The organism is Pseudomonas sp. GW822-FHT02E03, from assembly GCF_058802325.1.
In genome coordinates, this window is the sequence record NZ_JBXAOA010000040.1 from 1 (window position 1) to 49,711 (window position 49,711).

Annotated in this window: 45 protein-coding genes and 1 pseudogene; 34 read left to right on the forward strand and 12 right to left on the reverse strand. The window is 59.5% G+C overall.

The window, feature by feature from the left end:
- Positions 1–180: 180 nt before the first annotated feature.
- On the reverse strand, positions 181–939 hold the full coding sequence (locus AC1RQB_RS22670) for an HvfC family RiPP maturation protein (protein WP_063340275.1): 759 nt from the start codon (positions 937–939) through the stop codon (positions 181–183).
- Positions 940–942: 3 nt separating this feature from the next.
- Positions 943–1,770 (reverse strand): HvfB family MNIO-type RiPP peptide maturase, encoded by an 828-nt coding sequence (locus AC1RQB_RS22675; protein WP_008073218.1) that lies wholly within the window; start codon positions 1,768–1,770, stop codon positions 943–945.
- Positions 1,771–2,067: 297 nt separating this feature from the next.
- Here AC1RQB_RS22675 and AC1RQB_RS22680 point away from each other — a divergent pair, with 297 nt between their 5' ends.
- The gene (locus tag AC1RQB_RS22680) at positions 2,068–3,114 is read left to right on the forward strand and encodes a class I SAM-dependent methyltransferase (protein ID WP_063340442.1); all 1,047 of its coding nucleotides are present in this window, start codon (positions 2,068–2,070) and stop codon (positions 3,112–3,114) included.
- Between the two features lie 144 nt (positions 3,115–3,258).
- Here AC1RQB_RS22680 and AC1RQB_RS22685 read toward each other — a convergent pair whose 3' ends face one another.
- The gene (locus AC1RQB_RS22685; protein ID WP_008013755.1) at positions 3,259–4,158 is read right to left on the reverse strand and encodes a LysR family transcriptional regulator; all 900 of its coding nucleotides are present in this window, start codon (positions 4,156–4,158) and stop codon (positions 3,259–3,261) included.
- A 243-nt stretch (positions 4,159–4,401) separates the two neighbouring features.
- Between AC1RQB_RS22685 and AC1RQB_RS22690 the strand changes: the two genes are divergently transcribed.
- From AC1RQB_RS22690 to AC1RQB_RS22700, 3 genes are read left to right on the forward strand one after another with little or no spacing between them, the layout of a single operon-like run.
- Positions 4,402–5,100, forward strand: coding sequence for a CoA transferase subunit A (locus AC1RQB_RS22690; RefSeq protein WP_007896014.1), 699 nt, complete (start codon positions 4,402–4,404; stop codon positions 5,098–5,100).
- A 36-nt stretch (positions 5,101–5,136) separates the two neighbouring features.
- The gene (locus tag AC1RQB_RS22695) at positions 5,137–5,802 is read left to right on the forward strand and encodes a CoA transferase subunit B (RefSeq protein WP_063340276.1); all 666 of its coding nucleotides are present in this window, start codon (positions 5,137–5,139) and stop codon (positions 5,800–5,802) included.
- Between the two features lie 11 nt (positions 5,803–5,813).
- Entirely contained in the window at positions 5,814–6,995 is a 1,182-nt protein-coding gene (locus tag AC1RQB_RS22700) for an acetyl-CoA C-acetyltransferase (protein WP_063340277.1), read from the forward strand.
- Positions 6,996–7,128: 133 nt separating this feature from the next.
- Here AC1RQB_RS22700 and AC1RQB_RS22705 read toward each other — a convergent pair whose 3' ends face one another.
- Positions 7,129–7,731 carry an NADPH-dependent F420 reductase gene (locus tag AC1RQB_RS22705; RefSeq protein ID WP_063340278.1) on the reverse strand — a complete coding sequence of 201 codons (603 nt, stop codon included), beginning with the start codon at positions 7,729–7,731 and terminating at the stop codon, positions 7,129–7,131.
- A 110-nt stretch (positions 7,732–7,841) separates the two neighbouring features.
- Between AC1RQB_RS22705 and AC1RQB_RS22710 the strand changes: the two genes are divergently transcribed.
- The 6 genes from AC1RQB_RS22710 (at position 7,842) to AC1RQB_RS22735 (ending at position 14,242) form a co-directional block, all read left to right on the forward strand.
- Positions 7,842–8,738 carry a LysR family transcriptional regulator gene (locus AC1RQB_RS22710; RefSeq protein ID WP_063340279.1) on the forward strand — a complete coding sequence of 299 codons (897 nt, stop codon included), beginning with the start codon at positions 7,842–7,844 and terminating at the stop codon, positions 8,736–8,738.
- A gap of 186 nt (positions 8,739–8,924) precedes the next feature.
- Positions 8,925–9,722: a hypothetical protein gene (locus AC1RQB_RS22715; RefSeq protein ID WP_063340280.1), complete on the forward strand. Its 798-nt coding sequence runs from the start codon at positions 8,925–8,927 to the stop codon at positions 9,720–9,722.
- A 170-nt stretch (positions 9,723–9,892) separates the two neighbouring features.
- Positions 9,893–10,669, forward strand: a complete 777-nt coding sequence (locus AC1RQB_RS22720; protein WP_063340281.1) for a helix-turn-helix domain-containing protein — start codon at positions 9,893–9,895, stop codon at positions 10,667–10,669.
- A gap of 103 nt (positions 10,670–10,772) precedes the next feature.
- The gene (gene yddG, locus AC1RQB_RS22725) at positions 10,773–11,687 is read left to right on the forward strand and encodes an aromatic amino acid exporter YddG (protein WP_063340282.1); all 915 of its coding nucleotides are present in this window, start codon (positions 10,773–10,775) and stop codon (positions 11,685–11,687) included.
- Between the two features lie 27 nt (positions 11,688–11,714).
- A complete protein-coding gene (locus tag AC1RQB_RS22730) occupies positions 11,715–13,517 on the forward strand; it encodes a B12-binding domain-containing radical SAM protein (RefSeq protein WP_063340283.1) in 1,803 nt (600 codons plus the stop codon).
- A gap of 137 nt (positions 13,518–13,654) precedes the next feature.
- Positions 13,655–14,242, forward strand: coding sequence for a DcrB/PsbP domain-containing protein (locus tag AC1RQB_RS22735; RefSeq protein ID WP_063340284.1), 588 nt, complete (start codon positions 13,655–13,657; stop codon positions 14,240–14,242).
- 11 nt (positions 14,243–14,253) lie between these two features.
- Here the strand turns inward: AC1RQB_RS22735 and AC1RQB_RS22740 are convergent, their stop codons facing one another.
- Together AC1RQB_RS22740 and AC1RQB_RS22745 are read right to left on the reverse strand one after the other, a co-directional pair.
- Positions 14,254–14,970, reverse strand: a complete 717-nt coding sequence (locus AC1RQB_RS22740) for an alpha/beta hydrolase (RefSeq protein WP_063340285.1) — start codon at positions 14,968–14,970, stop codon at positions 14,254–14,256.
- Positions 14,971–15,134: 164 nt separating this feature from the next.
- Positions 15,135–15,914 carry an ABC transporter substrate-binding protein gene (locus AC1RQB_RS22745; protein ID WP_063340286.1) on the reverse strand — a complete coding sequence of 260 codons (780 nt, stop codon included), beginning with the start codon at positions 15,912–15,914 and terminating at the stop codon, positions 15,135–15,137.
- Between the two features lie 322 nt (positions 15,915–16,236).
- Here AC1RQB_RS22745 and AC1RQB_RS22750 point away from each other — a divergent pair, with 322 nt between their 5' ends.
- A complete protein-coding gene (locus AC1RQB_RS22750; protein ID WP_063340287.1) occupies positions 16,237–16,878 on the forward strand; it encodes a type 1 glutamine amidotransferase in 642 nt (213 codons plus the stop codon).
- A gap of 117 nt (positions 16,879–16,995) precedes the next feature.
- Here the strand turns inward: AC1RQB_RS22750 and AC1RQB_RS22755 are convergent, their stop codons facing one another.
- A complete protein-coding gene (locus AC1RQB_RS22755; protein ID WP_063340288.1) occupies positions 16,996–17,430 on the reverse strand; it encodes a rhodanese-like domain-containing protein in 435 nt (144 codons plus the stop codon).
- Between the two features lie 101 nt (positions 17,431–17,531).
- Here AC1RQB_RS22755 and ftrA point away from each other — a divergent pair, with 101 nt between their 5' ends.
- Positions 17,532–18,506, forward strand: coding sequence for a transcriptional regulator FtrA (ftrA, locus tag AC1RQB_RS22760; protein WP_063340289.1), 975 nt, complete (start codon positions 17,532–17,534; stop codon positions 18,504–18,506).
- A gap of 147 nt (positions 18,507–18,653) precedes the next feature.
- Here the strand turns inward: ftrA and cobF are convergent, their stop codons facing one another.
- Both cobF and AC1RQB_RS22770 read right to left on the reverse strand, forming a co-directional pair.
- Complete coding sequence (gene cobF / locus AC1RQB_RS22765) at positions 18,654–19,409, reverse strand: precorrin-6A synthase (deacetylating) (protein ID WP_063340290.1); 756 nt, start codon at positions 19,407–19,409, stop codon at positions 18,654–18,656.
- The gene (locus AC1RQB_RS22770; RefSeq protein ID WP_063340291.1) at positions 19,409–19,981 is read right to left on the reverse strand and encodes a histidine phosphatase family protein; all 573 of its coding nucleotides are present in this window, start codon (positions 19,979–19,981) and stop codon (positions 19,409–19,411) included. Before AC1RQB_RS22770 ends, cobF begins: the two co-directional genes overlap by 1 nt.
- Before the next feature lie 332 nt (positions 19,982–20,313).
- Between AC1RQB_RS22770 and AC1RQB_RS22775 the strand changes: the two genes are divergently transcribed.
- The 8 genes from AC1RQB_RS22775 to AC1RQB_RS22810 all read left to right on the forward strand — a co-directional run bounded on the left by AC1RQB_RS22775 (position 20,314) and on the right by AC1RQB_RS22810 (position 28,743).
- Positions 20,314–21,168: a MurR/RpiR family transcriptional regulator gene (locus AC1RQB_RS22775; protein WP_063340292.1), complete on the forward strand. Its 855-nt coding sequence runs from the start codon at positions 20,314–20,316 to the stop codon at positions 21,166–21,168.
- A gap of 2 nt (positions 21,169–21,170) precedes the next feature.
- Positions 21,171–21,815: a cysteine hydrolase family protein gene (locus tag AC1RQB_RS22780; protein ID WP_008073253.1), complete on the forward strand. Its 645-nt coding sequence runs from the start codon at positions 21,171–21,173 to the stop codon at positions 21,813–21,815.
- On the forward strand, positions 21,812–23,143 hold the full coding sequence (locus tag AC1RQB_RS22785) for a glutamine synthetase family protein (RefSeq protein ID WP_063340293.1): 1,332 nt from the start codon (positions 21,812–21,814) through the stop codon (positions 23,141–23,143). Before AC1RQB_RS22780 ends, AC1RQB_RS22785 begins: the two co-directional genes overlap by 4 nt.
- Positions 23,127–23,879: an N-formylglutamate amidohydrolase gene (locus AC1RQB_RS22790; RefSeq protein ID WP_063340294.1), complete on the forward strand. Its 753-nt coding sequence runs from the start codon at positions 23,127–23,129 to the stop codon at positions 23,877–23,879. The genes AC1RQB_RS22785 and AC1RQB_RS22790 overlap by 17 nt, the downstream gene beginning before the upstream one ends.
- A 57-nt stretch (positions 23,880–23,936) precedes the next feature.
- Positions 23,937–25,286, forward strand: coding sequence for an APC family permease (locus AC1RQB_RS22795; RefSeq protein ID WP_063340295.1), 1,350 nt, complete (start codon positions 23,937–23,939; stop codon positions 25,284–25,286).
- Between the two features lie 119 nt (positions 25,287–25,405).
- Positions 25,406–26,437: an arginine N-succinyltransferase gene (locus AC1RQB_RS22800; protein WP_063340296.1), complete on the forward strand. Its 1,032-nt coding sequence runs from the start codon at positions 25,406–25,408 to the stop codon at positions 26,435–26,437.
- A 61-nt stretch (positions 26,438–26,498) separates the two neighbouring features.
- Positions 26,499–27,533, forward strand: a complete 1,035-nt coding sequence (gene astA / locus AC1RQB_RS22805; protein WP_063340297.1) for an arginine N-succinyltransferase — start codon at positions 26,499–26,501, stop codon at positions 27,531–27,533.
- Positions 27,534–27,873: 340 nt separating this feature from the next.
- Entirely contained in the window at positions 27,874–28,743 is an 870-nt protein-coding gene (locus tag AC1RQB_RS22810) for an isocitrate lyase/PEP mutase family protein (RefSeq protein ID WP_008073259.1), read from the forward strand.
- 229 nt (positions 28,744–28,972) lie between these two features.
- Here AC1RQB_RS22810 and AC1RQB_RS22815 read toward each other — a convergent pair whose 3' ends face one another.
- Entirely contained in the window at positions 28,973–30,214 is a 1,242-nt protein-coding gene (locus tag AC1RQB_RS22815) for a M20/M25/M40 family metallo-hydrolase (protein ID WP_063340298.1), read from the reverse strand.
- Between the two features lie 213 nt (positions 30,215–30,427).
- Complete coding sequence (locus tag AC1RQB_RS22820) at positions 30,428–31,501, reverse strand: diguanylate cyclase (protein WP_063340299.1); 1,074 nt, start codon at positions 31,499–31,501, stop codon at positions 30,428–30,430.
- 417 nt (positions 31,502–31,918) lie between these two features.
- On the opposite strand from AC1RQB_RS22820, the gene AC1RQB_RS22825 reads away from it, so the two are divergent.
- The 5 genes from AC1RQB_RS22825 to hglS all read left to right on the forward strand — a co-directional run bounded on the left by AC1RQB_RS22825 (position 31,919) and on the right by hglS (position 38,186).
- A complete protein-coding gene (locus AC1RQB_RS22825; RefSeq protein WP_008073262.1) occupies positions 31,919–32,845 on the forward strand; it encodes an alpha/beta fold hydrolase in 927 nt (308 codons plus the stop codon).
- 52 nt (positions 32,846–32,897) lie between these two features.
- A complete protein-coding gene (glcD, locus tag AC1RQB_RS22830; RefSeq protein WP_063340300.1) occupies positions 32,898–34,397 on the forward strand; it encodes a glycolate oxidase subunit GlcD in 1,500 nt (499 codons plus the stop codon).
- Positions 34,397–35,446, forward strand: a complete 1,050-nt coding sequence (gene glcE, locus AC1RQB_RS22835) for a glycolate oxidase subunit GlcE (RefSeq protein WP_063340301.1) — start codon at positions 34,397–34,399, stop codon at positions 35,444–35,446. The genes glcD and glcE overlap by 1 nt, the downstream gene beginning before the upstream one ends.
- 1 nt (position 35,447) lies before the next feature.
- Positions 35,448–36,665, forward strand: a complete 1,218-nt coding sequence (gene glcF, locus AC1RQB_RS22840; RefSeq protein ID WP_063340302.1) for a glycolate oxidase subunit GlcF — start codon at positions 35,448–35,450, stop codon at positions 36,663–36,665.
- 129 nt (positions 36,666–36,794) lie between these two features.
- Entirely contained in the window at positions 36,795–38,186 is a 1,392-nt protein-coding gene (gene hglS, locus AC1RQB_RS22845) for a 2-oxoadipate dioxygenase/decarboxylase HglS (protein ID WP_063340303.1), read from the forward strand.
- A gap of 159 nt (positions 38,187–38,345) precedes the next feature.
- Here the strand turns inward: hglS and AC1RQB_RS22850 are convergent, their stop codons facing one another.
- Entirely contained in the window at positions 38,346–39,023 is a 678-nt protein-coding gene (locus AC1RQB_RS22850; protein WP_063340304.1) for a type 1 glutamine amidotransferase domain-containing protein, read from the reverse strand.
- Positions 39,024–39,125: 102 nt separating this feature from the next.
- Between AC1RQB_RS22850 and AC1RQB_RS22855 the strand changes: the two genes are divergently transcribed.
- From AC1RQB_RS22855 to AC1RQB_RS22895, 9 genes and pseudogenes are all read left to right on the forward strand, one after another.
- Positions 39,126–39,320, forward strand: coding sequence for a hypothetical protein (locus AC1RQB_RS22855; protein WP_131815871.1), 195 nt, complete (start codon positions 39,126–39,128; stop codon positions 39,318–39,320).
- 105 nt (positions 39,321–39,425) lie between these two features.
- Positions 39,426–39,941, forward strand: a complete 516-nt coding sequence (locus AC1RQB_RS22860) for an Hcp family type VI secretion system effector (RefSeq protein WP_007900657.1) — start codon at positions 39,426–39,428, stop codon at positions 39,939–39,941.
- A 130-nt stretch (positions 39,942–40,071) separates the two neighbouring features.
- Complete coding sequence (locus AC1RQB_RS22865) at positions 40,072–42,114, forward strand: type VI secretion system Vgr family protein (RefSeq protein ID WP_063340305.1); 2,043 nt, start codon at positions 40,072–40,074, stop codon at positions 42,112–42,114.
- Between the two features lie 4 nt (positions 42,115–42,118).
- On the forward strand, positions 42,119–42,847 hold the full coding sequence (locus AC1RQB_RS22870) for a DUF4123 domain-containing protein (protein WP_219734736.1): 729 nt from the start codon (positions 42,119–42,121) through the stop codon (positions 42,845–42,847).
- The gene (locus tag AC1RQB_RS22875) at positions 42,844–47,619 is read left to right on the forward strand and encodes an RHS repeat-associated core domain-containing protein (protein WP_241824440.1); all 4,776 of its coding nucleotides are present in this window, start codon (positions 42,844–42,846) and stop codon (positions 47,617–47,619) included. Before AC1RQB_RS22870 ends, AC1RQB_RS22875 begins: the two co-directional genes overlap by 4 nt.
- Positions 47,616–48,029 carry a hypothetical protein gene (locus AC1RQB_RS22880; RefSeq protein WP_007900671.1) on the forward strand — a complete coding sequence of 138 codons (414 nt, stop codon included), beginning with the start codon at positions 47,616–47,618 and terminating at the stop codon, positions 48,027–48,029. Before AC1RQB_RS22875 ends, AC1RQB_RS22880 begins: the two co-directional genes overlap by 4 nt.
- Positions 48,030–48,224: 195 nt before the next feature.
- Positions 48,225–48,527, forward strand: a pseudogene (locus tag AC1RQB_RS22885) (DUF6896 domain-containing protein); the annotation flags it as partial.
- 84 nt (positions 48,528–48,611) lie between these two features.
- Complete coding sequence (locus AC1RQB_RS22890; RefSeq protein ID WP_063340307.1) at positions 48,612–48,899, forward strand: barstar family protein; 288 nt, start codon at positions 48,612–48,614, stop codon at positions 48,897–48,899.
- 288 nt (positions 48,900–49,187) lie between these two features.
- Positions 49,188–49,538, forward strand: a complete 351-nt coding sequence (locus AC1RQB_RS22895) for a hypothetical protein (protein ID WP_063340308.1) — start codon at positions 49,188–49,190, stop codon at positions 49,536–49,538.
- Positions 49,539–49,711 lie beyond the last annotated feature (173 nt).

Below are 49,711 nucleotides of genomic sequence, written 5' to 3' on the forward strand. Positions count from 1 at the left end.
AGCTGGCGGGTTTCGCTAAAGAAGCCATCGGCTGGGTGGCCAGCCGAAGACTTTAGAGATGTGTAGATACCTATGCCGCGATGAGGCCAGCACATCCAATATTGATGGTGGCTGACACTCCGTCATCGCGGGCAAGCCCGCTCCCACAGGGATATTGGGTGTTTGAGGGATTGCGTGCGGTCAGGCGACTATGCCGATCACCCCTTCCCCGTGCATCTGCTGCAACAACGCCAATCCGCTGTCGATAAACTCCGGCGATCCAACCATCTCCGCCTCCACCGCCAATCCTTCCAGCTGCGCTCGGCCATTGAGCTGAGGAAACGCTTCGATCCTCTGCAACAACCGCCACGCCAAAGGGCTCAGTTCGGAAAACCGTACACCCCAGTCCTCGCCCCGACGAACCAACAGCAACGTCGGCTGAGCCGGCGGCGAGTCCGGCCGGTAATCCGGCCCCACCAACTGCACCGGCCAGCCATACGCCAATGGCCAGGCCAGCGGCGAAACCTGCAACGGTCGATCCAGCAGCAACCCGGCATCGCTGGCCGGCAATGGCTCGGCGTCGGATTGTTGCAGCGCCATCTCGACCCACTCGTAATGCGCCAGCTCAACCATGAACGGCGGCCACGGTCCATCGCTCAGCGCCAGCGGCTCAGAGGCCAGAAACTCGACAAACTCCTGGGCGATCTCGCCGAATTTTGGCGTTTGAGCGCGATAGTCCCTCAGGAAGATCCGCACCAATGCACGCCAATGATCATCGCCGAGCATCTTCACCAGCACCGGAAAAGTCCCGCTGAGCAACGACGATAGATTCGAAAACACCAGGTCGCGATAAACCTGCACCCGTGCCACGTCCATCTCCGCGGGCGGCGCACAGTGGTCGGGGTCGCGCAGGTAGCGGGTCAATGTCTCTTGGTGCTGATACAGCGTCGGTTTATCCACGGTTCACCCCTCACCTTGCAAGTGGCGAATGGTCTGTAATTCGCTCACCAATTCAGAGAACACCGGAAAGTTGAAATCCCGTTCCAGCAGCGTCGGTTGCACACCGAACCGCGCATACGCCTCGGCCAGCAGCGACCAGACCACCGGTTTGACCGAGGCGCCATGGGTGTCGATCTTCAGCGTGTCGGACTCATCGAAATGCCCCGCCACATGCATGGCGACCACCCTCCCCGCGTCGATGCCGGCCAGAAATGCCTGCGGATCGAAGCCGTGATTGATCGAGTTGACGTAGACATTGTTGACGTCCAGCAGCAGGTCGCAATCGGCTTCGCGCAGCACTGCGTTGGTGAACGTCAGTTCGTCCATGTCCTGTTGTGGCGCGGCGTAGTAGGAGACGTTTTCCACCGCCAGGCGCCGACCGAGGATGTCCTGTGACTGGCGAATTCGGGCGGCGACGTGGTGCACCGCTTCTTCGGTAAACGGCAACGGCAGCAGATCGTAAAGATGCCCGTCATCGCTGCAGTAGCTCAGGTGTTCGCTGTACAACGGCACCTTGTGGTGATCGAGGAAAACCCGCACTTGCTGCAGAAACCCGACGTCCAGCGGTGCCGGCCCGCCCAACGACAAGGACAAGCCGTGACAGGACAACGGATAGCGCTCGGCCAAGGCGCGAAACGCCGCGCCATGAGCGCCGCCGATGCCAATCCAGTTTTCCGGGGCGACTTCCAGAAAGTCGAAAGCGCCCACCGGGGCCGCTTGAAGGTCCTTCATCAAACCGCGGCGCAAGCCTAGCCCGACGCTCGTCTTCGCTGATGTGAGGGGAGTCTGCATGGTGTCGATCTCATCCTGGGATCCGGTCTCCAGCGCCTGAAAGCTCAGTGCCGGCCGGCAGGCCCAGTCAAGCGCCGCAGTGTGTCGGGTGTGTGTTCACCAACGCCGCTCTTCTCAGGCCACTGTATCGGACAGGCAGTCAGATACAGTGGGATACACGAACTAGACTTATTGATTACCCCCGCAGGGGGCCAGGACGCCGTTATCGTCCTGTTCATTCCCACGATCACCGCCCAAAGGTGCATGCCTCGACAAACAATGCCTCTGGACCCTGATCCTGCTGAAGGAGCACACATGATGGACGAGGCCAGACTCAATGATTTCATGGGCAAACTGGTGAACGACATGGGTGGCGCGGCGATGCTCGCCAACGTCATCCTCGGCGAAGAGCTCGGCCTGTACCGGGCCATGGCCGACAGTCAGCCAGTCACCCCCGAAGCACTCGCCGAAAAGACTGGCTGCAATACCCGCCTGCTGCGCGAATGGCTCAGCGCCCACGCCGCTTCCGGTTACATGGAACACCGCGACGGCCAGTTCCGCCTGCCCGAAGAGCAAGCCCTGGCGCTGGCGATCGAAGATTCACCGGTCTATGTGGCCGGCGGTATCGGCGTGGTTGCATCGTTTTTCCATGACAAGGACAAACTGGTCAATGCCATGCGCGGTAACGGCGCCCTGCCTTGGGGCGATCACCATCCGTGCATGTTCAGCGGCACCGAACGATTCTTCCGCCCAGGGTACAAGGCGCATCTGGTCAGCGAATGGCTACCGGCCCTTGATGGAGTGGTCGCCAAACTGGAGGCCGGCGCCAAGGTAGCGGATATCGGCTGCGGCCACGGCGCCTCGACCGTGATCATGGCCCAGGCGTTTCCGAATTCACGGTTCGTCGGTTTCGATTACCACGCGCCTTCGGTCACCGTCGCCACCCAGCGCGCCGAAGAAGGTGGCGTGTCCGGTCGGGCGCGGTTCTTCCAGGGCACCGCCAAAAGCTATCCGGGCGACGACTATGACTTGGTCTGCTACTTCGACTGTTTGCACGATATGGGTGACCCGGTCGGCGCCGCAAAACATGCCTATGAATCGCTCAAACCCGAAGGCTCGGTGCTGCTGGTAGAGCCTTTCGCCAACGACACGCTCGATGCCAACACCACTCCGGTGGGACGACTGTTCTACGCCGCCTCGACCTTTATCTGCACACCCAACTCACTGTCCCAGGAAGTCGGCCTCGGGCTCGGCGCCCAAGCGGGTGAGGCACGGTTGCGCAAGGTCTTCACCGAAGCGGGGTTCACGCAGTTCCGGCGAGCCACGGAAACGCCATTCAACCTGATACTGGAGGCGCGTAAATAAGGACAGGCTGGTTTGCCCGGATGCAACTGACAAAACCGGACCCTGTGGGAGCGGGCTTGCTCGCGAAGGCGTAGTGCCAGGCGACATCGATGTTGACTGTGCTGGCCCCTTCGCGAGCAAGCCCGCTCCCACAGGTGATTGTGTTCAGTGCATGGAGAGGCGCTCGCCAAGGTTTTCAGCCTTGAGAATATCGAACAACGCCTGCGCCGCCGCCGACAGTTCATGCCCCGTCGTCAGCACCCCGATCGCCCGTTCCACCACCGGGTCGCGCAGGGTAATGCAACGGGCGCCCAGCTCGCGCATCTGCCCGGCGCACAAGGCCGGCACCGCACTGACGCCCAATCCGCTGGCCACCATCCGCCCGACCGTTGCCAACTGATGGCTTTCAAATTCCACCGGCAACTTCATGCCCCTCGCCTGCAAGTGCTCTTCGAGCATCACCCGCACCGTCGATGGTCGCTGCAAGGTAATGAACGGCTCCTTGAGCAACGTCTGCCAATCGATGTCGGCCAGCTCCGCCAGCGGTGAATCGAGAGGCACCACCGCCACAAACCGGTCGATGTACAACGGGGTAAATTCCAGTGACGAGCTCTGGGTCGGTTCAAACGCCACACCTAATTCCACCTGACGGTCGCGAACCATTTCCAGCACCTGCTCGTTGATCACGTCATTCACTGTGACATTGACCTTGGGATAACGCGCGCGAAAGGTCTTGAGGATCGGCGGCAGCAGATTGCCGGCAAACGACGGCATCGCCGCCAGGGTCACGCGACCGCGCTGGAGGGTGAAGCGTTGGCGCAGTTCATCCTCGGCGTTGTCCCAATCCGCGATCAACCGACGGGCCAGTGGCAGCAGCGATTCGCCTTCGGCGGTCAGTGCGACGTTACGGGTATTGCGCGTGAACAAGCGCCCGCCCAAGCCCTCCTCCAGCGCCTTGATGGTCAGGCTCAACGCCGACTGGGACAGGTGCAGCCGCTCGCACGCCACGGCAAAACTCAAACTCTGGGCCACGGCCAGGAATGCGCGAATCTGTTTAACGGTCATGACCAAGGTCTCCAACGGTAAGCACATCCAATGCAGGAGCTGCCGAAGGCTGCGATCTTTTGATCTTCAGCGCCTTCAAGGGCGCCGAAAATCAAAAGATCGCAGCCTGCGGCAGCTCCTACCTATTAGTGAGTTTTATCTATCAATCAACCTTAAAAATCAACTTAACAAATAAATCATCCGGCGAGACACTCCCTCCCCATCCGGCTAGCCAGCCGCCCACAAAGAATAAAAGAGGTGCATATGGCAGGGTTCGACAAGCGCGTGTATTCCTACGAGGAAGCGATGGCAGGTCTTGAAGACGGCATGACCGTGATCTCCGGCGGCTTCGGCCTGTGCGGGATTCCGGAAAACCTCATCGCCGAGATCCAGCACCGCGGCACGCGTGATCTCACCGTGGTCTCCAACAACTGCGGCGTCGACGGTTTCGGCCTCGGTGTGCTGCTGGTAGACCGGCAGATCCGCAAGGTAGTGGCCTCCTACGTCGGCGAAAACGCGCTGTTCGAGAAGCAACTGCTGAGCGGCGAAATCGAAGTCGTCCTGACCCCTCAAGGCACCCTCGCCGAGAAAATGCGCGCAGGCGGTGCCGGCATCCCGGCGTTCTTCACCGCCACTGGCGTCGGCACTCCGGTGGCCGACGGCAAGGAAGTCCGCGAATTCAAGGGCCGCCAGTACCTGATGGAAGAGTCCATCACCGGTGACTTCGCCATCGTCAAAGGCTGGAAAGCCGACCATTTCGGTAACGTGGTCTATCGCCACACCGCCCAGAACTTCAACCCGCTGGCCGCCACCGCCGGCAAGATCACTGTGGTCGAAGTCGAAGAAATCGTCGAACCCGGCGAGCTGGACCCGTCGCAGATCCACACCCCTGGCATCTACGTCGACCGGGTCATTTGCGGCACGTTCGAGAAGCGCATCGAACAGCGCACCGTGCGTAAGTGATCCCCTGCCCCCGGACCGAATGAAGGAATAACAACAATGGCACTTTCCCGCGAACAAATGGCTCAACGCGTCGCCCGCGAAATGCAGGACGGCTACTACGTGAACCTCGGCATCGGCATCCCGACCCTGGTCGCCAACTACATCCCTGAAGGCATGGAAGTCATGCTGCAATCGGAAAACGGCCTGCTCGGCATGGGCGCCTTTCCAACCGACGCCGAAGTCGACGCCGACATGATCAACGCCGGCAAGCAGACCGTGACCGCGCGCATCGGCGCGTCGATTTTCTCGTCCGCCGAATCGTTCGCGATGATCCGCGGCGGCCACATCGACCTGACCGTGCTGGGCGCGTTTGAAGTGGACGTCGAAGGCAACATCGCCTCCTGGATGATCCCCGGCAAACTGGTCAAGGGCATGGGCGGCGCGATGGACCTGGTGGCCGGCGCGGACAACATCATCGTCACCATGACCCACGCCTCCAAGGACGGCGAGTCGAAACTGCTGTCGCGTTGCAGCCTGCCGCTGACCGGCGCCGGTTGCATCAAGCGCGTGCTCACCGACCTGGCCTACCTGGAAATCAAGAACGGTGCGTTCATTCTCAAAGAGCGCGCGCCGGGCGTCAGCGTCGAAGAAATCGTGGCCAAGACCGCTGGTAAACTGATCGTGCCTGATCATGTCCCGGAAATGCAGTTCGCTGCCCAGTGAGGAATTTTTCCATGCAAGAAGTCGTGATTGTTGCCGCCACTCGCACTGCCATCGGCAGCTTCCAGGGTTCGCTGGCGAATGTGTCCGCGGTTGATCTCGGTGCTGCGGTGATCCGCCAGTTGCTGGCGCAAACCGGTCTGGACCCGGCGCAAGTCGATGAAGTGATCATGGGCCAGGTATTGACTGCCGGTGCCGGCCAGAACCCTGCGCGTCAGGCCGCGATCAAGGCCGGCCTGCCCTTCGCCGTGCCGGCCATGACCCTGAACAAAGTCTGCGGCTCGGGCCTGAAAGCGCTGCATCTGGCGGCTCAGGCGATTCGCTGCGGCGATGCCGAAGTGATCATCGCCGGCGGCCAGGAAAACATGAGCCTGTCCAATTACGTCATGCCGGGCGCCCGCACCGGTTTGCGCATGGGTCACGCACAGATCGTCGACACGATGATCAGCGACGGTTTGTGGGATGCGTTCAACGATTACCACATGGGCATCACCGCCGAGAATCTGGCCGAGAAATACAGCCTGACCCGTGAGCAGCAGGACGCCTTCGCTGCCGCCTCGCAGCAGAAAGCCGTGGCCGCCATCGAGGCCGGGCGGTTTGCCGATGAAATCACACCGATCCTGATCCCGCAGCGCAAGGGCGATCCGCTGTCCTTCGCCACCGATGAACAACCTCGGGCCGGCACCACCGCCGACTCCCTGGGCAAACTGAAAGCGGCCTTCAAGAAGGACGGCTCGGTGACTGCCGGCAACGCTTCTTCGCTGAACGACGGCGCCGCGGCGGTGATTCTGATGAGTGCGGAAAAAGCCAAGGCCCTCGGGCTGCCAGTGCTGGCGAAAATCGCCGCTTATGCCAACGCGGGCGTCGACCCGGCGATCATGGGCATCGGCCCGGTGTCGGCCACTCGCCGTTGCCTGGACAAGACGGGTTGGTCCATCGGTCAACTGGACCTGATCGAAGCCAACGAAGCCTTCGCCGCGCAATCTCTGGCCGTGGCCAAGGACCTGGAATGGGACCTGAACAAGGTCAACGTCAACGGCGGCGCCATTGCCTTGGGCCACCCGATCGGTGCGTCAGGTTGCCGGGTGCTGGTGACCTTGCTGCATGAAATGATCAAGCAGGACGCCAAAAAAGGCCTCGCCACCCTGTGCATCGGTGGTGGTCAGGGCGTGGCATTGGCGATCGAACGGGCATAAAGCGTTCAACAGACTGCACGGGGGCCCACGAAGAACCGCCGCAGCCTGGCAAAACACCCGGTGCGATTCACATCGCACCGGGTCCTCCGCATCACTGAAACTTGTGAAACCTTGTAGGGGGATAGGCGTTGTGTCAGGCGAATTTCACCAGATTCAACGCAGGCAACGGTCCGCCCGGAAACTGCACCAGCCGCGCCCCGACACTCAGTTCGCCCAGATCGATTCCAAAGAACCCCAACCGCTCGATCAACGCAGCCACCTGGGCCTTGGCCTCGGCATCGTCACCAGAGAGAAAAAGCACCCTCCGACCGCCCTCCGCTTTCGGATCGCTCTCAAGCAGATGCGCCTGCAGGTGATTGAACGCTTTCACCACCCGCGCACCGGGCACCCATTCAGCAAACACTTCGCTGGACGGACGTCCCTGCAAATCCACCGCTTTGAACGATGGCGCCTCAATCGAATTGTTCGCATCGATCACAATCCGTCCGCCGAAATCTGGCAGCCCGGCCAGTGCCGTCGGTAACTTCGACCAATTCACCGCCACCAAAACAATCGACTGTGCAGCCGCTTCTTCACGAGTGCCGGCCCGCGCTGTCGGCCCGAGTTCTTCTACCAGCGCGGCCAGGGTTTGCGGGCCGCGGCTGTTGGCGATAACGACTTCGATACCCTGACGGGACAGTGCTTTGGCGAAGGCTGTGCCGATGGCGCCGGCGCCGATGATTCCGATTGTGCTCATGGTGTTTACTCCGTGGTGGGTTGATGGAGTGAATACTGCACTTGCCATTACGACTTGATTAGACGGTAATAACTTGAATTATCTTCAAGCATTACTATCAGGTGTCTGAGATGGAAACCCTCGCCAACCTTGAATCTTTCGTGCGCAGCGCCGAAACCGGCAGCTTCTCCGCCGCCGCGCGGCTGCTCGCACTGACACCCGCCGCTGTCAGCCGCAACGTGGCGATGCTCGAACGCAACATCGGAGTGCGGCTATTCCAGCGTTCGACCCGCAAGTTGTCACTGACTGAAGCCGGGGAGCGTTTTCTGGCGAGTATCAGCGGCAATCTGCAAGGGCTGCAGGCGGCGATCAGTGCGGTGTCCAGTGATCGCGGGGAGCCGGCGGGCGCGCTCAAAGTCAGTCTGGCGCCGACTTTTGGCATCGGCCATGTATTGCCATTGTTGCCGGAATTTCTGGCGCGCTATCCGCTGATTCGCCCTGAGTGGCACTTCGAAAACCGCCAGGTGGACCTGATCGCCGAAGGCTATGACGCGGCCATCGGTGGTGGTTTCGAATTGACGCTTGGGGTCGTCTCGCGGACGTTGGCAGCGGCGCATGTGGTGGCAGTGGCCTCACCGGCCTACATGGCCGGACGCACATCGCCCGACAGCCCGGCGGACCTGGCGCGATACAACGGGATTGTGATGCGCGGCGTGCGCACTGGGCGGCTGCGTCATTGGGTCATGCAGGATGGCACGGGCAATGAAGCAAGCGCCGAGCTGAGTGAAAACATCGTGCTCAATGACCCGGCCGCCATGCGCGAAGCGGCCCTGCTCGGCCTCGGTGTGACGCTGCTGGTGTTGCCGGATGTCGCCGCTCATATTGAGCGTGGCGAACTGGTGCGCTTGCTACCGGACTGGCATGCCGACGCGGGGCCGATTTCGCTGTATTACCCGAGCCGCACGTTGATGCCGGCCAAGACCCGGGTGTTTATCGATTATCTGGTCGAGGCGTTTGGGCGGGGGTGAAAATCAAAAGATCGCAGCCTTCGGCAGCTCCTACATAGGAATGCATACCCTAATGCAGGAGCTGCCGAAGGCTGCGATCCTTTAACGATTCACACCATAAGTTGCAGGATCAACCAGCTATTGGTTCCACTCTTCGCTCCTCCACAATGCTAACGTGGCCGGCTCACACCGAATGGAGACGCGTGCGTGCTGATGCTCAAACTGCTGGTAATTCCGGGGTTTCTCTTGCTGATCTCCCTGGCCGGTAAACGCTGGGGCCCAAGCGTGGCCGGTTGGCTGTCGGGGTTGCCGGTGGTGGTGGGGCCAATTCTGTTTTTTCTCGCCATCGAGCAAGGCGTGATGTTCGCCGCTCAGGCCGCGACGGCAGCGTTATCGGCAATGTTCGCCATGATTGCCTTCTGCGTGACCTACGCCCAGGTTGCACAACGCTTGAGCTGGCCGTGGGCGCTGACGATTTCGCTGTTGGTCTGGGCCTTGGCGGCTATTGTGCTGTCGCTGATTCCGCCGTCTCTGGTGTTCTCGGTAATCGCGGCCGCCACCGCATTACTGGCCGCTCCGTACCTGTTTCCCTCGGTGCAACCTATCGTTTCAGGCCCGACGCCGAAGTCCGACAAACTGCTGCTGCGCATGATGGCCGGCGCCCTGCTCACATTGGCTGTGACGTTGCTGGCCAGCACCGTCGGCGAACGCTGGAGCGGGTTGCTCGCGGTATTCCCGGTGCTAGGCAGTGTGATGGCGGTGTTTTCCCAGCAGACTCGTGGGCCTGCTTTTACTGCGGTGTTGCTCAGGGCGACGGCGACGGGGATGTATTCGTTTGCGGCGTTTTGTCTGGTGTTGGCGCTTGCGCTGCCGCAGTTTGGGTGGCAGGGGTTTGTTTTGGGCGTGGGAGTATCGATGGGAATGTTGTTGATCACGAAACGCTTGCTTTTGCGATCTGGAAACAATGCACCAGGAACACGAAAGCTGCGCAAGATGAATGGATAGCCTTGGCTTTTCAGCGGTTAGACATCACGCCGGCAAAAACCGCAGGCATTACGGCATGATGCGTCCCGTCCTTTCCCCATGAAGAGGCCGTTTTTCTTGAACGATTGCGAGGGTGGCACAGAGTTCGGTGACTCAGGCATGATGCGAACTTCAGCCAACGGAGAGGCGTAATGAGCAGCAACGATAGCCCATCGGTTTCACTGGCCCTGCGTTCGTATACGGGTCAGGTCGAGCTGCATGATCACGACTTCCATCAAGTCGTGCTACCGCAGTCCGGCGCCATGGACATCGAGGTTGACGGCCAGGGCGGCAAAGTCGACTGGAGCCAGGGAGTGGTGATTCCCGCCGGTGCGCGTCATGCGTTTCTGGCGCAGAAGGCTAATACCTTTTTGGTGCTCGACGTGCCAGCGGCGCCTTTCGGCGAGCAGCAGAATATCGATCTGTCGAGCAGACTGCTGGTCGACAAACTCTTCTTCCCGGTGCGCCCGGAAATCCGCCATTTGCTCGATTACGCCGCCCGCAGCGCGCCGATGCTGATCAGCTCGCCTCAGGTGGCCGAATCCTGGAGCACGTTGCTGTTGTCCTCTCTGACGCTGCCCTCCAGAAACATCCCCGATCACAGCCAGTTCACGCTCGCCCGGGCCCTGGCCTGTATCGAAAGCAACCTGGACAGCGCGCTCACCGCCACGGACATCGCGCGGGTGGCCGGAACCAGCGAACGGCGCCTCTACGTGTTGTTCGATCAGCACTTGAAGACCACACCTTTCGCGCACATTGCGAGCTTGCGCCTGAACAGAGCCATCGAGCTGCTTTGCGAGACCGCGCTGTCGATCACCGAAATCGCTCATCGGGTCGGCTATGCCGATCAGAGTGCCCTCACCCATGCGCTGAAAAAGCACCGTGACCTCACCCCGGCCGCCGTCCGCAGAAGTTCACGCTTGGAGTGAATCCGGCAGGCCTGAACAAATCTTCAGCAGTTTCCGTCAATACCCTCCCCACCAGACCTTTCTATCATCGCCTCACTGACATGAAGAATCAGACGAGGCACAGATGAGCGAAGCGACGCAGACAACCAAAACACTTGGGTCCGCCAAGACCGCGACATCCGCCACTGCCGTCGGTGTGATCGCAGTGTTTCTATGGTCCTGCCTGGCGTTATTGACCACCCTTACTGAAGGCATTCCCCCCTTTCAGTTGCTGACCCTGAGCTTCGGCGTCGCGTTTGTGGCGAGTCTGTGCATTCTCGGGCGACGCGGTGTGGCAGGGTTTCGCAGCTGGAACCAGCCCTGGTCGGTCTGGGCGGTCGGTTTTCTCGGGATCTTCGCCTACCACGCGCTGTATTTTTTCGCCCTCAAAGCCGCTCCAGCCGCCGAGGCCAGCCTGATCGCCTACTTGTGGCCGCTGCTGATTGTGCTGCTCTCGGCCTTCACCGCCGGTGAACAGCTACGCAAACGCCAACTGCTCGGTGCGCTGCTGGGGCTGGCCGGGACCGCATTCATCATGCAGCAGCGTGCTTCGGCGGAAGTCGCCGACATGCCGGTGGCCGGCTACCTGGCCGCGTTCGCCTGCGCGTTGGTCTGGTCGTCCTACTCGGTCATCAACCGGCGCTTCAACGAAGTGCCAAGCAGCATCATCGGCGGCATCTGCGGCCTGGTCGCGGTGGCAGGTCTGGTCTGTCATCTGGCGTTTGAGACCTCGGTCACCCCCGACTCCGGCCAATGGGCGGCCATCGTCGGCCTCGGCCTGGGGCCAGTGGGGCTGGCGTTTTTTGCCTGGGATCACGCGACCAAGCACGGCAGCCTGTCGATGCTCGGCGCACTGTCGTACCTCGCGCCACTGATCTCGACCCTGCTGTTGGTGGCCATCGGGCAAAGCCATGCCAGCCCGTTCCTGATTATTCCCGCCCTGCTGATTATCGTCGGCGCCGTTATCGCAACCTCGCGAACAGGTCAGCCCAAAGCCTGACATCAATGTGGTAAAGGAGCTGTGGAGATGGACCTGATTGCCTCTGAAGGAACAGTAAGGATTGAACGCGACCTGCCACGTTTTAGCGTGGCCCCCAATCGACCTGCACTCCAGCACCTGGGGCTGCCTTCACTGAAATCGAGCCGCAGCGGCATTCGCCGTCGTGCCAACGGCGAAGCCCCGCGAGTGCTGCTATTCGTGCCACCCTACACACGGTTGATCGAACCGGTGCCGCTGGGCAGCGCGTTTGCCGATATCGGCATCGACACGTTCGAAGTCATGAAGCGCGCGGGTACGCCCATCGGCCTGTTGCGCATCGCCACGGTGGCCAGGCGTGCCGGTTACGACGTGCAAATTGTCGATGCGCCGTTCGCCGGCTGGTCTCAGGAACAGACACTGGTGGCAGTCGATCAGGGCCACTTGATCCGCTATGGCCTCACCGACGTGCAGATGCGCAAGATCATCGAAGACGCCCAGCCGGACATCGTCGGCATCCAGTGCAACTACACCGTGCAGTGGGGCAACGCACGGGCGCTGGCCGATCTGGTGAAATCCATCGACCCCGACTTGCTGCTGGTCACCGGTGGCGCGCATTCGAGCGGCGACTGGCAGAACGTCTTGCTCGACTCGCCCTTCGATTTCACGCTGATCAACGAAGCCGATCGTGCCTTCACCCTGTTGCTCGACGCCCTCACCCATGACGCCGGCAATGTTGACGCGGTACCGGGTATTGCCTACCGCAACTACAGCGGCCAGTTGGTTCGCCCGACACGCAAATCCAGCTACTTGAGCATTGTCCCGGCCCGGCAGGATCTGGAAGAGCGTCTGGGCGTGATGCCGCTGCCGGACTTCAGTTTCCTCGATATGAACAACTATCTGCAGCCTTATCACTCCTCCGGGGCCAGGGTGCGCAAGAACGGGGCCTGGGCACAGATCTTTTCCACCATCGGCTGCAACGTCAATTGCAACTTTTGCTACATCCCCAAGATCAACGGCCCCTGGCGGGCACTTGGGCTGGACTGGTTTGACCTGCACCTGGCCGACCTGGTCAAACAGGGCGTGACTGAAGTGCTGATCGAAGACGATCACCTGATGCACGACCCGCTGTACGCCATGGAAGTCGGCAAATTATTGAAGAAACACAACCTGCCCTGGGTCGAGGAAGGTGGTCTGAGCTTGTTCAATCTGGTGCTGTTGCACAAGGGCGAGCAATTTCTGGCCGAACTCGACGAACAGGAACTCAAAAGCCCCCATTACCGCAATGTCATCGCGGCCATTCGCGGCGGGCTAACGGCAAAGGCATTCATCCGGTCAATCGCCGAGAACGGCTGCTACAACATTTATCTGGCAGTGGAGAGTGCCAACGAAGAAAGCCTGGTGAACTCCAACAAGTCACGCTTCAACGCCATCCAGCAGGCAACCTTCGAAATCATTCAGATGTTTACCGAATGCGGGATTCAGGTCACCGGTGGGTTCATGCTCGGTTTCGTCAACCCGCCTGCTTCGGCCGGTGAGCAACCGTTCATTGAAAGCCTGGGGCAGATCAGCAATACCATCGACTACGCCGTCAACCTGATGGGCGCAGGTATGGCTTATGCCAATCCCTTTATCGTCACGCCGATTCCGGGCACTGAAATGTGGGAATACCAGCAGCAATACGTAGTCCGCCACTACGACAACGGCTGGTCTCATGAAAAAGCCACCATGGCCACGGAGAAGTGGAGCGCCGAAGACATCGAAAAAGCCCGCATGGAACTGCTGGTGCGCGCCAACGGTGCCGATCGGGTCAGGGAGATGGTGCGGCGTGGGACGTGGCCGGTGGATGCTTGAGAGAGCGCTTGCCCCCTCGCCACAACCAACTCATTCGCCAGTACTGCGTAACCAGTCAGCACATTCGCGCTGGAGTGCTTCCTGACCTCCATGGGATGATCGCCGTCAAAGCGCGGATCATCCCCTGGAGAGTTTGAATGTCATTGTTGAGTAAAAAAGCCGTTGTTCTGCTGCTGATGGCGGCTACCAGCCTGGGCGCCATGAATGTGCAGGCGGCCAAGGCCACTGCCAGCGACAAAGCGCCGGCCCAGAAGGTCTCGATGCTCGGCGGCAAGTTCACCTTCACCCTGCCCAAGGGTTTCATCGCCAACCCGCTGCCAGCCGGCGATGCGGCCACCGGCACTGCTGGGGCGACGGGTACGATGTACACCAACCAGACCACCAAAACAGTGGTGATCGCCGCTGAAAACACCATCCCCGGCGGCGTCAACGTCAAGGACAACGACGGTGAATTCCTCGACACCACCGTGTCCGCGTTCGCCACCGAGCAACGCAACGCCTTGCCGGATTTCAACAAAACCAGCGAAAAAAGCCTGACCCAGAAAGGCACGGGCCTGGGCCTTCGGCAGATCGACAGCACCGCCACCCAGGGCGGTGGCATGACGCTGGACAGCACGTTGATGGCTGCTTCCGGCACGCGCATGGCCATCGTTCAGATCATTTCCCGCCCCAACGACAAAACCGGCCACGAAACGCTGGTGAAACAAATCGTCAGCGGCAAATAAACCCGACCGATTCAGGGATTGAGGCGCTGCAACCAGGCGCTCAAATCCTGCATCTCGGTGGCGCTGATGCTGTGACCGACACCCGGATAAGCATGAAACTGGGGCTTGAGTGACAGGTGCTGCAACAGACTATCGGCCTCAGTACCGTCGTTGTAGGGCAGGAGTCTGTCGGCGGTGCCATGACCAATGAAAATCGCCAGCTGCTGGCGTTTTTCATCCGGTTTGAGCTCGGCCTTGAGCACCGGCAGGATTCGCCCACTCAACGCCGCGATTCCGCCGACCGCCTCGGGGTGACGCAACGCGACCTCGTAGGACATCATCGCGCCCTGGCTGAAACCCACCAGGAATACCTTGTCCGCTTCGGTGTGATATTTCTTCGCCGCTTGTGCGACAAAATCCCTCAACACCTGGCCGCTGGCCTTCAGGTCGTCCGTCTCACCGTCATAGGCGCCCTCGCCCTTCTGGCGAAACCACTGGTAACTGCCCTCTTCCATCGTCATTGGCGCCCGCACCGACAGGTAGTTGTACTGCGGCGGCAATTGATCCTTGATGTCGAACAGGTCCTGCTCGTTACTGCCGTAACCGTGCAGGAAAATCACCAGAGGCTGGTTGCGGGATTCAACGTGGGCCTGCTCCAGATACTTGAGCGGCAGATCGGTGTGCAGCGGGGTTTGAGCGTGGACGGCGGTGGACGCCAGGAGTGTGAGCAGAGCGAGTAACTTCAACATAAGCCTTCCTTCACAGCGCGCAGGATTCGGGGCAAAGCCTAACACTGTGAAGCATGCTGGGGCATTTCAGGTGTTGCTGAAGCCGCCATCGCGAGCAGGCTCGCTCCTAAGAGCATAAAAAAGTGGCCACCGCATCAACAGTGGCCACTTTTTTCTACGGCGTATTAATGGCCGTAAACGTCAAAGTTGAAGTACTTGTCCTGCACTTGCTTGTACTTGCCGTTGGCGCGGATTTCGGTGATGGCGGTGTTGAATTTGTCCGCCAGCTCTTTATCACCCTTGCGCACGGCGATGCCGGCACCGCCGCCGAAGTACTTGGCGTCTTCATAGGTCGGGCCTACGAAGGCGAAGCCTTTACCGGCGTCGGTTTTCAGGAAACCGTCGTCCAGGTTGACCGAGTCGGCCAGCATCGCGTCGAGGCGACCGGCGACCATGTCCAGGTTGGCTTCCTGCTGGGAACCGTAACGCACCAGGTTGATGCCGGCCGGTACCAGCACTTCCGTGGCGAAACGGTCGTGGGTGCTGGCGCGCAACACACCGACTTTCTTGCCTTTGAGCTCGGTCAGCGGATCCTTGACGTCGGTGCCTTCCTTCATCACGAAGCGCGCCGGGGTGTGGTAGTACTTGATGGTGAAATCGACGTTCTTCTTGCGGTCGTCAGTGATGGTCATGGACGACAGGATCGCGTCGATTTTCTTGACCTTCAGGGCCGGGATCAAACCATCGAACTCTTGTTCGACCCAGGTGCACTTCACTTTCATCTGCTCACACAACGCATCGCCGATGTCCACATCGAAACCGGTGAGTTTGCCGTCCGGGTTTTTCATCGAGAATGGCGGGTAGCCGGCTTCGATACCGAGGCGAATCGGCTTGGCGTCATCGGCCATGGCGGTCAGGGACAACATCGACAGTGCCAGGGCACCGAACATCACTCGCTTCTTCATTTATAACTCCTGTGTGCGGAGACTTTTATTGGCAGCTTTCGATTGGCAACTTTCGGTTAGTGAAGACCGAAGTGGCCGGCAGTCTAGAGCGGCTTCAGGAGGGCAAATTGTGTTTAAGCGACAAATACTTATAGAAAAACAGCCGAGGGATTCAAGGTACTTGAAGCGTGCGCCACGGTGGTGCAAAGGCTGTAGGACAATCCTTTGCTTCAGACAAAACCTACGCGGTTTCGGGTGTGCTCCGACCGAACAGTCGCACTGGCGATGAAGCTTTTTTTGCCGCACATTGACCCCGCCAACCCATCCCCGGAAGAGAAGCGTGATGACCACGTTGAACCTGATCCAGCATCATCCCGCCGAAGGTCCTGGCGCCATTGCCGAATGGGCCCGGGCCCGTGGCATTACGCTGAACGTGTTTCGCGCCGACCTCAGCCAGTTGCCGCCGGTGAGCGCGGCACCCGCGATCCTGTTGGGCGGGCCTTATGAATCCAACGCCGGGCCGACGTGGCTGGAAGCGGAGCGTCAGTGGCTGGCGGGGAGTCTGGCTCAGGACGCGGCGGTGTTTGCGATTTGTCTGGGCGCGCAATTGCTGGCGTTGAGCCTGGGTGGGAATGTGCGGCGCATGGCTCGCACCGAAACTGGCTGGACGACCGTGACCTTTGCGGATGGCCAGACGCTGAAGGTGCTGGAATGGCACGAAGACGCGATCGATCTGCCAGCGGATGCGCAATTGCTGGCCAGCAGTGACGTGTGTGAGCAGCAGATGTACCGCGTCGGGGCGACTCGGGTGGGGTTGCAGTTCCACCCGGAGTGGAATGCTGAATCGGTGGCGACCCTCAATGAGCATTTTGCCGAGGAATCGCCGCTGCCTCGGGAGTCACAGGACAGCGCCGCCTATGCAGCCGTCAATGACTGGTTGCAGGGGACGCTCGACCAATGGTGGGCGGCGCGGACAGCGGTTTGAATCAAGATCAAAAGATCGCAACCTTCGCCAGCTCCTACAGAAGACGTACTGCCGTGATTTCACCGGTGTCCTCGATCAATGTAGGAGCTGGCGAAGCCTGCGATCTTTTCGGCTACATCAACATTCGCAGCCGATCACGGTACTGACCGGCCGTTGCACCACAACACTCAATTCAAACCCCTCATCCAGCCACCCCGTCACCCCGCCGATCATCTCCTTGACTGGGTAACCCAGCGCCGCCAGTTTCACCGCGGCCTTGTTGGCGCCGTTGCAGTGGGGCCCTGCGCAATAAACCACAAACAGCGTGGACTTCGAATAAGCCGCCAGCCCGTCAGCCGTGATCAGTCGCCCCGGAATGTTGATCGCGCCCGGCACATGTCCGCGTTCGAACGCCAACGGTCCGCGCACGTCGACCAGGACAAAATCCACCTCGCCGGCCTGTTGGCTGCCGTAGACGTCGGAACAATCGGTCTCGAAGGTCAGACGGTTGCTGAAATGCATCAGGGCAATGGCAGATGGGGCGGCGGGAATTTCGCGTACCAGGCTGGGCATGGGCTGTACTCCAAAGTCTCGGTGGGTGTGGGAAGACTTTATCTGCCCTACGCTTGTCGCTACAGTGGCGCACAAGACACTCACCGGGAATTTTCCGCCAAATGCAGCCCACCCCTGGATTGGTCGCGATTCTGGCCTATGACGGCCTATGCACTTTCGAATTCGGTATTGCCGTGGAGATCTTCGGCCTGGCGCGACCGGAGTTCGATTTCCCTTGGTATGAGCATCGCATCGTCGCCGTCGACCAAGGGCCGATGCGTGCCATGGGCGGCATTCAGGTGCTGGCCGACGGCGGGATGGAACTGCTGGAAGAGGCGCGGACTATCATCATCCCCGGCTGGCGCGACCGCAGCGCGGCGGTGCCTGAACCCTTGCTCGCCGCCCTGCGCCAGGCCCATGCCCGGGGCGCGCGATTGCTGTCGATCTGTTCCGGGGTATTCGTACTGGCGGCCACCGGTTTGCTTGACGGTCACGGCGCCACGACGCATTGGCGCTACACCGCTGAACTGGCCGAGCGTTTTCCGGACATACAGGTGGACCCGGACGTGCTCTATGTCGATTCGGGCCAGTTGATCACCTCGGCCGGCAGCGCCGCCGGCATTGATGCCTGCCTGCACCTGGTCGCGCGGGATTTCGGCACTCAGGTGGCCAACTCGGTGGCGCGGCGCTTGGTGATGTCGCCGCAACGCACCGGCGGTCAGGCGCAGTTCATTCCGTCACCGGTCAGCCCCACGCCACGCAGCGATCTGTCGCGGGTCATGCAGTGGGCGCGGGAGCGTCTGCACGAACCGCTGGAAGTTCGCGACCTGGCCAGCGAAGCGGCCATGAGTGAGCGCACGTTCCTGCGACGGTTCACCGAAGCCAGCGGCCTGCCGCCCAAGGCCTGGTTGCAACATGAGCGCCTGGCCCGGGCCCGCGAATTGTTGGAGAGCACCCGCCAGAGCACCGAGCAGATTGCCCAGCACTGTGGTTATCGTTCGGTGGAGAGTTTCCGGGTGGCGTTTCGCAGCGTGGTCGGCGTGCCGCCGTCGGTGTATCGGGAGCGGTTTGGGCGTGAGGTAAAGGCGATTTTTTGAGGTGTTTTTGAGGTGTTTTTGAGGGCCTCTTCGCGAGCAAGCCCGCTCCCACATTTGGTCTGCGTCATGCACAAATGTTGTGCTCAATAGAGATTCAGTGTGGGAGCGGACTTGCTCGCGAAGGCGCCAGCCCAACCACCGAAACCCTCAAGGCTTGCGCAACAGATAAGTATCCATAATCCACCCATGCGCCAGCCGCGCCGCCTTACGCACCCGTTCAATCTCATCCGCGACATCCTTGAGCTTGCCGCTGATCAGGATTTCATCCGGCGTCCCCAGGTAAGCCCCCCAGTAAATCTCCGTCTCCTGATCGGCCACCTGATGGTAGGCATCTTGCGCATCCAGCATCACCACCAGGCTATCGGCGTCACTCACCTGCCCCGCCGCCAACCGCCGGCCGGTGGTGATTTCAATCGAACGCCCGATGCGATTCAGCGGCACCTTATGTTGCGCCGCCAACGCCTGCACGCTGGTGATCCCGGGGATGACTTCGAACTCGAACACACACCGGCCTGACGCCAGAATCGCCTGCAGGATCCGGATGGTACTGTCGTACAACGCAGGATCACCCCACACCAGAAAACCGCCGCACTGGTCGTCAGTCATTTCCTCGTTGATCAGCCGCTCGAAGGTCTGCTGCTTGGCGCGGTTCAGATCTTCGACGCTGGCCTTGTAGTCCACATCCCCGCGCTCCCGCTCAGGGCTATGGGCTTCAACGAAGCGGTAGTCGTGATCGGTGATGTAGCGCTCACAGAGCTCGCGGCGCAGGTCGATCAGTTTGTCTTTGCTCTGGCCCTTGTCCATGAGGAAAAACACATCGACGCGGTTCAGTGCCTTCACCGCCTGCATCGTGATGTAGTCGGGGTTGCCGGCGCCGACACCGATGACCAGAAGTTTTTTCATCAATGTGTTCCCTCAGGGTCCGTGCCCATCAAGCGTAGTCGCCAGCGACCGTTGAACCGCAATTCGATGGCCGACAACGGTTCGACGTCGATCTGGTTGAACGCCGCGCCCTGCAGCACCTGCATCAGTGCGGCGCGGATGACAAAAGGATGGGTGATGGCGACGATATGCCCCGGCGTCGCCTCAAGGCTATTCAACCACGCAGCCACCCGCTCACCGAGTTGCGCCACCGATTCTCCACCGTGGGATGCCGAGGTCGGGTCATTGAGCCAGGCCTGGAGCATCTCGGGTTCGGAGGTTTGCAGGTCGTCGATCGACGCGCCTTTCCAGCGTCCGAAATCGCAATCTGCCAGTGCCGCGACAATCTCCACATCGTCGCCAAACAGCTCAGCGGTTTGGCGGGTCCGCAGTTCCGGACCACAGAGCAAACGGGGGGTGCCCTTGAACTGGCGGCAACGCGACCCCTTCGCCGATTGCCAATCCATTTCCAACGGCTCATTTGTAGGAAAACGCGCCAATTTTTGTGCGACGGTTCGAGCGTGGCACATCAGGGTCAAGCGGGTCGCCTGCACGGAAGATCACTCTGTCGATAGGATGGAAAACGGCACGACGCCGCGAACAATCGCGTCATTGTGCCGCAAGAAGCGCGCACTCTGAACGCATTCCTCGACAGCTCCTACAGTCTCCAATTTCCCTCAAAAAATGGCGATATCTCACACATCCATGAGCGATGTCCTACAAACTCAGTCGACATCCGCGTAGCCCCCGGCGCACGGGGTTTCGCCCGATTCCGGGGCTTGGAAAATCCTCGAAAAAATTCGCTAGACATGTAGCACACGTTACACAAATACTGTTTTAGCAATTTATGAAACGAAACCGACACACCCATCCAGCAGGAGCCCGGATGCCCTCTCTCAGAGACCTGATCACCGATCCCGGCCTGGAACTTACGCCGTCGGAACGCAAAGTCATACGTGCCTTGCTGGATCAGTACCCGCGTAACGGGCTGGGCCCGATGTCACGTCTGGCCGAACATGCCGGTGTCAGCGATCCGACCATCGTGCGGCTGGTAAAGAAGCTTGGTTTCAGCGGTTATGCTGACTTTCAGGAAGCCTTGCTCAGCGACATGGATGACCGCTTGCGCTCTCCCAGTACCCTGTTGCAACCCCGCGCCCATCTCAATAAAGATGACCCTTGGGGTCATTATCTGGCGAACAGCCATCGGACATTGGTCGAGACCCAGGCGCTGACCCAACCCGAAGATGTACGAATTCTCATCGAATGGCTGCTCGACACCCGCCATCAGATCCATTGCTTTGGCGGGCGCTTCAGCAGCTTCCTCGCCAACTATTTGCTCAACCATCTGCGCCTGCTGCGGCCCGGCTGTTTTGCCCTGGAAGACAACGCGCAATTGCCGGACCGGCTGTTCGACGTGCAGCGTCAGGACGTGGTGCTGGTGTTCGATTATCGCCGCTACCAGTCCCAGGCTCTGCGGGTCGCCAATGCCGCGAAGAGCCGACATGCGCGGGTCGTGCTGTTCACCGACATCTACGCGTCACCGCTACGAGAAATGGCCGACCTGATCATCAGTGCCCCGGTGGAATCGGCGTCGGCCTTCGACTCGATGGTTCCGGCGCTGGCTCAGGTTGAAGCACTGGTTGCCTGCCTGTCACTGCGCAGCCCCGATCTGGCCGATCGCCTGGAAGGCATCGATGCCCTGCGCAACGACTTCGACACTCATCTGCTGGAGGATAAATAAGGATGTTCACGCTCCCCCACCACTCGCCCCGGGATTTGCCGTTTGCCACCGACCACACCGCGCTGTTGCTGGTGGACATGCAGCGTGCCTGGCTCGAGCCGCAGTTCGACGCGCACCTCAACGGGCCCGATGCCGAATACTTTCTGACCCGCGCCCACATGCAAGTGGTGCCCAATCAACGCCGGTTGCTCAGTGCTTTTCGTAATGCACGACAAAACGTGCTGCACACGCTCATCGAAAGCCTCACCGCCGATGGTCGCGATCGTTCGCTGGACCACAAACTCTCGGACATGCACCTGCCCAAGGGCAGCCCGCAAGCGCGAATCATCGATGACCTGACGCCGATCGAAAATGAAATCGTGCTGCCCAAGACCTCTTCCGGGGTCTTCAATTCCACCAACATCGATTACGTGCTGCGCAATCTTGAAACCCGACACCTGATCATCGCCGGCATCGTCACCGACCAGTGCGTCGACATGGCCGTGCGCGATGCCGCCGACCGCGGTTACCTGGTGACGCTGGTCGAAGATGCCTGTGCCACTTACACCGAACAACGGCATTACGCCTGCCTGAATGCCATCAAGGGCTACTGCTGGATCACCGACACCCGGACCGTACTCGGCCGGTTGCAGGAGATGCAGCCATGAGCGAACGCCTGTCGCCATTACCCATGACCACCATCGTCACCACCGACCTGATCGGCGTGACGCGCGGCCGTTCCTTTCCCACCGACGAACTCGAGGCCTATCGAGTGGCGGGCTGCGGCTGGGTGCCGGCCAACAGCGCCCTGACCCCGCAAGACATCATTGCCTCCAGCAATCCATGGGGCGCTTATGGCGACTTGCGGCTGATCCCCGACTTGAGCAGCCGTGTGACCGTCAACAACGGCCCGGACGCCAATGCCCCGGCGCTGGACTTCATTCACGGCGATATTCGCGAAACCGATGGCCGCCCGTGGGGCGCTTGCCCGCGCACGCTGTTGCGCAACGAGGTGGAGCGTTATCGCAGCGAATTGGGACTGCAGATCAACGCCGCGTTCGAACATGAATTCAACCTCGGCAGCGGCGCGGCTGAGCATCTGGCGTTCTCTCTTGAGGCGCAGCGCCAGGGCGCCGAGTTCGGCGGCTGGTTGCTCAGTGCACTGCGTGCCGGCGGTGTGGAGCCAGAGATGTTCCTGCCGGAATACGGCAAGCACCAATACGAAATCACCTGCCGCCCGGCCCTCGGCGTCGCCGCCGCCGACCGCGCGGTGAACCTGCGAGAGATCACCCGTGAGATCGCCCGGCAAATGGGCCTGGACTTGAGTTTCGCGCCCAAGACCTCCGAGCAGGCGGTGTGCAATGGCGTGCATTTGCACCTGAGCCTGCAGGATCTGACCGGCCACCCGGTGATGTACGACGCCGGCACCAGCAACGGCCTGTCGACCCTCGGCCAGCATTGGGCCGCCGGCGTTCTGCATTATTTGCCGGCGCTCTGCGCCTTTACCGCGCCGACACCGGTTTCCTATGAACGCTTGCAGCCTCATCACTGGAGCGCTTCCTACGCCTGCCTTGGCCAACGCAACCGCGAAGCGGCGCTGCGGATTTGCCCGACCGTGAGCCTGGGCGGCAAAGCCGTGGCGGCGCAGTACAACCTGGAATTTCGCGCCATGGACGCCACCGCCTCGCCGCATCTGGCCATGGCCGCGTTGCTGATCGCCGGGCGCCTGGGCATCGAGCAGCGCCTGGCCCTGAACGCGATCACTGATGAAGTCCCCGACTCGCTGAACGAAGAGCAACGCCAGGCGCGCGGCATCGTCGCCCTGCCCGCGTCCCTGTCCCAGGCCCTGAAATGCCTGCGCAACAGCGAGGCGCTGATCGAAGCCCTGCCGAGCGCCTTGCTGGACACCTGGTTCGCCCTTAAAACCGAGGAACTGAGGCTGACGGAACAGCTCTCGCCCGCCGAACTTTGTGAGCACTATGCGCGCCTGTACTGAATCCGCCGAACTGGGCCTCTATACCCAGCCCGCGTATACCCTGAGCCGGGAAGCCTCCCAGCACCCGCTGATTCTGGTCTGTGAACATGCCAGTCGTTTTATCCCGGCCGGGCTGAATGATCTGGGCTTGAGCCACGAGGCCGCTCACGAACACATCGCCTGGGACATCGGCGCCCTGGCGCTGGCCGAGGGATTGTCCCAAACACTGGGCGCCACCCTGTTGGCGGCCAATTATTCACGGCTGTTGGTCGACCTCAACCGCCCACGCCATGCCGCGGACAGCATTCCTTTGCAGAGCGAAATTTATCAGGTGCCGGGTAATCGGGATCTGGACGAGGCCACACGTGAATACCGCCGGCACTGCCTGTTCACGCCGTTTCATGCACGCTTGCAAACCTTGATCGACGCCCGTGTGGCGCAAGGTCGGCCGGTTCGCGTGGTGGGGATTCACAGTTTCACGCCGATATATCACGGTCAGCCACGCGTGCTGGAAGTCGGTGTGTTGTATGGACAGGCCGAGGAGTACGCCCAGCGAGTGATCGACGGGTTGAGTCGGCATCCCTTGAAAGTCGCCGGCAATCAGCCTTACAAAGTCGATCCGCTGGGCGACATGACCGTGCCGGTTCACGGCGATGCGCGAGGGCTTGAGTCGGTGTTGATCGAGGTGCGCAACGATCTGCTGCGCACACCCGAAAACATCGGTCGCTGGACCGACTATCTGGCGCCACTGCTGTAGAGCAATAGCTTCAAACTCGCAGCGTGCAGCTGCTTTCAAGTCAAGGAGAAGGGCTTCATGGAAATAGAAGAATTCGGCTACAAGCAAGAGTTGAAACGTAGCCTGTCGCTGACGGACCTGGTGGTGTACGGGATGATCTTCATGATCCCCATCGCCCCGTTCGGCGTCTATGGTTACGTCAACGCCGAAGCCCCGGGGATGGTGCCGCTGGCCTACATCATCGGCATGGTGGCGATGCTGTTCACCGCCCTCAGTTACGGCAGCATGGCCCGGGCCTTTCCGATTGCGGGCTCCGTGTATTCCTACGCACAACGCGGCCTCAACCCGCATGTCGGGTTTATCGCCGGTTGGCTGATGCTGCTCGATTATTTGCTGATTCCACCGCTGCTCTACGTCTACGCGGCGATGGCGCTGAATCATTTGTACCCGGATATCCCGAAAGTCGGCTTCATCCTGGCCTTTCTGGTCAGCGCCACCTTCGTCAACCTGAGGGGCATTACCTTCACCGCGCGGATGAACATCGTCTTTCTACTGGCGCAACTGGTGGTGCTGGGGATCTTCCTGTTCTACGCCTGGAATGCCCTGCACAGCGGCGGCGGTAATGGTCAACTGACCCTGGCGCCGCTGTACAACCCCGAGACCTTCAACTTCGCCCTGCTGATGCAAGCGGTGTCGATTGCCGTGCTGTCGTTCCTCGGTTTCGATGCGATTTCCACCCTCGCCGAAGAGATCAAGGGTGACCCTGGCCGCAGCGTCGGCAAAGCTGCGCTGATCACATTGCTGGTGATGGGCGTGATCTTCGTCGTGCAGACCTGGATTGCCACGGATCTGGCCGCCGGCCTGGGCTTCAAGAGCGCCGACACTGCGTTCTATGAAATTGCCGAAATCGCCGCCGGCAGCTGGCTGGCAACCTTGACCGCCGTGGCCACCGCCCTGGCTTGGGGCGTAGCCGTCGCGATCACCTCGCAAGCGGCGGTTTCGCGCCTGCTGTTCGGCATGGCCCGGGACGGTAAACTGCCGAAAGTGCTGGCCAAGGTGCATCCGAAACACAACACGCCGTACTTGAGCATCTATCTGGTGGCGGTGCTGTCGCTGGTGATCTGCTACCTGTTCATCAACTCTGTGGACACCCTCACCTCCCTGGTGAACTTCGGCGCCCTGAGCGGCTTCATGTTGCTGCACCTGACCGTCATCAACTATTACTGGCGTCGGCAGAAGTCCGGCCAGGTGATCCGTCACCTGATCTGCCCGGTAATCGGCTTCATCATCGTCGCGGCCATCATGTACAACATGGGCGTCGATGCACAGAAACTCGGCCTGATATGGATTGCCTTGGGGCTGGTCTATCTATTCTTCCTCAACAAACTGGGTGCCAGCACAGCACTGCCCGACCCAAGCAATGGCTGACAAGAAAAAGGGCAGCGTCTGACATGAATTCAGGCGACTGCCGATTTCAAGCGTGGAAACCGACAGTGATAGTCAGGTTCGGTGCAAATCGCCGAACCCTTTGATACAGGAGTACATCCATGCTGGTCTTACGCCCGGTGGAGTTAACCGACCTGCCCCAGTTGCAGCAACTGGCGCGCGACAGTCTGGTGGGGGTCACGTCCTTGCCGGACGACACCGAACGCCTGCGCGAGAAGATTCTCGCCTCCTGCGCTTCGTTCGAGAAAGACGTCCAGGGTCATGGCCCGGAGAACTATTTCTTCGTGCTGGAAAATCTGACGACCCGTCGTCTGGCGGGTTGCTCGGAAATCCTCGCCACCGCAGGATTCAACGAGCCGTTCTACAGTTTGCGCAACCGCCATTTCACCAGCGCCTCACGGGAGCTGAACATTGAGCACGGGGTGCCGGCACTGTCGTTGTGCCACGACCTCAGTGGCCATACGTTGCTGCGCGGTTTCCATATCGACGCGGCACTGGAACGCACGCGGTTTTCCGAATTACTGTCCCGGGCGCGACTGCTGTTCATCGCCGCACACACGGCGCGCTTTGCCGAAGCGGTGATCACCGAAATCGTTGGCTACAGCGACGAACAGGGACAGTCACCCTTTTGGGATGCGCTGGGCAAACATTTTTTCGACCTGCCTTACGTCGAGGCCGAGCGACTTTGCGGTCTGCAGAGCCGGACGTTTCTCGCCGAACTGATGCCGCAATACCCGATTTACGTGCCGATGCTGCCGCCGGCGGCACAGGCCTGTATCGGCCGGATTCATCCTGACGGTCAAGAGGCCTTCGACATTCTTGAACGCGAAGGCTTCGAGACCAACAGCTACATAGACCTGTTCGACGCTGGCCCGACGCTGTACGCACGCACCTCGAACATTCGCTCCATCGCCCAGAGCCAGATCGGCACGGTGCATCCTGACTCAGCCACCGATGCGCGCGGCAGTTCCCTGGTGAGCAACTATCTGGTGAGCAACGATTCGTTGAAGGACTACCGCGCAATTGTTGCCGAGCTGGACTACCACGCCGGGCAACCCGTGGCCTTGAGCGCCGAGATGTGCGCAGCCCTGAATGTGACCGACGCCAGCGCTATCCGGTTGATCGCCCTGTGAGCCGCCACCGGCCCCGAGCCCAACGACAGCGCCCGTACATGCGCGAAGAAGGAGCTGCATCATGATTATCCGCCCGGTTCAAGTCACCGACCTGCCCGCCTTGCTTGATCTGGTGCAACGGGCCGGCCCCGGGTTCACCACCCTGCCGGCCAGTGAAGAGCGCCTGACCCACCGTGTACGCTGGGCCCAGCGCACCTTTGCCGAACAGGTCGAGCGTGCGGACGCCGATTACCTGTTCGTGCTTGAGGACGACGATCAACAAGTGGTCGGCGTCAGTGCCCTGGTGGGGGCTGTTGGCCTGCGGGAGCCCTGGTACAACTACCGGGTGGGGCTCACGGTCAGCTCCTCGCCGGACCTGGGTATTGCGCGCCAGCTCCCTACGTTATTCCTGAACAACGAAATGACCGGCCAATCGGAAATCTGTTCGCTGTTTCTGCGACACGATCAACGTCATGGCAATAATGGTCGACTGCTGTCGCTGGGGCGCCTGCTGTTCGTTGCCGAGTTCCCCCATCTGTTCGGCGACAAGCTTATCGCCGAACTGCGCGGCAGTGCCGACGAACAAGGCTGCTCACCGTTCTGGGACAGCCTGGGTCGGCACTTTTTCAAGATGGATTTCAGCCATGCCGATCACTTGTCGGGGCTTGGCAGCAAAGCATTCATCGCCGAACTGATGCCGCGCCAGCCGCTCTACACCTGCCTGCTCACCGAACAGGCGCAGGCGGTGATCGGCAAGCCACACCCGAACACCGAACCTGCACTGAAGATCCTCACCGCCGAGGGGTTTTCCCATAAGGGGTACATCGACATCTTCGACGCCGGCCCGGTAATCGAAGCCCCAGTGTCGAAAATCCGCACGGTGCGTGACAGTCAACGCTTGGAGCTGGCCATCGGCACGCTCGACGACCAGGCGCCAATATGGCTGATCCACAACCGCCGCCTGGAAAACTGCCGCATCACCACTGCCCAGGCGCGGCTGGTCGGCAACAGCCTGATCGTCGACCGACTCACTGCCAAACGCCTGCAACTGCAACCCGGCAACTCGGTGCGTGCCGTGCCGCTGCGCAACCGACAGCAGCAGGCGGTGGCGGCGTGATCGTGTAGCCGCTGGCGAAGCCTGCGTTCGGCTGCGTAGCAGTCGTAAACTTTCCAACTCAGTCTTTGAGACTGATCGCCGACTCGATCTGGGCGAGCGCTTCGCACTCGAACGCAGCCTTCGGCAGCTGCTACAAGGTATCGCGGCGAGGCCAGGATCGTGTCAATCCGGATGATATGCACTCTGCAGGAGCTGCCGCAGGCTGCGATCTTTTGATCTTGCATCCCCTGGCCGGCAAATTCGTCATCATTCTTTACCCTTCCCCGTGATAGCCTTTTGTTCCTTCGGCGTTGACACTTTTGCTCAAGCCCTTCCATTCCTTTGTATTGGTGGAACTCATATGCCCAGGCTGTCTCATCAAGATTTGCGCCGTAATTTCCGCCAACTGTTCGCTTCCAACGCCTGCTATCACACCGCGTCGGTCTTCGACCCCATGTCGGCACGCATTGCCGCTGATCTGGGTTTTGAAGTGGGGATCCTCGGTGGTTCGGTCGCGTCGTTGCAGGTGCTGGGCGCCCCCGACTTTGCCTTGATCACCCTGAGCGAGTTCGCCGAGCAGGCCACCCGCATCGGCCGCGTGGCCCAATTGCCGGTGATCGCCGACGCCGACCACGGCTATGGCAATGCGCTCAACGTCATGCGCACCATCGTCGAACTCGAACGCGCCGGCGTGGCCGCGCTGACCATTGAAGACACCCTGTTGCCGGCGCAATTCGGCCGCAAGTCCACTGACCTGATCACGGTTGCCGAAGGTGTCGGCAAGATTCGCGCGGCGCTCGAAGCCCGGGTCGACTCGGAAATGGCGATCATTGCGCGGACCAATGCCGGGATCCTGCCGGTTCAGGAGATCATCAGCCGCACCAAGCAATACCAACAGGCCGGGGCGGACGGGATTTGCATGGTGGGCGTGCGGGACTTCGACCACCTCGAACAAATCGCCGAGCACCTGAGCGTACCGCTGATGCTAGTCACCTATGGCAACCCGTTGCTGCGCGACGACAATCGCCTGGCCGAACTGGGTGTGCGCGTCACCATCGACGGGCATGGTGCGTACTTCGCGGCGATCAAGGCCACTTACGACAGCCTGCGCGAACAGCGGCAGATCTTCACCCAGGCATCGGACTTGAGCGCGACTGAACTGACGCATACGTACACGCAGCCTGAGGAATACATCGTTTGGGCGAAGGAATATATGAGCGTCAAGGAGTGAGGGTTCAGCTGAAATGATGGTGTGACATCTGGCCCCTTCGCGAGCAAGCCCGCTCCCACACTGGATTTTCTGTGGACACATTATTTGTGCACGCCCGCAATCAAATGTGGGAGCGGGCTTGCTCGCGAAGGCGGCATATCAGTCGACATCATCATTGACTGACACACCGCCTTCGCCAACTCCCCCCTCACAACAGAACCTGCCCCACATCAAGGAATGATCTGGCCGATTACTTCTTGGTCAATTCCATAATCATCCGCGACAGCAGATAAATCCTCGGCGCCACGCTCTCGACCTCGGCGTATTCCTCTGGCGTATGAATATTCCCGCCGACAATCCCGAACCCATCCAGCGTCGGCGTACCCACCCCGGCCGAGAGGCTGGCATCCGCCGCCCCGCCGCTACCTTCTTCCGTCAGCTTGCGGCCAATTTCGCCGTAAATCCCCTGGGCCATGGCCATCAAGCGATCCGACTCCGCCGTTTGCGGCATCGGTGGCAAGCCGCGTTTAAGGGTAGTGGTGACTTCAGTCTCGGGAATCAGCTTGTCCTTGGAGACTCGTGCCAGGTCTTTTTCGATCCGATCGAACTCTTCCGGCACCGCTGCCCGCACGTCAGCCTTGGCGGTGGCCTGATCCGGAATCACGTTGGTGCGATCGCCAGCATTGAGCACGGTAAAGTTGATGGTGGTTTTCTTCTGCGCATCCCCCAGTTTGCCGAGTTGCAGGATCTGGTGCGCCGCTTCCATGGCCGCGTTACGCCCCAGTTCCGGCGCAACGCCAGCGTGAGAGGCCTTGCCCTTGACCTCGACCACGGCGGTGGCGCTGCCTTTGCGCCATACCACCAAACCATCCGCCGGGCGGCCCGGTTCGAGGTTGAGTGTTACGTCGTGGGCCTTGGCGGTTTTCTTGATCAGATTGGTGGCGACGTCCGAGCCGGTTTCTTCGCTGGCGTCGAGCAGGAAGGTGATCTGCGCATAATCCTTGAAATCCAGGTTTTTCAGGACCTTCAGTGCATAGATCCCGGCGACGATGCCGCCCTTGTCGTCCATCACGCCCGGCCCGTAGGCGCGGCCGTCCTTGATGTGGAACGGGCGCGCGGCGGCGGAGCCTTCCTTGAACACGGTGTCCATGTGCGCCATCAGCAGGATTTTCGCCGTGCCGGTGCCTTTGAGCGTGGCCAGCACATGGTTGCTCTTGTCCGGAGTGTTGGGCACGAGTTCGATAGTGGCACCGAGTTTCTTCAACTCTTCGATGGCGATGTCGCTCACCTGGGTCAGGCCCGGCTCGTAACCGGAGCCGGAGTCAATGTTCACCAACCGTTCCAGCAGTTTCAGGGCTTCACCTTTGTACTGTTCGGCATCGGCGAGGACTTGTTTATGGGGTTCGGCGAAGGCTGTAGGGGTGAAGGCGCCAAGGGCGAGGGTCAGGCCAAGGCTGGTGGCCAGGAGGGAGCGAGAGCGTTTGAACGTCATGAATCGATCCTTGTTTCGTGTCGGAGTGTTGAGACACTACCTGACTGAGCCACAACGCTCTACACCGAATGCGACACACACAAACCTGAGTGACCACACATGCCTGTGGGAGCGGGCTTGCTCGCGAAAGCGGTGTATCAGGCAACGATGATGCCGACTGACACGCCGTCTTCGCGAGCAAGCCCGCTCCCACAAGGGATTTGGGGTGTTCGGTCAGACCGAATCGAACAACGCCTTATGCGGCTTGCCATCACTGTGGCAAATGACGCGGTTGCGGCCGGTGCTCTTGGCTTCGTAGAGCGCCTGGTCGGCGTCGTTGAGCCATAGGGTCGCGTCGTCGTGGGCCGGGTTGAAGGCTGCCAGGCCGATGCTCAAACTGACCTTCAGCGCCGGGTTTTGCTCATACCCCAATGTGGCGAAACGATCACGCAGCGCATCCATCGCCACGGCCGCGCGGTCCAGCGGCAGGTCCGGCAGCAGCACACAGAATTCGTCGCCGCCATAACGCCCGGCGACATCCGCTGCGCGCAGGTTCTGCTTTAGCATCTTGCTCAGCTGACGCAGGACGATGTCCCCGGCGACATGGCCGTAGGTATCGTTGATGGTTTTGAAATGGTCGATGTCGATCAGCGCAATCGCCCCGCCCTGCTGCTGGCGTTGGCAACGCTGAAACTCGATTTCCAGCTGATCTTTCCAGGCACCGTGATTCAGCAGGCCAGTCAGGCTGTCGGTGCGGCTCAGGGCCAGCAGTTCGCGCTTGTGCCGGCCGAGGGTGTCGGCCTGACGGAAGCAGATCCAGCCCAGGGACAGCGGATAAATCGACAGCAAAGGCAGGCAGGCGTACAGCTGAAACGGACTGGTTAGCGGGACAAAAGCCGGCATGAACACCAGCAGCCCGAGGCCTATCCCAAGCACCTGCGCGACGGCGCCCACCAAGAGAAAACGCACACCGCCGATGGCCACGTTGTGCATCGCCATCATCGAAAGGGTCGCCGCGCTGGGCAGCGGATTGAACTGCATGGCGGCCACCCAGAAACCGCCGAGAAACGCGTCCACCAGGATATTGCGGTGTTCGGCACGAAAAGGAACTTCCGCCCGGCGCGCCCATTGATAGGCCACATGCGGCCAGAGCAGCCCGTTGAACAGCATTACCCCCCAGACCCATGGCGCCGGGTCGAGTGGGTACACCCCTGCGCCAACGCACAATAATCCAAGGGCCAGCCCCAGGATTCGCGACCCATAAAGCCTCCTGGCCAGTGAAAGTCCCTTTCCTCCCTTTTTTTCCATAGAGGCCTCTGTACTGCTGAACGGAGCCTGACAACACACGGGTTGAAAGTGTGTTTGAAGTCTATCAGGGCAACGGCAAATAGCCATCACCGGTTGGCGGTCTGAATAGCATCACCTCCCATGAGCTGAATACCCAATGTTTGGTCTATACATGAAGGGAGGGATCGATAACAACGATAAAGAGGAGGCCTTTGTAGCAACTTGCCGAAGCCTGCGTTCGGCTGCGAAGCAGTCGTCAAAACCTGAACTCGCGATGCAACGGGCAAACCGCATCAGCCGGATTCACGACTGCTTCGCAGCCGAACGCAGGCTTCGCCAGCTGCGACAAAGAGTGTGTCGCGGCGCAATTGGATTTCAGTTAACACACATCGATCCGAGCGCTCAAACCCGCCGACCTCACTGCAAAGGAATAGCCTGATGCTTTTGTTGGTTGTCACTATCGCCGTCTTCGTGGCCTGGAGCTGGTTGAGCTATCCGGCCATCGGTTACTGGCTCTATGACTTGAACATGGCGCTGGAGGCCCGGCTGTACCGGTTGCACAAGATCGTCGTGCCAATCCCCGAAATGACCGTTTCGACCTGGCAAGGCGGCCCTTATGAAGCCGCCAGCAGTGTGCTGATGCTGCACGGCTACAGCGCCGACAAGAACATCTGGCTGCGCTTCGCCCGACATTTTGTCGACGACTACCGGGTGATTATTCCTGACCTCGCGGGGCACGGCGAAACCGGCTTCAAGGCCGGTGGGGGCTATGACATTCCAGTCCAGGCCAAACGATTGATCCAGTTGCTCGATATCTGCGGGGTCGAAAAGGTACACGTGATCGGCAACTCCATGGGCGGCTACATCGCGGCGTGGCTGGCGGCCAACTACCCGGAACGCATTATCTCGCTGGCACTGCTCGACCCGGCCGGCGTCACCGCCCCGGAGCCCAGCGACATGGAGCGACACCTGGCCCGCGGCCACAACCCGTTTTTGATTCATTCCCGGGAGGAATTCCAGTATTTCTACGCCATGACCATGGTCTCGCCGCCATGGGTGCCGGGGATCGTGCTGGACGCTGTCGCTCAGCGCTATGAACAGCAGCGCGACGAGCTGGAAGAAATCTTCAGGGACTTCCACGCCAGCCCGCCGATGGAGCCAAAACTGCCCGACATCAAATGCCCGGCGCTGCTGCTGTGGGGGCGCAAGGACCGCTTGATCGACGTCAGCAGCGTACCGGTCTGGAGCAAGGGCATCGCCGATCTGCAAGTGGAAATCTGGGACGGTGTCGGCCATATGCCGATGGTTGAGCAACCCGCCAAGACAGCGCGGCTGTATCGGGAGTTTTTGGGAAGGAAAACCTGATGAGATCCCTTGTGACAAAGGGGGCAAGCCCCTTTGCTCTGGGTGGTGAACGATGAACATTCTTTACGACGAACGCATCGACGGTGCTCTACCGAATGTCGACAAGGCTGCGTTACTCAAGGCCTTGCAGCAGGAGGTGCCGGACCTGGACATTCTCTGGCGCGAAGAAGAACTCAAACCCTACGAATGCGACGGCCTCTCGGCCTATCGCACCACGCCGATGCTGGTCGCCCTGCCCCGGCAGCTGGAACAGGTGCAAGCGCTGCTCAAGCTCTGTCATGCCCGCAACGTGCCGGTGGTGGCGCGCGGGGCCGGCACCGGGTTGTCCGGCGGTGCTCTGCCGTTGGACAAAGGTGTGCTGCTGGTGATGGTGCGGTTCAACAACATTCTGCACATCGACCCTGCTGCCCGCACCGCACGAGTCCAGCCGGGAGTGCGTAACCTGGCGATTTCCCAGGCGGCGGCGCCCTTCGGTTTGTATTACGCGCCGGACCCGTCCTCGCAAATCGCCTGCTCCATCGGCGGCAACGTCGCAGAAAACGCCGGTGGCGTGCATTGCCTCAAATACGGCCTGACCGTACACAACCTGCTGAAACTCGAGGTGCTGACCCTTGAAGGCGAACACCTGACCCTCGGCGCCGACTCGCTGGACGCGCCGGGCTTCGACTTGCTGGCCCTGTTCACCGGCTCCGAAGGCTTGCTGGGGATCATCACCGAAGTCACGGTCAAACTGCTGCCCAAACCCCAAGTCGCCAAAGTCCTGCTGGCGAGTTTCGATTCTGTGGAAAAGGCCGGTCGCACGGTGGCCGAGATCATCGCGGCCGGGATCATCCCCGGTGGCCTGGAGATGATGGACAACCTGGCGATCCGCGCTGCCGAAGACTTCATTCATGCTGGTTACCCGGTGGACGCCGAGGCAATCCTGCTGTGCGAACTGGACGGCGTCGAAGCCGATGTCCATGACGATTGCGAGCGGGTCCGCGAGGTGCTGCAACAGGCCGGTGCCAGCGACGTGCGCCAGGCTCGGGACGAAGCCGAACGTGTGCGGTTCTGGGCCGGACGCAAAAACGCCTTCCCGGCGATCGGCCGTCTCTCGCCGGATTACTACTGCATGGACGGCACCATCCCCCGCCGCGAACTGCCCGGTGTGCTCAAGGGCATCGCCAGCCTGGCGCAAGAATACGGCTTGCGAGTGGCCAATGTTTTCCACGCCGGCGACGGCAATATGCACCCGCTGATCCTGTTCGACGCCAACCAGCCCGGTGAACTGGAGCGGGCCGAAGCCCTCGGCGGCAAGATCCTCGAACTCTGCGTGAAAGTAGGCGGCAGCATCACCGGCGAGCATGGCGTCGGCCGGGAGAAAATCAATCAGATGTGCGCGCAGTTCAACAGTGATGAATTGACCCTGTTTCACGCCGTCAAAGCCGCGTTCGACCCAAAGGGCCTGCTCAACCCCGGCAAGAACATCCCGACCCTGCACCGCTGCGCGGAATTCGGCGCGATGCACATCCACGCCGGGCAACTGCCCTTCCCTGAGTTGGAGCGTTTCTGATGCCGGACTTCGATGCCAGTGGAGCCCTGCTGGAGCAGGTCAAACAGGCGCGGGAGAACGCCACGCCGCTGCGCATTCAGGGCGGTAACACCAAGGCGTTTCTCGGCCGTGAAGTGGCCGGAGAAATACTCGACACCCGCGCCCATCGCGGCATCGTCAGCTACGACCCGACGGAGCTGGTGATCAGCGTTCGCGCCGGCACGCCGCTCAGCGAACTGTTTGCCGCACTGGATGCAAAGGGGCAAATGCTGCCCTGCGAGCCGCCATCGTTCGGCGAAGGCGCCACTGTCGGCGGGATGATCGCGGCGGGGCTGTCTGGACCTCGGCGCCCGTGGTCCGGTTCGGTGCGCGATTTTGTCCTCGGTACGCGGGTGATCAGCGGCCTCGGCACCCACCTGCGCTTCGGCGGCGAAGTGATGAAAAACGTTGCCGGCTACGACCTCTCGCGCCTGATGGTCGGCAGTTATGGCTGCCTCGGGGTGCTGACCGAAGTCTCGCTCAAAGTGCTGCCCAAACCCCGGCAATGCTTGAGCATCAGCCTGGACATCGACTGCGCCCGCGCCTTGGAAAATCTGGCGCAATGGGGCCAGCAACCGCTGCCCATCAGCGCCGCCTGCCACGACGGTCAGCGTCTGTATCTGCGGCTCGAAGGCGGCGAAGGTTCGGTCACGGCCGCCCATCAACGGCTCGGCGGCGAACCATTGGACTCCGATTATTGGGCCGACCTGAACGAACAACGACTAGACTTTTTCAATGAGGGCCTGCCGCTGTGGCGCTTGTCATTGCCCAATAACCTGGGGCCTCTGGACTTGCCCGGTGAGCAACTGATCGACTGGGGCGGCGCACAACGCTGGTTGAAGTCCGGCGCCGACAACATTCAGTCGCGAGCCCTTGAACTCGGCGGCCACGCCACCTGTTTCAGCCACGGCGTCAGCGAAACGCCGTTCCAGCCGCTGGCCCCTGCACTGCTGCGCTATCACCGGCAACTCAAGGCGCAACTGGATCCGCAAGGGCTGTTCAACCCTGGGCGGATGTACGCGGAACTCTAGTATGCAAACCAATCTCAGCGAACAGTCAAAACTACTGCCCCGCGCCGAAGAAGCGGACAAGATTCTGCGCACTTGCGTGCATTGCGGGTTCTGCAACGCCACGTGCCCGACGTATCAACTGCTGGGCGACGAACTGGACGGGCCGCGCGGGCGCATCTACCTGATCAAGCAAGTCCTCGAAGGCGCCCCCGCCACGGCCAAAGCCCAGTTGCACCTGGATCGCTGCTTGACTTGCCGCAACTGCGAAACCACCTGTCCGTCCGGGGTGGATTATCACAACCTGCTGGACATCGGCCGCGCCGTGATCGATCAAGCGGTGCCGCGCCCGGCCAGTCAGCGGCTGTTGCGCCAGGGGTTGCGGGCGCTGGCGCCGAATCCGAATCTGTTCAAGACTTTGCTGCAAATCGGCGCCACATTCAGGCCATTGCTGCCACGGGGCATCGAGGCGAAGCTGCCCCACGACCTCCCCGCCGCAGGCGAGCGCCCTGCCCCTCGGCATGCTCGCCGGGTGCTGATGCTCGAGGGTTGCGTGCAGCCCGGTCTATCGCCGAACACCAATGCCGCGACGGCGCGGGTGCTGGATCGGCTGGGGATCAGCGTAATTCCGGCACCGGAAGCCGGCTGTTGTGGCGCGCTGGACTATCACCTCGACGCCCAAGCCATGGGCCTGGACCGCGCCCGACGCAACATCGACGCCTGGTGGCCGCACCTGGAAAACGGCGCCGAAGCCATCGTGCAAACCGCCAGCGGCTGCGGCGCATTCATCAAGGATTATGGGCATCTGCTGGAGCGCGATCCGGTCTATGCGGCCAAAGCCCAGCGGGTCAGCGAACTGGCCCTGGACCTGGTGCAAGTGCTGGCCGATGAGCCTTTGGAACGGGTCTGCACTGCTACTGACCAGCGGATCGCCTTCCACTGCCCTTGTACCTTGCAGCACGCCCAAAAACTCGGCGGTGCGGTAGAAGCCGTGCTGACGCGGTTGGGCTTCAATCTCACGGCAGTGCCCGACAGTCATTTGTGTTGCGGCTCGGCGGGCACCTATTCGATTACCCAACCCGTACTGGCCCGGCAACTGCGCGACAACAAGCTCAACGCTCTGGAAAGCGGCCACCCTGAAGTCATCGCCACCGCCAACATCGGCTGTCAGAGCCACCTCAACAGCGCCGGACGTACGCCGGTCAGGCACTGGATCGAATTGGTGGACCAAGTGCTGCGATAACCGAACACTCCTGCAATGCAAGAACAGTCCTTGGCAGAATGAAGTTCGTCAGAAACTTCGTTTGTCGGCGCCGCCGAAGGCTGCGATCTTTTCCGGCATCCGTTACGTCACTGCGCCAGGAAACTTTTCATGAGCCATCCGAACTTCATCAGCCCTGACCTGATCCGCCAACGCTTCTCCAAAGCGATGTCCGACATGTACCGCGAAGAAGTGCCGCTGTACGGCGCGCTGATGGAACTGGTGGAACAGACCAACCGCCACGTGCTGGACAGCGACCCGCAAATCGCCCGACAGCTGCACAGCACCGGTGAAATCCAGCGCCTGGACCTGGAACGCCACGGCGCGATCCGGGTCGGCACTGCCGCTGAACTGTCGACCCTCGCCCGCCTGTTTGCGGTGATGGGCATGCAGCCGGTGGGCTATTACGACCTGACCCCCGCCGGCGTTCCGGTGCATTCCACTGCGTTCCGCGCCGTGCATGAGGCAGCATTGCAGGTCAGCCCGTTTCGAGTGTTCACCTCGCTGCTGCGCCTGGAACTGATCGAAGACGCCGAACTGCGAGCCTTTGCCCAGTCGGTGCTGGATACGCGCTCGATCTTCACCCCGGCGGCATTGGCCCTCATTGAACGCGCTGAAACCCAGGGCGGCCTGACCGAATACGAGGCGCAGGACTTCGTCGCACAAGCCCTGGAAACCTTCCGCTGGCACCACAGCGCCACCGTCACCGCCGAGCAATACCAACAACTCAGCGCCCAGCATCGACTGATCGCCGACGTGGTGGCGTTCAAAGGCCCACACATTAACCATCTGACGCCACGCACCCTGGACATCGACATCGTGCAGGCGCAAATGCCCGCCCATGGCATCACCCCCAAAGCGGTGATCGAAGGCCCACCTCGCCGGCAATGCCCGATCCTGCTGCGTCAAACCAGCTTCAAGGCGCTGGACGAGCCCATCACCTTCACCGATCAAGCCCAAACCCGTGGCAGCCACAGCGCCCGTTTCGGTGAAATCGAGCAACGCGGCGCGGCGCTCACCCCCAAAGGCCGGGCGCTTTACGACCGCTTGCTGAACGCTGCCCGGGATGAACTCAAGGATTTCCCCAACGAAGCCAATGCTGCACGCTACAACGCGCTAATGACGCAGCACTTTGGCGAATTCCCTGACACCGTCGAGGATATGCGCCAACAGGAACTGGCGTTTTTTCGCTACTTCGTGACGGAAAAAGGCTTGGCGGCGAAGGGGCTGAATGGTGTGTCGCTGGAGGATTTGCTTCGCGACGGCTATGTGCGGGTTGAACCGCTGGTGTACGAAGACTTTTTGCCGGTCAGCGCGGCGGGGATTTTTCAGTCGAACCTGGGGGATGCGGCGCAAACCCACTATGGCGTGCATTCGAACCAGCAAGCGTTCGAAAAGGCCTTGGGAAGGTCGACGATTGACGAGCTGGGGCTGTATGCCGAGACGCAGCGGCGATCGGTTGATGAGTGCTGCAAGACATTGGGATTGCCGAGTCTGACTTGACCAGTCAAATGTACTTTGTGGCGAGGGAGCTTGCTCCCGCTTGAGTGCGTAGCACTCACAAAATCTCCGTTTGTACGCAGAGTTTTGGGGCCGCTGCGCAGCCCAGCGCGAGCAAGCTCGCTCGCCACAAGGTGTGTTTGACCCGTGGGCTATCTGGGCTTAACCCAGCTTCGCCAACAACGCCTTGGCGGTCTCTTCAGAAGACGCCGGGTTCTGACCGGTCAGCAACAGACCATCCGTGATCACGTAACTCGCCCAGTCATCGGCCTTGGAGAAAAGACCGCCGTTGGCCTTGAGCATGTCCTCCACCAAAAACGGCACCACATCCGTCAGCTGCACAGCGGCTTCTTCGGAGTTGGTGAAGCCCGTCACCCGCTTGCCTTTGACCAACGGCTGGCCGTCCGCATCCTTGACGTGGCGCAACACCCCCGGCGCATGACAGACCGCCGCCACCGGTTTGCCCGCCTTGTAAAACGACTCGATCAGCGCAATTGAAAAGGTGTCTTCAGCCAGATCCCACAACGGGCCATGCCCGCCGGGATAGAAAACAGCGTCGTAGTCTTCGGCCCTCACGGTATTCAGCAATCCGGTAGACGCTAATGCGGACTGGGCAGCGGAATCCTTGCGAAAGCGATCGGTGGCCGCAGTCTGCGCGTCTGGCTCATCACTTTTAGGGTCCAGCGGTGGCTGGCCGCCCTTGGGTGAAACCAGGGTCAGCTGCGCGCCAGCGTCCTTGAAGGTGTAATACGGTGCGGCGAATTCTTCGAGCCAGAAGCCGGTTTTCTTACCGGTGTTACCCAATTGATCGTGGGACGTTAAAACCATCAGGATTTTCATGTCGTTCTCCAGTCGATGTCAGGGTTACTCAGTGATCTTGGCGCTGGGTTTGACCTCCGGGCAGCGCTGTTCGTTGCGCCCATTGTCGGGGGGTGACGGCTCATGGCCTTGATGCGCAAGAAGTTGCGCAACTGTGTCGGTGAAAAGTCCTCTAGCGAGGCTGGACATCAGGTTTATCAAGCCCTCCAGCCAAGTGCGCAAGAAGTTGCGCAGTGGTGCGCAACTTCTTGCGCACTTTTTCAGCGGATCCTTGCCAAAAACCTCTCCGGCGTTGGAAAAACCACCTCAACCACCTGATTTATATAGCATTAATCATTTCTGGCACGGACCTTGATAACAGTCAGGCACCCACCGGGCGATACCGCCTCCCGGGCACCCTAACTTTTAGCAAGGAGCACATCCATGGCTACACCAGCGTACATGTCCGTTACCGGCGAGAAACAAGGCCTGATCACTGCCGGCGCATTCACCGCCGACTCCGTTGGCAACACCTACCAGGAAGGCCACGAAGACCAGGTCATGGTTCAGGCTTTCAGCCACGACGTGATCATCCCGCGTGACCCACAGTCGGGCCAACCGACCGGTCAGCGTGTACACAAGCCAGTCGTGATCACCAAGGTCTACGACAAGTCCTCGCCACTGCTGCAAGCGGCGCTGACCTCCGGCGAGCGCATGAGCGAAATCGTTATCCAGTGGTACCGCACTTCGGCTCAAGGTACCCAAGAGCACTACTACACCACCAAACTGGAAGACGCGATCATCGTCGCCATCAACAACAAAATGCACAACTGCCAGGATCCGTCGAACTCGCACTTCACGCACCTGGAAGAAGTGCAATTCACCTACCGCAAAATCACCTGGACCCACGAAGTATCCGGTACTTCGGGTTCCGATGACTGGCGTGTTCCAGTCGCTTAATCGCGGCTGACGGTTCCAAACATCGGCCAGCTCTGCTGGTCGATGTCATTTGCGCCTTCCAGGAATTTTCGCGTCCGCAGCGCCCGTTTGGGTGCCGGCGTGCGCCGCAGCACAGCACGAGGAACAAGGGATGTTCGCGCCGGCCAATCAGACTCACTTTGCCCTGACTGTCGAAGGTCTGGAAAACGATCTCCAGGTCCTTTCCCTGCAAGGTCGGGAAGCCATCAGCCAGCCTTTTGTGTTTGAGGTGGAGCTGGTCAGTGAACAGCCGTCCCTGGACCTCGAAACGCTATTGCACAAACCGGCCTTTTTGCAGCTCTCGCCTGACGGCAGCGGCATTCATGGCCAGATCTACCGCGCCGCCCAAGGCGATTCCGGCAAACGCCTGACCCGCTACGCCGTGACGCTGCGCCCGCAGCTGTCCTACCTGGCGCACCGCATCAACCAACGCATCTTCCAGAACCTTAGCGTGCCGAAAATCATCGGCATAGTCCTCGAAGAGCACGGCATCCAGAGCAATGCCTACGAATTCAAAGTCGGGGCGATTTATCCCGAGCGCATTTACTGCGTTCAGTACGATGAATCGGACCTGCAGTTCATCCAGCGCCTGTGCGAGGAAGAAGGTATTCATTACCACTTCCAGCACAGCGCCACGGCCCACAAGCTGGTATTCGGCGATGACCAGACGGTGTTCCCGAAACTTGCGCCCGTGGCCTACCAGCAAGACTCCGGCATGGTCGCCAACGACCCGGTGATCAAGCGCTTCGACCTGCGCCTGGAAACCCGCACCAGCCGCACCACCCGCCGCGACTACGACTTCGAAAAACCGCGCCTGACTCTGGAAAGCGAACACCGTGGCGACGCCCTGCCCGACCTCGAAGACTACGACTACCCCGGTCGCTTCATCGACCGCGAACGCGGCAAGCACCTGGCCAAGCGCGCCCTCGAGCGTCACCGCAGCGACTTCCAGCTCGTCGAAGGCAAAAGCGATCAGCCGTTGCTGGTCAGCGGCCACTTCCTGGCCCTGACCCAACACCCCAAGGCCAAGTGGAACGACCTGTGGCTGCTGACCGAAATCCTCCACGAAGGCAAACAGCCGCAAGTGCTGGAAGAGTCGGTCACCAGCAGCACGACTAACCTCAAGGACGATTTCCATCAGGGCTACCGCAACCGCTTCCAGGCCACCCCGTGGGACGTCCCGAACCGCCCGCCGTTGAACCACCCCAAACCACGGATCCTCGGCAGCCAAAGCGCCGTGGTCACCGGGCCCAAAGGTGAAGAGATCCACTGCGACCAGTACGGCCGCGTCAAAGTGCAATTCCACTGGGACCGCGAAGGTCAGGCCGACGACAAAACCAGCTGCTGGCTGCGCGTCTCCTCCGCCTGGGCCGGCGCCCATTACGGCGGCATCGCCATCCCGCGCATCGGCATGGAAGTGCTGGTCAGCTTCCTCGAAGGCGACCCCGACCAACCGCTGATCAGCGGCTGCCTGTACCACAAGGAAAACGTCGTCCCGTACGCCCTGCCGGCGAACAAAACCCGCAGCACCTTCAAAACCCTGAGTTCTCCGGGCGGCGGCGGATTCAACGAACTGCGCATCGAAGACAAGAAAGGCCAGGAACAAATCTTCCTGCACGCCCAGCGCGACTGGGACGAAAACGTCGAGCACGACCAGAAAATCCGCGTCGGCAACGAACGCCACGACACCGTCGAGCAAAACAGCTACAGCGAATTCAAGGCCGAAGAACACCACACCGTCTATGCCGATCGCAAAGTCGAAGCCCGCGCCAACGACCACCTCACCGTGGGCGTCAACCAACACATCAAGGTCGGCACCGGCCAGTTCATCGAAGCCGGCCAGGAAATCCACCTGAGCAGCGGCATGAAAGTCGTGCTCGAAGCCGGCAGCGAACTGACTCTCAAGGGCGGCGGCAGCTTCATCAAGATCGACGCCAGCGGCGTGACGCTGAGCGGGCCGGTAATCAACATGAACTCCGGGGGTAGCCCGGGCAACGGCACCGGGGCGGCGCCGTTGATGCCGGGGGCGTTGAAACAGGCGGATGCGGATAAGGCGGGTGCGGTGCTGAGCCCGGCGCAGATTAATACGCTGAAGCGCAATGCGCCGTTCTGTGAAGAGTGCGAGAAGTGCAAGGCAGGTGCTTGTGCGATCTGATCCGATGACTCCGCAGGCTTGGCTTGCAGGACGGCCGTTGCAAACGGGTGAACGTTTGTACCTGATCGTCAGCGCCGCCAGCGATGCCGAAGCGCTCAAGACGCTTTACCAAAATGAACCCACAACCCAGGCGATCCCGATCTGGGGCGGCACACCCTACGCGGCTTGGCAGCCGGTGATGCCCTACCTCACCGAGTTGAAACCCAACTCAAGCTTCCTGCCATGGATTGCCGAAACCGACGCCCTCGATTGGGGGTGGCTGGCCGTTTCCCGCAGCGAACCGAACGTGGTGTTCGAGCATCTGCGTAGCCTCACTCAGGTTCGGATGCCGGATGGGACCGAAGTGTTTTTCCGGTTCTGGGATGGGCGGCATATCTACCCGATTCTGGAAGGCCTCGGTGATGCCGCCGGTGAAGTGCTGCCGGTGTTTGATCGGTATCTGATTAATGGCAAGAGCCTGGAGGTAGGACCGAGGGTGGTGCCACCTGCGAAGGACTGGCCTTGGTGGGAGGTGCCGAAGGCGTTGCTTGATGGCCTGACCAAGCAAAACCCATCGACCGTAGTCGGCAACATGATGCAGTGGTTGAAGGAGGATCACGCCGAGCTTTACTTCTCGCTCCCCGAATCCAACCTGCGAACAAAAGTGGCGCGCTTCGTAAAACGCACGCCGCTCACGGAAGAAAATTTCACCGGGCTGTTGAAGGCCCATCTGGAAAATGAGGTGGCTGTATGAGCATTTTGATGGGTGAGATCGTAGGCAACCTCACGGCCAAACAACCTGATGCTCAGGCCATCATCAGTGACTTCAAGAAGTGCCTGAAGGATTACCGTGAGCATGCCGAGGCTTGGTACGGCGGAGTCCTGGACGCGGAACAGCAATTCAAGGTCGGTGATGAGGTCCACACTCAGGACAAGGACAGCAAAAAGGAAAACACCCTTTATGCCAACTGCCCGGCAAACGGCAAACTCACGCTTGTGCATAGCTTCGAGTCTGCGCGATTTGTCCCCATCGGCAATACGCCGGTCCGTCTGGTGCCTGTGGTGGATGGCCGGTTCATTGGCAAGAACGAAGCCGGACCGGAGATCAACAAGACAATAGACTCGACCGGGATTCTGGAAGTCACCGGCCTCACGCCCAATCAGCAATACAAAATCACGTTCTTCCCGAACCCTACTCGCGCGCAGATCGACAGCCTGTTCAACTCCTATCAGGGCGTGATCGGCGATTTGGGCGGCTGGTTACAGACTGAATGGAGCACCCGTTTCCTACCGCTTTGGCAGGCACATACCGATGCCTCGATGGGTGGCCGTGCCCTGCAGGAACTGGAGGCCGCATGGGAAGGCTTTCTGAAAGCGATCATGGGTTTGTGGGGCGATATCAAAAGCCTCTACAACCTGGTTGCGCATCCTCGTGAGAACTACGAGAAGCTGAAAAACTTCTTCACCGAAGAGCAAATCAAGAAGATTTATGACGCCTCCGCTGAGGCCATTCACACCGCCTTGTTGATCGCCAGCGATGAACCACTGATGTGGATCTACGTTGCCGCCATCATGGCGTGGGTGAAGATGCTGCCGCCGCAGACATGCACAGAAGTGCTGGCCCAGCTGACCACAGAGTTCCTGCTGAACATTCTGGTCGGTGTCGTCCTGACCGGTGGTCTCGGCCTGGCCGTGCGCATTGGCACGAAGGTAGTTAAAGCCACGCAAAACAGCGGCAAAGTTGTGAAACTGATTGAAGATTTCACCGGCATGCTGATGAAAGTCAGCAAAACAAGCGCCACACCGCATACCGAGGCTGCTCGGCCTTTACTGCTTAATGGCAATTCTGCATTCAACCCGGCGCGTAAAGCCAACGTTGAAATCGCCCCGCCCAAACCCGCCGAAACAGCAACGGCGCCGAAGAAAAAGCCACCTGTCGCCGGTGGAAAAGTGGAAACGGATGCGCAGATCCAGGCGCGCGGCAAAACTGAAAGCGCCACACGCGTCGAACAAAAAGAGGCGGTCGACAACGCGCCAAACCAATCGAAAAACCCGGCTGACCAACCCACCGAGTGTGCCAACAAAACCTGCCTCAAAGACGACCCGATTTCGATGGTGACCGGCGAGGAACTGCTGACCCTTTCCGACGGCGAGCTGGGTGGGTTGTTGCCTCTGGAATGGACGCGCCTTTACCGAAGCAGTGCGGTCGAAATCGACAGCCGTCTTGGCCATGGCTGGAGCCATTCCTTGTCTCATCGTTTGCAACTGGACGATGAAGGTGTGCTGTGGACGGATAACGAAAACCGCCAGATCCGCTTCCCGATGCCAACCGAACAACGTCCGGCTATCACCAACAGCCTGTCGCAGGCGGCGATTTATTTGGGCGATGCACCCGGTGAGTTAATCCTTACCCAGGCGGGACCAAAAGCACGCTTCTATCACTTCCGCGCCGGGCGGTTGATCACCATCAGCGATGCCTATGACAATCAGGTGCATATCAGTTATGACTTTGTCGACCGCATTCAACGCATCGACAACGGTGCAGGCCGCGCCTTGCTGTTGCGTTACGACGACCGTCATATCGCCGCGGTGGATCATCAGCAACAACGCTCCGAGTACAACGACCGCGGTGAACGCCAGGATCCATGGCTAACCATTCAGACCTTGGTCTCCTACCGCTACAACACGCGTAATCAGCTCGTATCCTCGACCAATGCGGCAGGTGAAACCGAGCATTACCGCTACAACGACCAGCACGTCATTCTGGAACGGCAACTGGCCGGTGGTGCCAGTTTTTTCTGGGAATGGGAGCGTGAAGGCAAGCTTTCCCGTTGCGTCCGCCACTGGGCTAACTACTCGCAGCTGGAAGCGCGTTACGAGTGGGATGACAAAGGTTCAGTGACTGCTTACAACTCCGACGGCAGCGAGCATGTGTACGTGCATGACAAGAATGCGCGTTTGATCAGCGAGACCGCTCCCGATGGTGGGGAAACGCAGAAAGCCTATGATGATCAGGGACGTCTGGTCGCAGTAAAAGACCCGATGGGCGCCATCACCGAATATCAGTACAGCGATGCCGGGCGCTTGATGGCCGTGATCCCGCCAGAAGACGAACCGACCCGTTACAACTACTTCAATGGTCAACTCATTGATGTCCAGAGAGGTAAAGCGCGCTGGAAGTACGAGCGCAACCGTCAAGGCGATATCACCCAGCAAACAGACCCTCACGGCGCCGAAACCCACTACAACTACGACCGTCAAGGCCGACTGCTGGAAATCCGCCATCCCGATGGCAGTCGTCATCAACTGGGTTGGAACAACCTCGGTCAACTGTTGGAAGAACGCCTGCCCGACGGCAGCCAACGCAAGTACCGTTATGACGCGCTAGGTAGGCAAATCACACGTCAGGATGAAACCGGCGCCATCACCCATTACCAATGGGACGCCGTTGATCGCCTGACACAAATCACCCTCCCCGGCGGCGCCACCCGCGCCTTCACCTATAACCCGTATGGTCGCGTCACCGCCGAACGGGATGAACTCGGGCGCATCACCCGCTACGAATACGCAGACAACCTGCACCTCGTGAGCCGCCGCATCAACCCCGACGGCAGCCAGCTGCGCTACCGCTACGACAACTCGCGCCTGCTGCTCACCGAGATCGAAAACGAACGTGGCGAGCACTACCACCTCGACTATTACCCGAACGGCCTGATCCAGCAGGAAACCGGTTTCGACGGTCGCCGTACCGCCTACGAGTACGATCTCAATGGCCAACTGCTGAAGAAAACCGAATTCGGCGACGACGGCAGCGAGCTTACAACCGAGTACCAGCGCGACGCTGCTGGCCGTCTGCTGGTGAAAACCCTGGCTGACGGTGAAGAAATTCACTACAGCTATGACGCCCTCGGTCGCCTCGTAAACGTCGACGACGGCAACTGGCCGCTGGCGTACGAATACGACCTGCAAGACCGCCTCATCACCGAACACCAAGGCTGGGGCACCCTGCGTTACGAGTACGACAGCGTCGGCCAACTGAAACACTGCCGCCTGCCGGACGGCAGCAAGCTCGATTACCGCCACCAGCCTGGCGGCCAGCTGAGCAGCATCGACCTCAACGGCTCGCGCCTGACCAGCCACCAGTTCAGCGCAGGTCGCGAACAACAGCGCCAACAAGGCCTGCTGCTCAGCCAATACCAGTACGACGAACAGGGTCGGTTGCAAGCCCATAGCGTCAGCCAGCGCGAAAAAAATCTGTTCCAGCGCCGCTACACCTACGACGCCAACGGCAACCTCGCCGGCATCGACGACAGCCGCAAAGGCCACCGCAGCTATCACTATGATCCGCTCGATCGCCTGATCAACGTCCGTGGCACCACCCCGGAAAGCTTCGCCCACGACCCGGCGGGCAACCTCCTCGGCCAAAACAACGAGCCGACCGCGAACCTGGCCAACGTCAAGGGCAACCGCCTGCTGATGCAGGGCGACCGTCATTACGACTACGACGCCTACGGCAACCTGATCCGCGAACGCCGAGGCGCCGGGCAGAAACTGGTTACCGAGTACCGTTACGATTGCCAACACCGCCTGATCGGCGTCAGCCTGCCGGGTGGCAGCGTCGCATCCTACAAGTACGACGCCTTCGGTCGACGCATCGAAAAGACTGTCGACGGCCACACCACTGAGTTCCTCTGGCAAGGCGAACGCCTAATCGCCGAAAGTGGCGACAACCGCTATCGCAGCTACATCTACGAACCCGGCAGCTTCCGCCCGCTGGCGATGCTCGACGGCGAAGGCCCGCTGAAGGCCGCGCCGTTCTACTACCAACTCGACCACCTCGGCACCCCGCAGGAACTCACCGATTACAGCGGCGAAATCATGTGGTCGGCCAAGTACCGCGCCTACGGCAACCTCGCTGCGCTGGACGTCGCCGAAATCGACAACCCGCTGCGCTTTCAGGGCCAGTATTTCGATGCCGAGACAGGGTTACACTACAACCGGCATCGCTACTACAATCCGGGGACTGGACGGTTTCTGACGCCGGATCCGATAAAGCTTGCGGGTGGGTTGAACAACTACCAGTACGTGCCTAACCCTACGGGGTGGGTGGATCCAATGGGGTTGACAAGCTGTCCTGGAGCGGGTGGTAGCAAGCCGGAAATCAGACTGGAAGATCCACCAGTTAAAGCGACCATAAATGAAGGATCTCCTCCCCCTCCAGCCCCTCCAAAACCGGACAAGTGGAGTCGGGAACCTAAAAGCATTCAAGATCAGATGACATTACAGGCAGCTAAAGAAGGTCGAGGCGTCGCTATTATCGAAAACCTCAATGATCCTGCCTTTAAAGGAATGGATAAAATTGAGCTCAAGATAAAATCGAAAAATGGAAATGACTCCGTAGTACATTATGTACGCAATCCGCAGACCGGAGAGCTCATGGATTTCAAATTCAAAAAACACAGCACCGATGATATAAAACCTTGGGGTAATGACCCATCAGTGCCACCCGGAGTCATCGACAAATGAAAGTCGTATGCAAAATCAACAATCTGAATGACATATCAGCACCAGAAACCGTCATGCGTTTAAAGCGTTACATATTCATGCCTGACGGCGAGCTAGACTTGCAACTGGGAATGGAATACACGGTTTACGGCATCGAGTTTCGAGACAACTGCCCTTGGTTCTATATATGCGCAGAAGAAGATGATGAGTATCCAAAACCATATGCAGCTGATGTCTTTGATATTATTGATGAGCGACTTTCCTCTCATTGGAAACTTAGCTTTCGAACTCAAGAAAACAACAAATACAAAAGCTCGCTTATATTCCAAGAATGGGCCACAAACATTAGCTTTTATGAAAACTTAATTGATGGCGACGAGCAAGCTATCACTACATTTGCGAAATACAAAACACTTATGGACTCAGAGTAACTTAGCCCCCCCAAAAACAACAAGAAAGGCGACAGATTTATTCTCTACGCACTCATGAAAATAAATCTGTTCCTTTTGGCTACTCCCCTTTTGGCTGAGAAGATGATTAACAAAGATCTAAAATTATTAATTTTTGATTTTTTAGGCGCTGTAGAAACCTCACTACAGTTGCTTTAAGACAAATTCGGCTCGAGATCACTACACCAATTATGGTATTACAATAAAATAGCTCAAAGAGGAGAGATTTTTAAGGGTGTAAGCTATCAATTACATGAAAACGGATGCATGATCGAATACTCGGAGTACTGTGTGGATTTCGATTTCGGACCAAATGGAACCGATGGATTTGACGCATGGCGCTTGTATAACTATGCATGCGAATTCCCAGAGAAACATGCAAAATACACAAACCTCGCTACAGTTGAATCAGAGTTAAACCAATACATCCAAGAAAACATAATTAAAGAGCACAAAAGGGGACAGATTTATTTTCCATGAATAACAAATCTATTCCCTTTTTTTGTTCAGCGAACACTACGACACGGTTAGCTCAATAAGAACATGGAAGTGAAGAGTAAAACTATGATAATCGAACTCGACGGCTACACTATCAAGTCAGAAATTGAATTTCACAAGCAACTCGCATCAGCTTTAAAAGCTGGTGAGTTCTATGAAAACAACCTCAATGCTTTATGGGACTTGCTTTGTGCAAACACAGAAGGCCCTATAGAGCTAATCTGGAGAAACTCCAACAACTCAAGAAACAGCATCGGTGACACTTTCGAAAAAATCGTGAGCATTCTTAATCGAGTGAAAGCTCAAGATGAGAATTTTGGCTGGGATGAAAAATTTACATATATACTAGAATAAATTACTCAACTGCCACGTGCGACAAAAGGGAGAAGATTTATTTTCTACGCACCTGAAAACAAACCTGCCCCCCTTTGGGTTCCAGTGAGAAAAGGTGACAAATTTATTTTCTAGTCACCTTTCCCCAAGCGCTCGTGAAAATAAATTTGTCACCTTTTTCGTTGGATATAACGAAGGACAACCCACACACTGGGTAAGAATCGAATTAACTAATGACGGCAATAAGCCCGTTATCCATAGCTTCCCTGCCTCCCCCCAGCAAGTTAAAAAATACATGGGAAAAGTCAAATGAAAAAGAAACTAGAGTTCGAGCTACAGCCTATTAGAGTGCCCAGTGGCTGGACCATTACCATAAACAATCTTTTTGAAGTAGACCTAAAACCAGAAACAGCACATTGGTTCAGCAGCTCTGTATTGTTGGGTGGCGCCTGTAAAGGAACAGGATACTGCTTTGACTCACGAGTCGAACCTGAGGGGGATCCTGACGGTGAGTTCGTCGTTGAGTTTTTAACAATAAAATACGACAAAAAAGGCGAGCCTATCGGCGACTCTGTACAAACCATTGAGACTTTTAAAACAAAAAGCAAACAAGAATACATAAGTAAAATCGAGACATACATGCTCGAAAAATTAAGGTAAATAATGGGGTAAGAGAACTAAATTTACTTTCGAACTCATAAGCCTCCCATTTTTCTCAGAAAAGGGGACAGATATATTTCTGCGCTCATAAAAATAAAATCTGAGAATCATCTAGCCGGCCTCCCCACCTCACGGAGGTGGCGCAAAATTCAAGGTGCGAACTTAGACTTTTG

Excerpts from the sequence above, each read along its gene's own strand:
- AC1RQB_RS22675 (WP_008073218.1), bottom strand. The coding sequence starts at position 1,770 with ATGCAGACTCCCCTCACATCAGCGAAGACGAGCGTCGGGCTAGGCTTG.
- AC1RQB_RS22680 (WP_063340442.1), top strand. The coding sequence starts at position 2,068 with ATGGACGAGGCCAGACTCAATGATTTCATGGGCAAACTGGTGAACGAC.
- AC1RQB_RS22685 (WP_008013755.1), bottom strand. The coding sequence starts at position 4,158 with ATGACCGTTAAACAGATTCGCGCATTCCTGGCCGTGGCCCAGAGTTTG.
- AC1RQB_RS22690 (WP_007896014.1), top strand. The coding sequence starts at position 4,402 with ATGGCAGGGTTCGACAAGCGCGTGTATTCCTACGAGGAAGCGATGGCA.
- AC1RQB_RS22695 (WP_063340276.1), top strand. The coding sequence starts at position 5,137 with ATGGCACTTTCCCGCGAACAAATGGCTCAACGCGTCGCCCGCGAAATG.
- AC1RQB_RS22700 (WP_063340277.1), top strand. The coding sequence starts at position 5,814 with ATGCAAGAAGTCGTGATTGTTGCCGCCACTCGCACTGCCATCGGCAGC.
- AC1RQB_RS22705 (WP_063340278.1), bottom strand. The coding sequence starts at position 7,731 with ATGAGCACAATCGGAATCATCGGCGCCGGCGCCATCGGCACAGCCTTC.
- AC1RQB_RS22710 (WP_063340279.1), top strand. The coding sequence starts at position 7,842 with ATGGAAACCCTCGCCAACCTTGAATCTTTCGTGCGCAGCGCCGAAACC.
- AC1RQB_RS22720 (WP_063340281.1), top strand. The coding sequence starts at position 9,893 with ATGAGCAGCAACGATAGCCCATCGGTTTCACTGGCCCTGCGTTCGTAT.
- yddG (WP_063340282.1), top strand. The coding sequence starts at position 10,773 with ATGAGCGAAGCGACGCAGACAACCAAAACACTTGGGTCCGCCAAGACC.
- AC1RQB_RS22730 (WP_063340283.1), top strand. The coding sequence starts at position 11,715 with ATGGACCTGATTGCCTCTGAAGGAACAGTAAGGATTGAACGCGACCTG.
- AC1RQB_RS22735 (WP_063340284.1), top strand. The coding sequence starts at position 13,655 with ATGTCATTGTTGAGTAAAAAAGCCGTTGTTCTGCTGCTGATGGCGGCT.
- AC1RQB_RS22740 (WP_063340285.1), bottom strand. The coding sequence starts at position 14,970 with ATGTTGAAGTTACTCGCTCTGCTCACACTCCTGGCGTCCACCGCCGTC.
- AC1RQB_RS22745 (WP_063340286.1), bottom strand. The coding sequence starts at position 15,914 with ATGAAGAAGCGAGTGATGTTCGGTGCCCTGGCACTGTCGATGTTGTCC.
- AC1RQB_RS22750 (WP_063340287.1), top strand. The coding sequence starts at position 16,237 with ATGACCACGTTGAACCTGATCCAGCATCATCCCGCCGAAGGTCCTGGC.
- AC1RQB_RS22755 (WP_063340288.1), bottom strand. The coding sequence starts at position 17,430 with ATGCCCAGCCTGGTACGCGAAATTCCCGCCGCCCCATCTGCCATTGCC.
- ftrA (WP_063340289.1), top strand. The coding sequence starts at position 17,532 with ATGCAGCCCACCCCTGGATTGGTCGCGATTCTGGCCTATGACGGCCTA.
- cobF (WP_063340290.1), bottom strand. The coding sequence starts at position 19,409 with ATGAAAAAACTTCTGGTCATCGGTGTCGGCGCCGGCAACCCCGACTAC.
- AC1RQB_RS22775 (WP_063340292.1), top strand. The coding sequence starts at position 20,314 with ATGCCCTCTCTCAGAGACCTGATCACCGATCCCGGCCTGGAACTTACG.
- AC1RQB_RS22780 (WP_008073253.1), top strand. The coding sequence starts at position 21,171 with ATGTTCACGCTCCCCCACCACTCGCCCCGGGATTTGCCGTTTGCCACC.
- AC1RQB_RS22785 (WP_063340293.1), top strand. The coding sequence starts at position 21,812 with ATGAGCGAACGCCTGTCGCCATTACCCATGACCACCATCGTCACCACC.
- AC1RQB_RS22790 (WP_063340294.1), top strand. The coding sequence starts at position 23,127 with ATGCGCGCCTGTACTGAATCCGCCGAACTGGGCCTCTATACCCAGCCC.
- AC1RQB_RS22795 (WP_063340295.1), top strand. The coding sequence starts at position 23,937 with ATGGAAATAGAAGAATTCGGCTACAAGCAAGAGTTGAAACGTAGCCTG.
- AC1RQB_RS22800 (WP_063340296.1), top strand. The coding sequence starts at position 25,406 with ATGCTGGTCTTACGCCCGGTGGAGTTAACCGACCTGCCCCAGTTGCAG.
- astA (WP_063340297.1), top strand. The coding sequence starts at position 26,499 with ATGATTATCCGCCCGGTTCAAGTCACCGACCTGCCCGCCTTGCTTGAT.
- AC1RQB_RS22810 (WP_008073259.1), top strand. The coding sequence starts at position 27,874 with ATGCCCAGGCTGTCTCATCAAGATTTGCGCCGTAATTTCCGCCAACTG.
- AC1RQB_RS22815 (WP_063340298.1), bottom strand. The coding sequence starts at position 30,214 with ATGACGTTCAAACGCTCTCGCTCCCTCCTGGCCACCAGCCTTGGCCTG.
- AC1RQB_RS22820 (WP_063340299.1), bottom strand. The coding sequence starts at position 31,501 with ATGGAAAAAAAGGGAGGAAAGGGACTTTCACTGGCCAGGAGGCTTTAT.
- AC1RQB_RS22825 (WP_008073262.1), top strand. The coding sequence starts at position 31,919 with ATGCTTTTGTTGGTTGTCACTATCGCCGTCTTCGTGGCCTGGAGCTGG.
- glcD (WP_063340300.1), top strand. The coding sequence starts at position 32,898 with ATGAACATTCTTTACGACGAACGCATCGACGGTGCTCTACCGAATGTC.
- glcE (WP_063340301.1), top strand. The coding sequence starts at position 34,397 with ATGCCGGACTTCGATGCCAGTGGAGCCCTGCTGGAGCAGGTCAAACAG.
- glcF (WP_063340302.1), top strand. The coding sequence starts at position 35,448 with ATGCAAACCAATCTCAGCGAACAGTCAAAACTACTGCCCCGCGCCGAA.
- hglS (WP_063340303.1), top strand. The coding sequence starts at position 36,795 with ATGAGCCATCCGAACTTCATCAGCCCTGACCTGATCCGCCAACGCTTC.
- AC1RQB_RS22850 (WP_063340304.1), bottom strand. The coding sequence starts at position 39,023 with ATGAAAATCCTGATGGTTTTAACGTCCCACGATCAATTGGGTAACACC.
- AC1RQB_RS22855 (WP_131815871.1), top strand. The coding sequence starts at position 39,126 with ATGGCCTTGATGCGCAAGAAGTTGCGCAACTGTGTCGGTGAAAAGTCC.
- AC1RQB_RS22860 (WP_007900657.1), top strand. The coding sequence starts at position 39,426 with ATGGCTACACCAGCGTACATGTCCGTTACCGGCGAGAAACAAGGCCTG.
- AC1RQB_RS22865 (WP_063340305.1), top strand. The coding sequence starts at position 40,072 with ATGTTCGCGCCGGCCAATCAGACTCACTTTGCCCTGACTGTCGAAGGT.
- AC1RQB_RS22870 (WP_219734736.1), top strand. The coding sequence starts at position 42,119 with ATGACTCCGCAGGCTTGGCTTGCAGGACGGCCGTTGCAAACGGGTGAA.
- AC1RQB_RS22875 (WP_241824440.1), top strand. The coding sequence starts at position 42,844 with ATGAGCATTTTGATGGGTGAGATCGTAGGCAACCTCACGGCCAAACAA.
- AC1RQB_RS22880 (WP_007900671.1), top strand. The coding sequence starts at position 47,616 with ATGAAAGTCGTATGCAAAATCAACAATCTGAATGACATATCAGCACCA.
- AC1RQB_RS22890 (WP_063340307.1), top strand. The coding sequence starts at position 48,612 with ATGATAATCGAACTCGACGGCTACACTATCAAGTCAGAAATTGAATTT.
- AC1RQB_RS22895 (WP_063340308.1), top strand. The coding sequence starts at position 49,188 with ATGAAAAAGAAACTAGAGTTCGAGCTACAGCCTATTAGAGTGCCCAGT.